This window comes from Phormidesmis sp. 146-20 (genome assembly GCF_052939475.1).
The window spans coordinates 1-57,248 of sequence record NZ_JBJPHT010000046.1 but is presented as its reverse complement, the minus strand read 5'-3'; the positions used below and the strand labels follow the sequence as shown (position 1 = coordinate 57,248).

The window sequence follows — 57,248 nt, the reverse complement described above, 5'->3', positions numbered from 1 at the left end:
AAGCGGGTGAGTATGAACTGGAGCGTTTTATATTTAATTGCACCTAACTACTTAGACTAAGGTTTTCTATTTTTTTCTCTTTTACACCATTTGCACACCTCTTTCGTGAGACTTTCTCCTTCTTCAGCCGCCTCTTTAGCTTTCTGCAAGAATAAATCAACAGGTTGAGTTGGTTCACCAGGTTCAGACTTGACAATTGCATGAATTGCTTCGTTTCTGGTAAGTCGCCATTGATTGACTGCATCAATTAGATCCAAATATGACCCCGACTGAATTGCATCTGGAAACTCTGAACGCCAGTGCTGAATAAGCTGATGCAACGAAGGAAATCGCCCATTCTTTATTTGAGGGAAAGGCTTTGACGCGGTTGGACGAGACAAGAAGCTGACGAGACGATCAGAGATGATGCTTTCTTGAATTGTGATAGCTTCCAAGAAGAAATGACTCTCTTGAGCTAATTTAATACGTGACCATGCCTCACGATATGACTCAAACTTCCTAGCATTTCCAACAATATCCTTCGACGAAACCTGACTTTTTCTCACGCTTTTATACATTCTCCACTTGCTAATTAAGTTAAACGAAAACTCACTGGAGATTGCCTAACAGCAGCTCAACGTGGACTCTATAGTAGACTCTACAGAAGGATTGATGTCTAACAGTATGATTGATTATGCAGCGTACATCTCTCATTACTCAGAGTGGCTGACTTTTCTACTTCACATTGCCTGCAATTTTAGGAAGCGATCGCTCCTCCAAAACTCTTTAGCCAACAATTGCAACCTGCTCATCTTCGAGCAGCATCTCAATCACTTCCTGCAAGTTTGCGTGTAACTCGTCCAAGGTCTCGCCTTGAGAATGCGCTCCAGGGAAGCCAGGAACATAGCCAACGTAGAGGCTTGTGTCTAGATCTCGCTCAACGATTAACGCAAAGCGCAACTCAGAAGGAAACGCGGTAAATGTTTTGCTCATCGACATGCCCTTAAAATCTGGTCAGCCGTCAAGCTCAATGCTGGAAAGGTGGAAGAAACGATAGGGTCGCTGCCTCGAAACTCCCTCGACTGATAAGCTTCATTTTTGAGCGTGAGGACTGTCACCACTGCTCTCTCTGGATCAATCTGCCAAAACTCAGGAATGCCCCTTGCTGCATACTCCTTTGGCTTCTCAACATAGTCGCGGTTGTAATTGTCGCTGCCTGGTGCTCCCGGTGAGACGACTTCTATCACCAAGGGCGGGGTGGGCATGTCGATCGTGACGGACGATCGTTTCGCTCCTTCTAGTGCAATTTGTCCTGTTTCACTCAGTACCATCAAATCGGGATAGCGACTGCTCACACTGCGACTGTTTACAAAAACCTCAGTGCCTCGACGAATGAGATAGTGCGGCACAAATTGCAGCAGTGCGGAGAACAGAAATCCTGCAATCATGACATTGAGATCACTTTCAGGAGGCAACTCGACTAATTCTCCATTGACCAACTCATAGTTACCCTCTGGCAGCTCTGAAGGGTGTAGTGCTGCATATTGCTCAAACGTTTTGAATCGTGGCTTGGCTTGCGTCATGGTGTGTTCGCCTTTAGCACTAATCGCCTTTTTATTTGCTCACCCTCGCGTTAGTCGGTTTCACCCGCTTTTCGGTGGGTAATTTTGGCAGTGGATTCAACAATTCTAGCCAGGAGTTGAAACTACCATTACGCTTTGGGGCGAAATAATGCTGCAATTGATACCTAAATCTTAGGTGACATCGCTCTCCAAAACTCTTCATTCAAATCTCGCTTTTGCAAGCTCAAATTCATTTGTTCTGCTGTTGCTAGTCCTGACAGAAAAGCACTTTCGACCCGGTTCCCGCCACACCAATCGCCTGTACAAATTAACGGTAATTCTGTATTTGCAGTTAAATATTTTTCCGTTAAAGGTTGAGTCGGAAAGGCATACCGCCAGCGATGAACTTGTAAGACTTTGGGAGTCGCCAGCCAAGGCAGAACTTGAGCGGCTTTGTTGAGCAGGTGTTGTCCAATAGGTTGTAAGTCAGTGGTGTCGAGGTGATGGTTTGCAAATGCTGCATTACTTTGGATGACGAACACAGGCTGAGAGGCAGAATTTTGTTTGGTGCTGTCGATCGCAATCCAACCCAGATCAGAATCATGGGGACAGACGATCGCTTTCCAGTCCAGCAAATCCGTTTCGATGTGGGATGGGTAGGTTGCAATCGCCGCAATACAAGCCGAATACTGCACCGATTTCAACGTCTGCAAAAAGTCTGAATCTGGGATGGATTCTAGAATGATCAGCGCTTGAGGAGCCGGAATCGCCACGATCACTGCATCGGCAGTAATGACTGAATTGTTCTCAAATTGCAGGTGCCACTTTTGACCAATAAGTTCAATTTTTGCAACGCGCTGATTTTGGATGAGAGCCAACCCCGTTGCTAGAAATTTAGCGATCGCGCTAAATCCCATTGGTGAAGCATAACGGGGCGATCTCTTCGAGTTACCCGCAAGGGGTCGTTCTCTCGGTTCTTGTACCTGTCCATTGGCATCCAATTCGTGAATCGTGTCTGTCCAGGGTTGGAGAATGGCGCGATCGACCAGCGTTTTGACCAGGGATTGAAAGCGATCGTCTTTTGGCTTGAGATAACAGACTCCATGATCGGCGTGAGTGCCCTCTAATCGACGAGTAGCTAGCCTGCCGCCCAGCCCACGAGACTTCTCAACCACCACGACGTTGTAGCCCGCCTGATGTAGTTGTTGGGAACAGGTCAACCCCGCCATTCCCGCACCGACGATCGCAATCTCAAAATGAGTCATCCCATCACACCGAGAAATGTGTTTTTATATTACGAGAAATTCATCCTTCATCCGTCATCCGTCCTCGCGAAGCGGATTACCCCCAAGGGGGAACAGATCATCGAAGTTCTCCCTTATCCCCTCCCTTTAGTAGAATATGACTGACTGCCCAAACTTTGCACCGGAGGAGTCTGAGAGTGGACGAACTGAGAGCGGCATTGGAGTTAGCAACCGAAGATGAGTTACGAGACTTGACCGAGATTTTGTTTCGTCCCAAGTTTAATCCGCTGGATTATGTCAGCACGCCTGACCCAATCGAGGTGCAAAGTCAAGACCGAGAAGACTGGCTGGATGCGATCGACGAACGATTTCGATTTTTGGCCGCTGATGGCATGACCGTTTTGAGAGGACGCACGGGACAGGTGAGCTATCGTCAAGTGTTGATCCAGGTTTGCCGCTATTTGAAATTGCCTTATGCAGGGTCGATGTCTACAACTGATCTAGAGGCAGAAGTTTTTCTCAGCTTGTTAGACCGCGCCTGGAAACAGCTTCCCAAATCAGAAAAGGCGGCGTTGACGAAACGAGTTCAACAATCTATTTCTCAATCTGATCTGGCAAAAACGCTGCCGCTCCCGGTGCAAAACGATCCGTTAAATCTGTTGCTCAAAGGAGGAGGCGCGATCGCCATCAGTTCTGTGATCCGTCCGATGTTACTTCAACAAGTGGCGAGTCAATTTGCGCTGCATTTTGCTCGACATGAAACTGCGAAAGCGACTCTGACTCAAGGCGGATTGGCCGCAGCAACTCAGTTTCAAAATTACGCCGCGCTTCAAATGTCGAAGTATGGCATGGCGGCCAGTGCTGCGAGATACGGAGCCGTGAGAACGGTGTTTGCCTTTGCAGGATCGGCGCTTTGGGGCTGGTTTTTGGCAGATTTGGGATGGAGAGCGATCGCCACCAACTACGGTCGTGTGATTCCCATCATTTTTACGCTGGCACAGATTCGACTCACCCGTTCTGAATGTTTTGAGGCAATTTGAGCAAATCTCTGAGAGCCTTTCTGCAACTCCAGCGTCACCCCAACCTGAGTCTGCAACGGCACTGGAACATCGTCCAACTCGGACTGATCCTGCTGCCCTTTAGCGCGTTTTTAGGCGGGGTGATGATGCTCGTGCCGTCAGTGGTGATTTGGCAGCAGGAGTACAAAACTCTGATTCGTCAGCCGCTGAATTGGGGGTTTTTGACGCTTGCTCTTTGGTTACTGATCACCGCTTGTTTTGCGTTCAATCGATACAACGCTTTTCTGGGGCTATTCAACTTTCTGCCCTTCTTTTTTGTCTTCACCGCACTCAGTAACCTGATCCAAACGCCTAGTCAGCTTAGACGAATTGCCTGGATTCTGGTGATCCCTTCGCTGCCCGTGTCATTGATTGGTTTCGCCCAACTCTATTTACACTGGGGCGGTCGTCCTTCGCTGCTGTGGGGACTGATCGAATGGACGATCAACCCATCGGGCAATCCTCCCGGACGAATGGCTTCTGTGTTTACTTACGCGACAGTTTTGGCCAGCTATCACGTCATTGTGTTTGTGTTGGGTCTGGGCTTGTGGATTGAGGAAACGCAGCGAAACCCAAAATATTTCTTGAGCGCGATCGTGCTTCTGGATGCCGTCGCCTTAATTTTGACCAACTCTCGAAATGCCTGGGCGATCGCGCTTCTGTCCTGTCTTGCCTTTGCGTTGTATCAAGGTTGGCGACGCATTGTGGCAGGAGTTGGCGCGATCGCCGGAATCATTTTAGGAGCCGCCTTTGCCCCACCTCCGTTTCAGGATGGGTTTCGAGCCGTTGTGCCTGCGTTTTTTTGGGCGAGACTGAATGATCAAATGTTTCGCGATCGTCCGATTCCTCAGATGCGATCGACGCAGTGGAGTTTTGCCTGGTCACTGACCGAACAGCGTCCGATCACAGGATGGGGCCTGCGAAACTTCACTCAGCTTTATGAAGCAAAAACGCAGTATTGGCTGGGGCACCCCCACAATTTGTTTCTGATGATGTCATCCGAAACAGGGCTTCCCGCGGCCTTGATGTTGTATGGATTAGTGGGTTGGGTCGTGGCCCAGGGGGCGATCGTCTTTAGAAATTGGCAGGGAGAAAACCGCCTGATCTTTTTCACCTTCCTCATGGCCTTCGTCGCCTGCACGCTGTTTAGCCTGTTTGACATTACGCTGTTTGACGCTCGAATTAATACAATGGCCTGGGTTCTATTAGCGTCGATTTGCGGAATTATCTATCAAAAAGCAAGCTTACGAAAAAATAGAGACACGATTTGAGTCGCATCTCCGTATGAATCAAAGTCCCCCAGAATAGGGGATTTAGGGGCGAAACAATTGACAACCTTCACAGATCAATCCCTCCAATCAGCAACACCTCAAAAAGCAGGCTTGCAAAAAAATAGAGACACGATTTGAGTCGCATCCCCATTTGTCAAACTTTTAAGTCAAAATTTCAAGTCAGTGGTCTACTTGCCCATCTGAGCAGCCACTTCTGCCGCAAAATCACTCTCTTCTTTTTGAATGCCTTCGCCCAACACAAAGCGGACAAAGCGACGTACCTGAATGTTTTCGCCCAGTTGCGCCACATTTTGCTTGACCAACTCATCAACCGTGATGTTTTGATCGCGAATGTAGGGCTGATCGAGCAGACACATCTCTTTGAGACGCTTGTCGATGCGACCCTGAACGATCTTCTCTTTGAGTTCTTCTTTTTTGCCGCTCAGGTCATCTTTGCCCATCTCGATCGCTTTCTCTTTTTCGACGATCTCAGCGGGAATGTCAGCAACCTTGACGTATTCTACATTGGGGCAAGCCGCCACCTGCATCGCCACGTTTCTCACCAACTGCTGAAACGCCTCATTTCGAGCCACAAAATCCGTTTGGCAGTTGACTTCTACCAGGACACCAATGCGTCCGCCCGTGTGAATGTAGCTGTCAACCAGACCCTCAGCCGCGACCTTGCCTTCTTTTTTGGTCGCAGACGTGATGCCCTTTTGTCGCAGCCACTCCGAAGCTTTTTCTAAATCACCGTCGTTTTCTTTGAGCGCTTTTTTGCAGTCCATCAGACCTGCGCCCGTTTTTTGTCGGAGTTCACCGACCTGTTTTGCCGAAATGTCCGCCATGGCCTTTTCCTAATAGGGTTGATTGAGTTTTGAGTTTTGAGCTAGGAGGTTCGGCGTTGCGCCTACTCATGAATTTTGAGTTACGAGTTATCAAAACCCATAACCCAAAAATCACTACTCAAAACCTATTCTGCGCTTTCTGTCTCTTCGGGAACGAATTCCGCTTCTTCGTCGTATTCGTACTCGTCTTCTGCACCGTCGTAGTCGTATTCGTCCTCTGTTTCTAGCTGACCGTGACGGCCTTCATAGATAGCATCGGCTAACCGACCTACAATTAGCTTAATGGATCGAATCGCGTCATCGTTGGCCGGAATGGGAATATCCACCACGTCGGGATCGCAATTGGTATCGAGTAGAGAGACGATCGGAATACTCAGCTTGGTGCATTCCTGAACGGCGTTATATTCGCGACGCTGATCGACAATCAACACGATATCGGGCACTTTTCGCATCTGTTTGATGCCACCCAGATATTTTTGAAGTTTTTCAAGCTCACGACGCAAAACAGCAGCTTCTTTTTTGGGCAACAGATCCAACCCGCCTGTTTCTTCACGACGCTCAAGGTCTTTGAGGCGATCGACGCGGGTTTTGATCGTCGTCCAGTTGGTCAACATGCCGCCGAGCCAGCGCTGGTTGACGTAGTATGCGCCACAGCGAGAGGCTTCTTGGGCGATGATTCCAGCGGCTTGGCGCTTGGTGCCAATAAACAAGAATTTTTTGCCTTGCTCAGAAGCGTTGCGGACATAGTTGTAGGCTTCATCCATCAACTGGGCGGTTTGCACCAAGTCAATGATGTGTACCCCGTTGCGCGAGGTGTAGATGTACGGGTCCATTTTGGGATTCCATCTTCGGGTTTGGTGCCCAAAGTGAACTCCAGACTCAAGCATTTGAGCCAACGAAACAACTGGCATTTATTTAACTCCTGATTCGGGTTAATCCTCCATTCAGAAGCAGTGAGGCGTGAGGCGTGAGGCGTGAGGAGTCAAAGAATTTGGAATAAATTTTTTGGTTCTCAGTGTCCATTCCTGCGGCCAAACCACCCGAAATTCTGAATGTGCGGGTTGAAAGAACTTATCTAGGATAGCACTTTGGGCACTTATCTGACTTTGGTTCTGTGGAGTTGAAGGGGAAGATTGCGTCTCGATCGCGCGTCTAAAACTCCAACTTTAAAAGAACTGGCTGACCAGACAGCTAAAGCCCGGAAGATTGGGACTACTCAGGCGATCGTTCTGATACAAAGTCGCGACCAGTTTGAGGGCAGCATTTTCACGTCGATACACTTCAACGGTTTGTTCTTGCCAGCTTACAATCCAATACTCATAGACTCCTTGGACTGAGTAGAGTTTCAGCTTGGCTTCTCTGTCGCGTCTTTCATTGGTTGCGCCTGGGGACAATACCTCAATCACAAGCTCTGGTGCGGCGATGAGATGTCCGGCTGCGTCTAGCAATCGTTCTAGGCGATCGTGGCTGGCCCAAACCACATCAGGAATTACATTATCTGTCTCTGAAAAAATGATACCAGGGTTAACTGCGGCTCTCCCTAATCCACTTTCGTCCGACCAGAGTTTCAATAAGGTTCCAGCATTGATACAAACCTCTTGGTGTTTCCAGTTGGGCGCTCTCGTCACAAATAGTTCTCCATCAATAATTTCGTAGCGATTGACACGATCGCCTTCAAAGATCGTCAGATCAGAAGTCGTCCAGCGGATGGAATGGCTAGTTGTGGACTGCATAGAACGCCTGCCTCTCGTCACCTTGATTATAAGTCAAAGATTGTAGGCCAAAGTTTGTAGGCCAAAGTTTGATCGCAACGATCGGATAGAAAACCCCGGCTCAAACCTCTTATCTTGAAGTCAAGCAATTAGAAAAACAACCCTCGTAACCCGTTGAGAGGTAGAAGCTGTGAATCAACTGATGCAATCACTTTCTGAAGAAGCACTCTGGCGAGCGGTTCTCGATCGCGATCCCAAGTTTGACAATCGGCTTTTTTATGGGGTTCGGTCTACCAAAATTTATTGTCGTCCCACCTGTCCGAGTCGCCGCCCTGATCGCCGTCAAGTTTGCTTTTTTGAGTCGCCCCAAGCTGCTGAGGCGAGTGGCTTTCGTCCTTGTAAGCGTTGTCATCCTCAACAAGCGATCGCTCCAATTCAAGAAAAGATCTTGTCAGCCTGCCGTTATATTGAAGCGCAGCACGATCGCATTCCCACGCTCACAGAATTGGGCACTCAGGTTGAGATGAGTCCGACGCATTTTCAGCGAGTGTTTAAGCAAATGATTGGAGTGAGTCCGTTTGAATATGGCGACGCTCGCCGAGTTGAACGCTTGAAGCAACAATTACATCAAGGCGAAGAGATTGCGATCGCGCTCTACAGTGCAGGGTACGGTTCTAGCAGCAGACTTTATGAGAAAGGATCACAACTTGGCATGACACCCGCAACTTACAAAAAACACGGTTTTGGTGAAGCCATTCGTTACGCCACGGCCGACACTCCTCTGGGAATTTTGCTGATTGCAATGACCGATCGCGGTTTGTGCAGTGTCCAACTTGGAGAAACTATAGAAGATTTGGAGAATGAACTACAAGCGCAATTTCAAAAAGCTTCTTTGTATAAAGCGAGTGATGATCTGCAAGCGTGGATTCAAACGTTCGTCAGTTATTTGAGTGGTTCTTTGCCCTTACCAGAATTGCCCTGTGATGTGAGAGCAACGGCTTTTCAAATACGGGTGTGGCAAGCTTTGAGGCAGATTCCGATCGGAACCACCATCACCTACAGCGATTTAGCGATAGCGATCGGGCAACCCACTTCGATTCGAGCGGTGGCCAGTGCTTGTGCAAGAAATCCGATCGCGCTTCTTGTGCCTTGTCATCGGGTCGTGCCCAAAACGGGCGGCTTGGGTGGTTATCGCTGGGGCGTTTCTCGTAAACAGGCATTACTTGATTTGGAGAAACAATATATGACTAATTCTCAATAGCTGCTACTAAGAGATTAGACCTCCTGCGCGAATCCGGAAACGCCCCCTAAATCCCCCACAAGTGAGGGACTTTGAGCCAAGACTTGCGGTTTCAAAGTCCCCCAGAATGGGGGATTTAGGGGGCACAAGCCGACCCAAACGGAGCAAGACCTAAGCGGCAGGTGACATCGAAAATTCTATTCATGCAGGAGGTCTATTAACGACGTGTTTGTTTAAGCACCCAATAAGCTGAGGTTAGTGTCATCAGAATTTGACCTATTTGCATAATGGGATCGAATCGCCAGCCATAAAGAACGAAAATAACACTACTGATGAGAAGAAAGACTGCAAGAACGATCGCTGCAACTCGCACAGGACGGCTAGACTGAGCAAAGAGTAACAATTTCAGCCCCAAATAAACTAACGCCAGTCCACTCAACGATGCAAAATTCAATTGAAAATTTACCATAATTTATGAACGATGATCTTGAACAATCCAATAGACATTTGAACTGACTAGAAGCAATTCACCAAACTGCATAATTGGATCAAATTGCCAACCATAGAAAACAAGAACCAAACCAGCTAGAACATAGAATGGAGCAAGAACAAGATCTTGAAGTAATGTTTCAACCCTGGAACTTCCATGAGCCATCAGCTCTGATAGTGGCAAAAATAGCCCTAAAAGCACCAAAACCAACCCCAGAAGACCTACAATACTAAACTGATAATTGACCATTTTGATTTTGGAACCTAGCTTTTCTGGTTCTGCTGAAGTATGTCGATTTTATGGTGGCGATCGTCTCAATTCAAGCCAAGCACAAAGTTCTGGAGTCGGTTGCACGATATGACCTTCGTACAAGAAAGCCAGTGTATTCAGTCTTGTTTTGATTCTTCTAAGCTGTCGAATTTCATTTAGGTGATTGAGAAGATAGCCCCGCTCATTCTGATGCTCTGACCAACTTTCTGCTTGCTTTCTGACTTCTAAATAAGACAAATTATTGAGTGCCCAATTCACAACAGTCTGAATGTCTAAAATTGGATGTCCCACAACCGAACCCAACTGCCTAATCATTCCGAGCCTCAACACCATTGCTGAATTGAGAAAAGATTCGTTGTCAGGAACACCTGTTGTTTGAGCCAGCTTTTCGTAGACTGAAACTGCAACTTCTGCCCACTTTAAAGCCGTCATGCGATCGCCCTCTACCCCAGAGTGAGCTACTGAGGTCGCCACTTCAGCCAAACCATGCCCTTTTGCCGGACTTTTTCACATCCTAGCTTCCGAGCAACTTTGGCTAATTCGCTGGCTTTAGCTGGCATCTGCGACAACCAATTCAACGTCTTTGGGGAGCGATCTCTTCGAGTTACCCGCAAGGGGTCGTCCAGTTTCTTCGTACTCTTCCCCAATTATGTCAAATACGTTGTGTAATTCGGTACGGGCTGCGTCTGGCGTTTCTCCCCAAGCATGGCAACCCGGAATCGCAGGTACATAAGCGATAAAAGTGCCGTTATCATCTGGACGAATCACAATTGTATAGTCTTGCAGAGCATTTCATTGTGAACAGTTTAAGGTAAATTGCTTCTGTTTTGACCGTAACATGAAGTTCTACCGTTGTTGAGCTTCTGCATAAGCTGCGTAAACGCCTTTGACGTTGTACCAGTTGAGAAAAATTCGGGCGACTTCGAGAGCGAGTTGGGGTTTGCCTTGATCAATTAGCCAGCGCAGCAGAGGAGCCATTGTGCGCTCATTGAGCAAACCGCCGATCGTCAATCCTCCCCACAACAAACGATGAATCCACGTCATTTGAATCATCATTCGTACATTCCAGGTGGGATGCTTTTGGTAAAACAAAACGCCCATGCGGCCGCGTTGAATTTCGATATCAATCAGTTTGGGAATCTGTTCCAAAGAAAAAGCGGGATGCCAATGATAACCAACCGCATCGGGACATTTGATCAGCTTCAAGCCCAACTTTTTGAGCCGAACGCCTAACTCCAAATCTTCCCAGCCGTAAAGCTGAAAGCCTGTGTCAAATAAGCCTGCTTCAATTAGCCAGTGACGCGCGATCGCCACATTCCCCGTCGCAAAATAGGCCGCCGAAAAGTCCGTCACCTTAAACGGCTCAGAGGTCGGATCGGCAAAATTAGCCGTATTGATCACTCGTCCGTAAGTGAAAAGGCGAGCAGGTTCACCTGTGCCAGAGGCATTGCCCAATTCTTTCTGACCATCGCTTAACGCTGCTGCATGGGATTTGAGAAAAACGTCCGTGACGACTAAATCGCTGTCGATAAAAATAATCGTGTCGCCGATCGCCTTCTCCACTCCCAAATTTCTCGCCGCCGATGCGCCTTTGTGATCCTGGCAAAACAGCTTGACGTGAGGAAACGCTTCAGAAGTCAGCCAATCGACCGTGCCATCCGTCGAGCCATCATCCACGACGACCACTTCATACCCAGAGAACTGAGCACTGGACTGCTGACGTTCGAGCGCCCTCAAACACTTCTCTAAAATTGGCTTGCGATTATAAGTCGGAATCACAACGCTGAAAAACACAGGCTCTTCCTCAAAATGACAGCTTCACACCCCGATTCATGTCATTCAATTTTGACAGTTCTCAAGGCTGATTGAAGACGGGACGCTGAAACAGAGACTTTTGATCCGAGTTGTCTGCTTGAGTCTGGTACTATCTACGCAATAAACGGCTACATCCGGCGATCGTCAGATTTCTGTGCATCTCCGGACATTCCGAAAGAAAGATAAGCTGCATAATTGTAAACTTGTTGTTCTACACAATTTGGGTAAATTCATGGGTCGCGCCAAAAAGGTTGTGCTGGCATATTCAGGTGGGGTTGATACGTCGGTTTGTATTCCTTACCTTAAGCAAGAGTGGGGAGTTGAAGAGGTCATCACGTTAGCGGCAGATTTGGGTCAGGGAGATGAGCTAGAGCCAATTCGCGAGAAGGCATTGAAGTCTGGAGCGAGTCAGTCTCTGATCGCAGACGCGACCCAAAGTTTTGTCAAAGATTATGCGTTTCCGTCAATCCAAGCGAATGCACTGTACGAAAATCGCTATCCCCTTTCGACCGCTCTGGCGCGGCCCTTAATCGCCAAACTATTAGTAGACGCTGCCGCCGAACATGGAGCCGATGCGGTCGCCCACGGATGCACCGGAAAGGGCAACGATCAAGTGAGATTCGATGTCTCGATCGCCGCCCTCAATCCCGATCTCAAAGTGCTGGCCCCCGCTAGAGAATGGGGCATGAGCCGCGAAGAAACGATCGCTTACGGAGAACGCTACGGCATCGAATCTCCGGTTAAGAAAAAATCGCCCTACAGCATCGATCGCAACCTACTTGGACGCAGTATCGAAGCCGGCCCGCTCGAAGACCCCTACCACGAGCCGCTTGAAGAAATCTACTTGATGACCAAAGCGATCGCCGACACGCCCAACGAGCCTGAATATATAGAAATTGGCTTTGAACGGGGACTTCCGGTGAGTTTGAATGGTTTGGCACTGAGTCCGATCGAGTTGATTACGCAACTAAATACGATCGCTGGCAACCACGGAGTCGGCCGCATCGACATGATCGAAAACCGTCTCGTCGGCATCAAATCTCGCGAAATCTACGAAGCCCCTGCGTTGTTGGTTCTAATCCAGGCGCACCGCGATTTGGAGAGCTTAACCCTGACCGCAGATGTCACCCACTACAAGCGAGGCATCGAGGAAACCTACTCGCAAATGATCTACAACGGTCTCTGGTACAGTCCGCTGAAGGGTGCGTTAGATGCCTTTGTACAGCAGACTCAAGAGCGAGTCACCGGATCGGTCAGAGTGAAGTTTTTGAAAGGGAACGCGGCGATCGTCGGTCGGCAGTCCACCTACTCTCTCTACACACCCGATCTGGCAACCTATGGCGCAGACGACAAATTTGACCACAAAGCCGCCGAAGGCTTCATCTACGTTTGGGGCTTGCCCACCCGCGTCTGGTCACAAAATCTGCGGAAATAAAAGCCATTAGGAATTGAATGAGAAGGGACGATCGTGACGATCGTCTTTTTTTTCCTCCCTCCTCCTTCCTCCCTCCTCCCTCCTCCCTCCTCCTTCTCTCTCCTTTTTTCTCTCCAAAAACTTCCCCCCTTCCCACTTTTTCCTCGCACCTTGGGCAACCTTAAATCACGACCCTTCCTAAAAGTCGTCACTAGTAACGCAAGCAAGGTAAACGACAGGCATGACGAGACTCACTCCTCGGCATCTAGACGCAGAAAACAAAGAGCCAATCCCAGACACCTACCCCGTAGCCACCAGTCTGCAAACGCTCAAAGAATCGGATTGGCTGCTGAGGACGGTCGTAGAAAATCTGAATGATGGCGTGGTGATCACCGATTTACAAGACTGCGTTTTGCACGTCAACTCGCGCATGGCCAAACTCGTCGGCTGCACCATCGCAGAAATGATCGGCAAACCGTCTGGGCAATTTTTCTCAGCGATCGAAGGTTGGCTCCAATTTCACGCCGGGCAAGCCACTCAAGGACGACAGCGCTTTTATGGCTGGAAGGAAGGACAACTTCAGCGCAAAGACGGTCGAAAATTTTGGGCAGAAGTCAACGCTACTCTATTGTGCAACAATTCTGGAGAACCCACCGGAACGCTAATCACCGTCAAAGATATCACCGAACGCAAATGGCTCGAAGAATATCTGCGATTGCTAGAATCAGTCGTCGTGAATGCCAATGAGATAGTTATGATCTCACAGGCAGAACCAACCGAAGACCCTCTCAGTTTGCGAATCGTCTACATTAATGATGCGTTTCTACGAGTGACAGGCTACAACTCATCAGAAGTGATTGGCAAGTCGGCTCATCTTTTGCTGGGAATAGACACCGCTGAGAGTGAGGTTGATCGCATTCGGGCTGCCCTACTCAAATACGAGGCCGTCAAAGCCGAATTGATTCTCCATCGCAAAGATGAGACTCCGTTTTGGGTCGATCTCAATACTGTGCCGATTCGAGACGAACAAGGTAAAGTGACTCACTTTGTCTCCGTCATGCGCGAAGTCACCGAACGCAAACAAGTCGAAGAACAACTGCGCCGCAATGCGTTTCATGATTCGTTAACGGGGTTGCCCAATCGTCTGCTGTTTATGGAGCGGCTGTCTCACACGGTCGATCGCCTCAAACAAAACCCCGATCTCCAGTTTGCCGTCTTGTTTTTGGATCTCGATCGCTTCAAAGTGATCAACGATAGTTTGGGTCACATGATTGGCGATCAGTTGTTGGTCGCGATCGCTCGTCGCCTCGAAGCCTGTGTGAGTCAGCAAGATACCGTTTCTCGTCTGGGCGGTGACGAATTCACCATTTTGCTCGAAAGCATTCGAGATGTCGAAGATGCTACCAAAATTGCTGAACAGGTACATCAGGCGCTCTCGACTCCCTTTGATCTCAATGGGCATGAGGTATTTACGTCGGCCAGTATTGGCATCACCATGAGTACGACTGCTTTTGAGCGTCCTGAAGATTTGCTGAGGGGGGCAGATATTGCGATGTATCGAGCCAAGGCCTCTGGTAAAGCCTGTCACGAAATTTTTGACACAGACATGCACACGCGAGTCGTCAATCTGCTGCAACTAGAAAACGATTTGCGGCGGGCCGTCGAGCGTCAAGAATTTTTGCTGCATTATCAGCCGATCGTCGCCCTGGCCACCGGAAGAATCGTCGGCTTTGAGGCTTTAGTTCGCTGGCAGCATCCCGATCAGGGCATGGTTTCACCAATCAAGTTTGTACCGATCGCCGAAGAGACGGGGTTGATTATTCCACTGGGGCAGTGGGTTTTAAAAGAAGCCTGTCAGCAAATGAAACGCTGGCAAACTCGCTTTCCTCAAGATCCGCCTCTGAGCATCAGCGTCAATCTGTCGAGTCGCCAATTTTCTCAGCCCAGTCTGATTAGTCAAATTCGCCAACTGCTTGCGGATACTGGATTGGATGCTCACAGTCTCAAGCTAGAAATCACCGAAAGCGCCATCATGGAAAACACCGAATCGGCGATGGATATGCTGCTACAACTCAAGGCGATGGGCATTCAGCTTTCGGTCGATGACTTTGGGACGGGCTATTCATCGCTGGGCTATCTGTATCGGTTTCCAATGGATTTGCTCAAGGTCGATCGCTCGTTTATTAGCCGTGTCGATGTCGATGGCGAAAAGCTAGAACTGGTTCGCACGATCATCACTCTGGCCTGGAATCTGGGCATGGATGTGGTGGCCGAAGGTGTAGAAACGACCAAACAACTCGCTCAACTCAAGGCGCTCAAGTGCGAATATGCTCAAGGTTATTTGTTTTCTAAACCTCTGAGCCGCAAAGACGCTGAGAAACTGATGAATATTGACCACCCGTTTAAGCATTTGGCTCAAGTGTTGCCGCCTAACGGACGAGCGATCGAACCCGCAGATTTTTGAGGCGATCGCTCCCCAACTTCGCCAGCCCAACGCTCGAAAAACGAAGAACTGTGCGATCGCGGACGGATTCAAATCCTATGCGACCTGCCACCTCCCACTCTCAACGAAGTATCTCTGCCAAAGCCAACACCGATAAGTCTGCGCGATCGTGATCAATCACCTTGACTTTCGATTCACCAACCCGTTCTCACAAGCGTTGATATTCGGATGAACGACAACTCTGAAAGGCCGTGTTGATTGACCTTCGGGCTGGCGGCATAACGGCGAAAGTGAGCGGCGGCAAGAGAACTGGAACGAAGCGCAAAGACTCTCTACCGTCCGCTCCACTGCCTTGTTAGACCGCGCCTCACCGATCACTTCTCAATGGGATCACAACGCCTCAATCTTAACAGTACCGCCCTCAATGGTATCTACCTGTAATCGATAACCGTAGAGTAACGACATTCCGAGTAGTGGTTCTGTTTCTGCTTCTGCCACATAAATCTCTCGATACTGCCCAGCCCAAATCACGGTTGCTGTGTACAAATCGAACAGAGTTTCGCTGCCATCGCCCAAGGTCACGATATCGGAAGCGCTCCAAGGTAAATCGAGAGTAGCGATGATTGAAGCGGGTAGAGACAGAAACCCAGTAAACCCTGTATCAATCACCGTATCAACTAATTGCTGCTGTCGATTTGCATTGCCCACGACAACAGGAAGCGTTGCCTCACGACGCAAATTTACAACTCCGTACATCATGGATTTTTCTTCAGACTCCGCGACCCAAAATGATCAACGGCACGATGCCCGATCCGAATGACCCAAGGTTGAGCATCGGGATTGCGCTCAAAGAGTCGGTTAGTTGCAGGCACAATATCCTCATCGATCTCAAAATCCCCGGTTTCGATGTCGATCGCGACAATTTTACCCTCATTTCCGGCTTCGACTTGCTGCCGAATGCCAGTCTCATAGAGTTCTTGCCCACGTCGGGCTAATTCTTCTTTGCTGTAACGTCGTTGGCGGACTGCCATAGGAGCGCCCTCAGTTGTAACTTTGCTTTTCCATTTTACCCTGAGCGATCAAGGTAGCGATCTCTTCCAGCTTAATTAGAAACCTTTTTAAGTTTCACCAGTAGAGTAAGACCTGTAGAGTCTCGTTCAACGCTCAAGTCTATCTTTTCCGAATTGCATGAGTTATGAACTAAACGTTCAATGTCAGCTTCACCTCGTTCATTGATGTGCCAGTTAGCTAAATATTCTATCCATACTCTATCTGGATTGCCATTTGCAATATTTGTGAAACATACAGATCCACCCACATGTAGTAAATCGATGAGTTTTGGAACCAACCACTCAATTTGACGATCGGTAAGGTAGTCAAAAAGACCACCTGCAAGAATTTGGTGAAAAGGCTTGTACGTCTGAAAACTGCGGATTGATTTGAACACATCGCCTGGAATGAGTTTGATTTTAGGGAGCAAACTCTCTAAATGGCAAAGTGAATACTGTAATGCGTCTGAATCTGCGTCGTTGAGGAAGAAGAGCGCATCTGTTTTCTCAAGTAGTTTATGAATTCCTCGGATGTCTCTAGAACTACCGCAAGCTATAGAGAGAATATGAGCTTTTTGCTCTGAGAACACAACTTCTTGAATACATTCTGATTGCCATTGAATTTTATTACGGTGCTGTTGAGCCGCTATAGTGTTAAGTGCTTGATACTCCAAATAAAAGCCTGCCGTCTTTGGACAGGCACTAATGGCATTTTCACAAATGTACTCAATCGTCTCAAAATCTCCTGGATATCCTCTTGGCCAAGTCTGAAGACGACTTATGAATGGTGATTGAGCATGTAATTCTCGTGCTGGTTTGAGAACATCAAGAATGTCAGATCGAGAAAATCCAGCATTCTCTGCCTCTCTAACAATCCCGCAAAGCGTGTGAACTGAGGAAGCTATTTGATGGTGCGCGAGTAACCGATCACCTGGAAGATTAGAAGTTGTGTTCAAAAAATTGATAACGCAGGATTGAAGTTTTTCAAGCATTAGTATATTTCGGCTCAACCATAAAGGAAAACGGACGCAGCTAAACTCATCCTAATTCCCGTACACTTGCTCCGTCAGCCGAAGAAAGTCAGGAAAAGGTCAGAGAAAAGCCAGATGATACACTCTTTAGAAAAACTTGAAGCACCATCTTACAGATGATCTAGCGGTCTAACGTGAAGCTCAACGGCTGTCAATTGACCCGAAACGGTAGACGAGAAATCTATCAACAGTCCGTTGCAGCGACGTGTTAGCCGGCTAAATCGCCATGAACCAGTAGCCTTGTCGCGCCGCCACACCCGACGATCGCACCGGAGCCAAGAGAACGCGAGACTCAAACCGGAGCCGATGGAACGTGGAACTCTGGAACACACGCGATCGACGCAAGCCACAAAGCCCTCAGCGCACCCCCGCGAGGAGCGGGCTAACGTTCGCGCTCACCGGACGTAGATAACCTTTGCAACTCAACCAACTATATTGAAACGTTCCGGTGCAGCGCGATTGTTATACGGTGGGCATTGCACTATGTTCCATCTTTGCTATGACCCGCTGCTTGAGATGAACACTTCAACAATCTCTACCCTTCACCAATAAAAGTAGCTCTACCAACCACGCTATCTAAAATGTGATCTAACCCCTCTACCAATGATTCTTTTTCATGAAAACCTATTTCTGGGTTGTTCAAGTAATGTTGGATGTCCTTACCAATGGCTTCAATCAGGGTAGATTCTTGAGTATAATTAGCAATCTCGACCTGAATACTGTGTTCTTCAAGCAAATCTTTGACTTGAATACGTTCTGATTCTGTAAGGTTGTTAGAATCAACAGCGTTCTTCAATAGATCAATTCCATCACCAAATAGCCAATTGAAAAAAGCTATTGCGCCCTCTTCCTGAACCTCGTTGGGAATAAGATTGCTCACCCCATCCAACAATTTACGTCTTGCACCACCCGACTTAGCCCGATTAGCAGTCATACATCCTCCATGAAGTACTGTCTTGTATAAGTAAAAGAAGTTTTTGTTCTCTCAACGATGCTCCTGATCTCTGAAGCGTTTAAGCAGAAGCTCACCCCAAATTGCGATCATTGTTAAGCGATTAGCTTTGAGCTTTTCTATACCTTCTTGAAAGTCATCAAGCTCCGACTCTGGTACTCCTAGCCGAACGCCCTCTTCGTAGCGAGTGAGATTTTCTTGATAAAGAACTTCTAGCTTTTGTAATTCTCCTTCATCCAACCAAATGCCGTTGCAGGTAGGACAAACATCTATTACAACTGCATTATCGGTCTTGTAAAAAGATCTAACCATAACGCTTCCACTGCATTTAGGACAGTGACGATACACACCTTGAGGTAGGTCAGCTTCAGTTAGCAAAAAAGAATCAGTGGGAACCTCTTCTACCTCTGCTCCACCAATTTCATGAGATAACCTATCTCTATCAAGCTCTTCTAAGACTTCTGAGTAATCTTTTTCGAGAGTCCCTTGTATTGCCTCTAATTCTCCTTGATCTAACCAAACTCCTCTGCATTTAGGGCAGAAGTCGATCTTGATATCAGCCTCATAGTTTTGAGGCTTCAAGTCCACCGACGTATCAACAGGGCATTTCATGCAACTATCTCCTGATTCTTCTAACGAAGAGTTGATGTAATACTTCTCACCAAGTTTCTTGCTAATCCGGAGAGCTTACGCTTAGATTGTCTTCATATACCAACAAAGTAGATCCAGGTAGCGTCTCCACCGAGGATTAAGCCGTATAACTTATGTTTAGACTGATCTCGTCTATCTAACTTCCCTGATTCGGGTGATTAGGCTGAAAATTGTCTGGCTAACCCTCTCAAAGGGGCGATTAGGCTGAAAAACTTTCGGATAACTCCTCAAATCTGAGATTAGGGCAGACAAGATTCTGTATAACACCCCAAATTGGGAAGTTAAGCAGAATTACGCTTGCCCCAAAATAATATCTCTGGATTGAGAAAATAATCCTGTTGCTTTAGGAAATCTTTATAGTCAGTACGGAGTATCACGTTGTAGTATTTAGTACATTAATACTACTTACCTCTCAGCAATCTGATCTATGGAACCGCGTCCCAAAAAACTGCTCGATCAAGTTCGCGATGCCACTCGTCTGAAACATTATAGACATTGAAGCTCTTCTTAGTCATCTGGCACTCTCGGAGCAAGTTTCTGCCTCTACTCAAAACTAGGCGCTCTGTGTCTTGACTAAAACGGAAGGTACAAGGAACGAGTCGATCCCCAAATGCCTGATTAACGTTTCTCCAAAAAATTGGCTATTCCAAAAAATCAAAAATCTGTGTAAGATGTTCCGCAGGTGGAGATCACGCCCCGGAAATCTGATCTAGGAAATCAAATCTCCGAGGACTTCCACCTAAGTTAATTGCACTAACTTTGGAGGCGTTCATGATTGTACTACGTCTGCTTTGCGATGGGATCTTGAAAGGTTGGAATCAAGATCCTGCATACCCTTCACACCTCTGGGGAACGTTTGAGCCGTCAGCGTTCCCATCCTCTTTGCACTAAACAGAGAGGACAAAACACTATGGCCGTTAGGAGATATCTTCCTGACTCGGTTTCGTTTGGCTTTGAGTTGCACTGCTCATCGGTTAGACGCTATCGAGTGATGGTGACATTGGATTTGCAAGAGCGGTTTATCTTTATGCCGTCTGGCATTCTCTCAGATGTCATCGATTCAATGGACGAGTTTATTGACCAACTGAGTGAAGTGGCATCAACGAAACTGGCAATACTCAAGTGGGATGGCAGTAGTGATTTAACGACTGAATATCAAATCATTCGAGTGTTGTCGGGTTATCAAGTGCAGCGATCGTTAATGAAGTTCAACATGGTCATTGGCGATAGTTCATTAATTCACTTGGAGGAATTGCACGACAAAAAGACGATTCAACTGTAGAAGATTTGGGAGTTCGATCGCACTGCATCGATCGTGCTTTGGGACTCCCTTTTCTGAATCTCTGAAACTCAGAAGCGATCGCCCTGTCCCTTTCTACTGAGATTTAAATTTCTAATTCTACAGTCCAATCTCTAACTGTCCGGCTGTATCTTCTGGCACCGTTGGCTTTTCGCTGCGTCCTTTGCGAAGTCCGATCGCAATCTTGCTGTGTTTCTCGATTTGGCTCATCACCTGTCGGGCACGTTGAATCACAGAACTCGGTAAACCTGCCAACCGTCCCGCCTCGATCCCATAGGAGCGATCGGCACCTCCCGGCTGGACTTTGTGCAAAAAGATAATCTGATCGGGCATTTCTTTGACGGTCACCTGATAGTTGGCAACATTCGGCAAGATGGAAGCTAACTCGTTAAGTTCGTGATAGTGAGTGGCGAAGATGGTTCTGGCTCGGATTTGAGTGGCTAAATGTTCGGCGACGGCCCAGGCGATCGACAATCCATCAAAGGTGGCCGTTCCCCGTCCAATTTCGTCGAGCAGCACCAGCGATCGCTCCGTGGCGTGATTGAGAATATTCGCGGTTTCGTTCATCTCAACCATGAAAGTAGATTGACCTGTCGCCAAATCATCGACCGCTCCGACACGAGTAAAGACGCGATCGCACACACTCAACTCGGCCGCTTGAGCCGGGACAAAACTCCCTACCTGTGCCATGAGTTGAATCAGCCCAATCTGACGCAGATAACAGCTTTTTCCACTTGCGTTGGGGCCGGTGAGAACGATCAGATCGGGGGAGGAGGGAGGAGGGAGGAGGGAGGAGGGAGTGCCCAGAGTGGCTGAATTGGGGACGAAAAAGCCTGCTGGAAGTGACTGCTCGACAACGGGGTGACGGCCTTCTGTGATTTGAATGGTGCGACCTTCAAGCATTTGAGGGCGACAGTAGCCCTGGTAGACGGCGACTTCGGCCAGTCCAGCCAGCGCATCGACGGCAGCCACCGATCGCGCCACTTTGCGAATTAGTTCGGCTTGTTCTCCGACTTCCGATCGCAGTCCCGCAAAAATTTCGTACTCTAAGGCTCCCAATTCTTTACGGGCGTTGAGAATGCGGTTTTCTCGTTCTTTGAGTTCTGTGGTGATGTAGCGTTCTTCGTTGACGAGGGTTTGTTTGCGATCGTATTCTGGGGGCACCTGTCCAGCTTTGGTGCGAGAAATGCTGATGAAGTAACCAAACGTTTTGCTGTATCCCACTTTCAACGTCGGAATTTTGGTGCGTTCTCGTTCAGAGACTTCTAGTTGGGCCAACCACGCTTCATCGTCGGCGGCTTGCTGGCGCATTTCATCCAGTTGAGGCACAATGCCTTCGCGAATTAATCCCCCTTCTTTGAGCGCCAGAGGTGGACGTTCGACCAGGCGGCTGTGTAAATGTTTGCCCAACTGTTCGAGAATCGGCGGCACCTGCTGAACGGCTTTGAGGTAAGGCGATCGCGACTCTGCTACCAGCCTTCCTAAATCAGGCAATTTGCCCAATGACTCGGCTAATCCCACCAGATCGCGCGGGCTGGCTGTCCCCGATCCGGCTCGACCTGCCAACCGTTCGAGGTCATAGATTTGTCGCAGCAGCTTTTGTAAAGCTTCTCGTAGCGTGCCATTTTCGACCAGTTCTTGCAGCGTATCCTGTCTAGCTCGAATGCCTGCAACGTCTAACAACGGCTGTAACAACCAGCGACGCAGTGCCCGACTGCCCATCGGCGTGACGGTACGATCGAGCGCCCACAACAGCGACCCATGAAAAGTACCATCTCGCGAGGTTTGCGTGATCTCCAGATTGCGGCGCGTCTGATTGTCTAGCGTCAGATATTCTGTCAGCGTATAGGTGCAGATCGGCTGAAGGGGAATCTGAGTTTCTTTTTGGGTGTCTTCCAGATATTCCAGCAGGCCGCCAGCAGCGCGAACGGCTAGAGGCAAATGTTCGCAGCCCAACCCTTCGAGCGATCGCACCCGAAACCGCTGCAACAATCGCTGTCTCGCTTCGATCTGGGAAAAGGGAGCCTGGGGACGAAAGGTATAGCAAAACTGCGTCGGCAAACTGTCAGGAAGGTGAGCCGATTTTTCTCCCGGTCGCAGCAGTCCTCCCAGGTCAGGCGCATTCGTGGGAAACAAAATTTCCGCAGGTTGCAGCCGCATCAATTCCTGAGTCAGTTGATCGAGCGTCGAGGATTGCGTCGTCTGAAACTCCCCAGTTGAAATGTCTGCATACGCCAGTCCCCAATGATTTCCGGCGATCACAATGGCGGCTAGGTAGTTATTGCGCCGAGCATTCAACATGCCTTCTTCGAGCAGCGTTCCGGGTGTGACGACCCGCGTAATTTCTCGCCGCACCAGATTGCCCTGAGCTTCCGCAGCGTCTTCGACCTGATCACAGACGGCGATCGCGTACCCTTTCTCCACCAGCAGCGCACAATAGCGATCGAGCGCATGATGAGGAATGCCCGACAGCGGAACGCGCCCCACTTCTTTGCCGCCATCTTTGGAGGTGAGAACGATTTCTAGCTCACGCGAGACGACTAGCGCATCTTGAAAAAACGTCTCAAAAAAATCGCCGACTCGATACAGCAAAATCGCATGAGGATACTGGTCTTTAATCTCCGCATAGTGACGTAACATCGGAGTGAGATCTTGACGATTGACCGATCGATGGTCAGCATACCGAACCGCATGTTTGATCAACCGTTCGGGAACGCCGTTAGAGTCTGGATCAGTCGGTGCCGGATGAGAAACAGTCATGAATATCAGTACAAGTCTACTAAAACTTACTTTAATCCTAGCTTTCCTGAGTCTATAGCGGTTTTTGATGTTTTGAGTTCACGCATTCTCGCGCCTGCTACAATCCCTGTCTATGAGTGTCACTGTCCCTCTTCAAGATATAACGTTGCGCCCGGCGATCGCTGCCGATGTCGATTGGGGTGCGCCTTTGATGTTTGCGTCGGGGCCGGCTCTATTTGGCTATGTGTTTGCGTCTGAGCCACCGGAGGCAGCAGAAACCCTCCGTCAGGCGTTTGGGTTTGCAGGACACGCCTTTAGTTTTGACCATGCTCAAGTGTTAGAAGTCGCTGACGAACCCGTTGGGCTAATCATCGCGTATCGAGGCAACGTCAAGCGCAAGGCAGAAGAAAAAGTGCAGGGCGTGATGGCGCGAATCTTACCGCTCAAAAAGCTCCCCGGAATTTTGATGAATGTGGCGGATCTGACTCGCATCAAACAAGATGTCGCCCTGAATGACTATTACATTCTCAGTCTCAGCATTGCTCCAGAATGGCAGGGTCAAGGATTGGGGACGGCTGTCTTAAAGGATGCCGAAATTGAAGCTCAGGAGTTGGGCTGTCGATCGATTTGTCTGGATGTCCCCTACAGCAACGATCGCGCCAAAGCCTTGTTTGAACGATTAGGCTATCAAGTAGTCGCCAGCCGAACCAGCGATCGCTTTCAGCAAGCTACCCAGGTAGGCGGACTCCACCGAATGGAAAAGCGCTTTGGTTGAACTCATCTGAGAATCTGTTTGAAAAATATAGCAATCCTAAATGAGTCATGAACAGATTTTTGTCGCTCCGTTCCAGTCCGCTTCGCCCCCTAAATCCCCCATTCTGGGGGACTTTGAAACTGGGGAATGTCTCTTGAAATCTAGGAAGTCTCTCGGCTCAAAGTCCCCCAACTTTGGGGGATTTAGGGGGCACGATCAAGTCTGCATTTCACGAGTGATTTGGGATTGCCATAGATAGACCGGGATTTCGGTAAAGTGGTTTGTATGCTAAAGCCCCACGTCCTCAAATCTAGAACTCTCAGCATCACGATCGCCCTCCTCAGCGGCATCCTCATGGGCCTGACCCCCGCCCCTCTCAACCTCTGGCCCCTCGCTTGGATCGCCCTCGCCCCCCTGTGGATTATCCTCATCCCTCATCCCTCATCCCTCATCCCTCCCTTAGTTTGGGGAATCGCCTACCACGGAATCGCCCTCTCGTGGATTACAGGCTTACATCCCTTAACCTGGCTGGGAGTGCCTTGGCTGGCGAGTGTGGCGATCGTCTTTTTTGCGTGGGCGTTCATCACTCTATTGGGAGCCGGAACCGTCTGTTTGTGGGCGTGGGGCATGAGAAAATTGGGTCAGGTGGGGTCTGGGCTGCGCGTTCTCATGGGGACGGCTTTGTGGTGCGGGCTAGAAACGATTCGGTTGATGGGGCCGCTGGATTGGACATCCCTTTCTTACACCCAGAGTCCGTATAATTTGGCGATTTTGCATCTGGGTCAAATTTCTGGAGCGATGACGGTGACAGCGGCGATCGTAGCAGTCAATGGTTTAATCGCAGAAGCCTGGATTGCTCGACGAGTCCAGAGAAGTCGGCTTTTGGGGGGGGCGATCTCTTCGAGACATCTGCAAGCGATCGCTCTATGCTTAATTTTGCATCTAATCGGCTTTGGATTATACAGTCGTCCGCTGGTCGAAGTGCCAGAAGCCTCACTCAAAGTCGGCATTATTCAGGGCAACGTTCCCACTCGGATCAAGCTGTTTGCAGATGGATTGCGGCGGGCGCTTGAGGGCTACAGTGCAGGCTACCGAACCTTAGCCGATCAGGGCGTGGATGCTGTGTTGATGCCAGAAGGAGCGCTCCCGTTTCAGTGGCAGGGGACGAATCGAACTCAGAATGTCGTCTATCAAGCGATTTTAGAGAAAAAAGTAACGGCGTGGCTGGGAACCTTTGTGCCCCAGGGAGAACAGTATACTCAGAGCTTGCTGACGATCGCTCCCAATGGAGAAACTCTCAGCCGCTACAACAAAGTCAAACTCGTTCCTTTAGGCGAATACACCCCATTTCAGGAAGTGTTGGGCGGACTGTTTAATCGATTGTCTCCCATTCGAGCCGATATGCTGCCCGGATCGATGAATCAGCGCTTTGAAACGCCGTTTGGTCAGGCCGCTGTCGGGATTTGCTACGATTCAGCCTTTCCAGAATTGTTTCGCGCTCAGGTGGCAGACGGCGCACAGTTCATTCTGACGGCTTCTAATCTTGACCCTTACAGCACCACACTGATGGAGCAGCATCAAGCACACGATTTGATGAGAGCGATTGAAACCGATCGCTGGTCTGCTCGCGCCACAAACACAGGCTACTCCAGCATTATCGATCCCAAAGGTCGGGTGATGTGGCGATCGCAGCCCAACCAGTATGAGATTCACGCTGGCACTCTCTATCGCCGCCAAACCCAAACACTGTACGTAAAATGGGGCAATTGGATTACGCCGTTGCTCATTGGAGTGGGAGCGATCGGCTTAGGGCTTCACTGGAAGCGGGAGCGATCAACCTAAAAAATTGTGAATTCAAATTCAATGGATCTCTCTGCTACGGTTGCAGATTCGGTAGCCCCTAAATCCTCCACGAGTAGAGGACTCTGATCCAGCAATCTTATCTTAACGTGAATTCGATGAGAGTTTTTCCGCTTCGTTGTTCACGACTTTTGCCCCCCAACCCCCCAATTTTGGGGGACTTTAAGAGAGGAGTTCTGGTTCAAAGTCCTTCACTGGTGGGGGATTTAGGGGGCGTTCCTGGAGCTAAAAGCGAAGCGAAGCGTTCATCGAACTGACGTTATCTTAAGTCCCCCAATTTTGGAGGCAGAAGACGAGAACACCGAAGCGAAAAATTCAATCAACCTGACCTTAAAAAATCTCTTGCTCCAGCAGTTTCCCGCCCTTTACCTCCAAAATTTGGGAGGAGTTGATCCACTGGGCATCAAAGGAGCCAAGATGAGTCGTGGTGATCAGCGTCTGAAACCGATCTTGAATCGCATCCAACAACTGATTTTGACGACTCAAATCCAATTCCGCCAACACGTCATCCAACAACAACAACGGCGGCTCACCAATCACATCTTCGATCAGCTTTAATTCGGCCAGTTTGAGGGCGAGAACAAGGGTGCGCTGTTGTCCCTGAGAGCCGTATTGACGAGCAGGCGTATTGTTGATCGTGAATTCTACTTCGTCACGGTGCGGGCCGACGATCGTGGTTCCTTGATGCTGTTCTACAATTGCACGCTGCTGAATCTTTTCTAGAAACGCTTTCTGCAAGGCTTCAGGATCATCTTCTACCAACTCCACATTGGGCGCATAGCGAATTTCTAACTGCTCGGTACTGCCGCTAATCGACTGATGCCACGATTGAGCGAACGGAACAAGCCGCTGCAACACTCTAGCGCGACGACGAATTACACGAGAGCCAGCGATCGCCAGTTGAGCATCCCAAAGTGCCAGTTCGGAAGTGTGAGGAGGGAGGAGGGAGGAGGGAGGAGGATCTTGAGAGTCGGCTTTGAGTCTTGCTTTTAATAAAGCGTTGCGCTGACGGAGAATTTGATTGTATTGCTGAAGCACGTAAGCATAAATCGGCTCTAGCTGCACCAGAAGGGAGTCAAGCCAGTGACGACGCTGATCGGGGCCGCCGCGCACCAGATCCAGATCCAGGCTAGAGAATTGCACCATATTCAGCGTGCCGAGAAAGTCAAGTTGGCGACGCAGATTTAGGCTGTTTAGAGCAACGGTGCGACGACCATTTTGGCGAAGCGTCATGGCGAGATCGACCGCTCCCATGTCCTTTTGTAGATGTCCAGTAATTTGAGCGATCGCTTCTCCATCTCGAATCAAGTCACGATCTCGGGAAGTGCGGTGCGATCGTAGCGACGACAACAACTCGACGGCTTCTAATAAATTTGACTTGCCCTGTGCATTGTTGCCTACCAAGATCGTCTTCGCTGCCGAAAAATCAACTTGCTGGTCAGCGTAGTTGCGAAAGTGACGAAGGTGAAGCGTTTTGAGATACATAAACCGTTGGCAGCTTTGCGATCGCAGCTAAAATTTTCTCTCCTTCTAGTCCACGATCTAGCGTCCAATTTTGGGTCTACATCGGCTACTTTTGGGTGGACGTTTGTTCTAACTCAACATAAGTCTCCCTTAATGTAGCGCCCGATCGCGGTAATTTTTCATCATTCACCACACAAGCAGATTCCAGCGATCGCAGGTAACCCTTTTTAGTCGGTGACTTGCCGCTAGATCCCCTTGGCCCTGAGAAAGAGCCGGACGCAAGCTAATGAAGTTTTTTGGCTGCGCTGGTTGGATCTTCTGCCCCCAAGCTGCCAATTCTGAGGGACTTTTAGACCAGATTTGCGGTTTAGAGTCTGGGATCGATCGGTTCAGTTTCCAGGGCTAAAACTCCGAATGTACATTCGTGTACGCGGCGGAGTGGCTCTTTGGCAACGAAGCGATCGAGGGCTTCAAGTCCCAGGGCAAATTCTCGCAAGGCGAGCGATCGCTTACCTGATAATCCTCTTTTTCGCAGTCTTTCCAGGTTTTGAGGAAGCGAATACTCAGCCCCGTAGATGATTCGTAGATACTCTTGTCCTCGACACTTGACCGCAGGCTGCACCGATCGCGATTGAGGAATAAATTCGAGTGGCTTAACTACCATGCCTTCGCTGCCTTGCTGAGTGCGATCAAGCCACCAATTGATTCCGGTTGCGACGCTTTCAGGATTTGTCGTATCCACGATTTGAGCAGCCGTTGCTAAAAGAAGATCAGAGTCGGATCGAGCGAGTTTGGCGATTTGTTCGAGATGCCACAGGTGAGATTTGTCCGTGTGAACCGTTCCCTCTGTGGCGAGGAGATGAAAGGGGGCGAGTTTGAGGTCGGCGATCGAGGATACTGACCAACAGTAACGACGGTAAGCTTGACAATATTGTTAAGTAAGCTGCGATCGCTGCTGATAGTGGGTTAATGGCACGTCGATGCCTCGCGATTTAGCCTGGTTTAGGAGCGCGATCGCATCTGTCAAGGCAGTTTGGGCAGCCCTTCCGACGGGGGCGTACTGCTGTCGCAAAAGTTGTTGAGCTTTGACCGACCAAGGCATGAGTTCGCAGTCGAGACACACCCAATCGGTTTGCAAGTCCTCCCAAAAATCAGTGGCAGAAAGGGTCGATCGCAGTCGATCTAAAAATTCCGTTTCGAGTGAACGATTGTCGAAAAAAGGTCGTCCGGTGCGCGTGTAGCAAATGCCAAACCGATTATCTGTCACACCAAATCGCGCTTGTGCAGCGTCGGAAGATTTGCAGACAATCACAACTGCCCGCGATCCCATGTGTTTCTCTTCGCACACCACTTCTGTGATTCCCTGCTTGCGATAGTACGCAAAGGCTTCGGCAGGATGTTCTAAAAAGCCTGCTTCTTTAGAAGTTTCAACCGGGGACATCGTGGGCGGCAGGTAGATCAGCCACTTGGGATCGGCCGCAAACCGACTCATCACTTCTAACGCTGCGATCGCATTCTCTGGACGAATCGTAATCGGACGATGTAAGCGTGGCGTAATCATGCGTTTGCCTGTGACATCCGCGATATCTAAAACGTCATCATCCTGTTGTTGAAGCGTCAAAGTAGACTGAGCAACCAGCGGGCGAATCGGCTCACAATAAACCTTTTGAGCGGGAACCGAAACCAGTTCTTTTTCGGGATAGCGTAGTGCAGTCAGATTGCCGCCAAACACACAGCCCGTATCGATGTCGATCGTGCCATTAAGCCATACAGGAGTCGGGACAGGCGTATGACCATACACGACGATCGCCTCGCCTCGATAATCCGATGCCCAGTTATAGCGCACAGGCAGCCCAAATTCGTCGATTTCTCCAGTCGTCTCCCCATACAATGCAAACTCTCGAACTTGAGCCGACCCGCGCCCTTGATAGGCTTGTTTCATACCAGCGTGAGCAACGACGAGACGACCTTGATCTAACACATAGTGACTGACCAGAGAATCGAGAAAAGATTGCAGCGATCGCAGGTCAGATTCTTCTAGTGATTCGAGTTCTTTTAGGGTTTTGTCGAGGCCATGATTGACTTTGACGGTTTGACCTTTGAGCTTGCGAAGTAGCTTGTAGTCGTGATTGCCCGGAACACAGAGCGCACTTCCCGCCGCGACCATTTTTTGCACCAGATTCAATGTGTCAAGAATACGATCGCCGCGATCGACTAAATCTCCCAAAAAGATCACTTTCCGATCTTCTGGATGATGATAGGTTTGTTCTTTAAGTTGATATCCCAGTGTTCGCAAAAGTGTTTCTAATTCGTCACAGCAGCCATGCACATCGCCAATAATATCGAAAGGGCCGTGTCCGTGTTTTTTGTTGTTCCAGAGCGGTTGACGGATGATTTCAACGGACTCAATTTGCTCGATCGAAGAAAGTACATGAACTTGACGAAATCCCTCGCGCTGAAGTCCTTTGAGGGATCTGTGAATGTTTTGAATATGGCGACGAACCACATGATCGCCAAACTGACGATCGGGGCGACGATGATTGCGATCAAGGCACACCTGCTCCGGTAGATTCAATACAATTGCGATCGGAAGACAGTGATAGCGTCGTGCCAGTTGAATCAGATGTTTGCGATCTGCGGGCTGAGTGTTGGTGGCATCAATGACGGTTAATCGTGCTCGATCCAGGCGTTTTGCGGCAACGTAATGCAACACATCAAATGCATCTTGGGTGGCAGATTGATCCAATGGATTGTCTGAGACCAAACCGCGACAAACATCAGATGAGACTATTTCAGTGGGCAAAAAATGCTGATGGGCAAAGGTTGATTTTCCAGAGCCAGAAGCCCCGATTAAAGTAACTAACGAAAGTTCAGGAATTGTGATGTTCATGGGCTGCTCTCTTCAAAAATTGCCAGTTGCGTCGGGGCACCTACGACTAAATCGAGCGCTCCGATATCCGCGAAACTGACTGTGTAACCAAACCGTTGAGAAACTGTAGTCGCCCAGGTTTGAAATTCTTGGCGTGTCCATTCAAATCGGTGATCGTGATGGCGTAACGTTCCCGTTGCTAATGTTATAAATTTAACGTTGTATTCACGGTTGGGAGTTGTGACTAAAACGATGCGCGGATGGGCGAATTCAAAGACGACTCGTTCTAATGCGGCAAGTCTTGATTCGTCGAGGTGTTCAATAACTTCGACCAGGGTAGCGGCATCGTAATTTTCTAAGCGGCGATCGCGATAGGTCAATGCGCCTTGAAAGAGGTGAATTCTCTGCTTTTGGGACTCTGAAATCAAAAGGCGATCTAATTTTTCTTGGGCGATTTCTAGCGATCGAGACGAAACATCCAGTCCTGTAATCTGCTCAAAAAACACATCTTTGGCTAACTGAGCAACTAGTTTTCCTTCTCCGCAACCCAAATCAATCACTCGTTTTGCATGAAATTGTTTGAGGCTATCAATCACAGTTTCATAGCGTATTTGATTTAGGCTAATTGGTTTCTCACTGGCTTCAGCCTGGTATGAGCTAATGGGTTCAGGCGATTCTTCTGAGCTTAATTGGGCGAGTGCTGCCTGGGCAAGATGCTTTTGTCGCTTGAGATAACGCTGAGTAATTTGCACTTTTTCAGGATGCGAACTTAGCCAGCTTTCTCCATGCCGCAGCAGTTTCTCGACTTCTTCTTCCCCAACCCAATAATGTTTATCTTCATCCAACACGGGAACTAACACATACAAATGACTCAGCAGTGTTTGTAGCGTTGTTGTTGTTACTAGCTCGACGCTGTAGTAGAAGCTGTTTCCCCACTCTGGAAAGTGTTCGTCTAATGCAAGCTGTGTTGTCGTCACAACATATCCCAGCGGCTCAAATAAGCGATGCAAAAACTCTTGACCACCGCGACAAGGAAGCACCGAGAGCTTTACCCAGAGAGGAATTGGCTGTGAGGTCAGATCAGGACGATCTTTACACTGACCCGATAGTGCCGAGCGAAACACTTGAGCGATCGCAACACTCATAAACGAAGAAGCCACATAGGGGCGATCGTTGACATATTGATCTAATGTCGTAGCTTGACCGCGCACCAATTTAACGGGATCAATCTCTAACAACAGAACAACAGTGCAGCGATCGGGCGTTGCTTCGGGGTAAAACACCTGCGCGCGTCCAAACGATAGATCGAACGATTGAAAGCGATCGGGATGCTTGCCCAGCAGATAGCCCAAATCTGTCGCGGGTGAGTGAGTCGTAGTAATCGTCAGCAGCATGGTGGATGAGTTGAGCCGGGATCTGAGGATACCCAAACTTTGGATCGTCCTCAAATCCAGTTGTAGTATCTGTAGTATAACCTCAACCTTTACGATGGCAAGTGTCAAGCTGCCAGACCTCAACGCGAATCATCAAGCTAACCAAAACTGAGTCAACGCGGTGTCGCGATCGCCGCTACTTTTCGACAAAGGCGAATTGCGGATGGTTACAACCGTTCAGACAAGTTGTTTTGATGGCGTTGCTGATTGGAGGGATCTGTGGGAAGTGTCCATCTTTTCGCCCTCTAAATCCCCCAAAAATGGGGGACTTTGAACCTTGGGTTTCCTGCCGCTTTGGGGCACACCCCCTGATTCAGCAACGCCGTTTTTATGAAGCGATCGACCTGTACAACTGCAAGCAGACATCAAAAAACGTCAGTTCAATGAAGTATTCTCCACTTCGATGTTCTGAGCTTTTGCCCTCCAATTCGGTAGGACTTTAGAACAAGATCTCTGGTTTAAAGATCTGGTAAGGACATGACAGTGCTACACTCCTACTCCACCAGGTTAGTCAGAGATTTTGCAGTCGATCGAATCACATCACCTGCATTCGACAACACCTGAGATAAAGAACGCTGGTCTTGCAAAATAACTCGCGCACAGTTGCGGCCGGGGATTCCTGAAATCGAGCCGCCGGGATGAGTCCCTGCCCCCGTTAGAAACAATCCCTCGATCGGGGCGCGATAGTTAGCAAGCTCTGGCAGCGGACGAAAGAACATCATCTGATCAAAGGTCATATCCAGATGGTAGTAGTTTCCTTTTAAAACTCCGATACGTTCTTCTAGCTCTGGCGGACTTTCGACACGACGGGCAATCATACTAGATTTGACATTAGGCGCATAGTCGGACAGCTTATCTAGAACGCGATCGGCAACTTTGTTTTTGAGTTCTTCTGTCCAGCCTGTTCCCTTTAGTCCAGTGCCTTCTGCACCTGCAATTTGATAGGGCACAAAGAACTCGATCCACAAGGTATGTTTGCCCTCTGGAGCCATCGACGGATCGCGCATAGTAGGGACAACGACATACATCGACGGATCTTCTAGAGGAATGCGCCCAATATTGGGATCGGTATGAGCTAACTCAACCTGAGCAACCGAATCAGCAATCAACACAGACCCAATCAGATACTCATCTCGATGATTGTGATTAACAAAGCGGGGAGCCTCTGAGAGCGCACAATCGATTTTGAGAATGGCTTCGTTGTGGTTGGTGATGCGACGACTGATCCGATCGCGCAACGCAGCATCCACATCCCCCGGCTCCATCAACTGCAAAAACAATCGTTGAGCATCCAGACTAGACACAACGCCAACTTTTGCCCGATATTCTTGACCATTGGCAAGCCGTACCCCAACCGCGCGACCTTCATCAACTAAAACCGTTTTTACCGACTGGTCTGTCTTAATTTCGCCCCCCAAATCTTGCACACATCGCACGATCGCGGCTGTCAATGCTCCGGTTCCTCCTTTGGGGCGAGCCATGCCCGGATTGTGGCGCAGAGACATCATAATCGACCCCACAGCCATGTTTTTTTGAGAAGGTGGCGTACTTAATTCGGCGGCTAGACGAGCCAGGGGAGCCTTGAGAAACTCTGAATCAAAGTATTCATTAATTACATCTAACGGGCTAGTAAACATCGTGCGGATGAAATCTAGCGTCTGATCACCCGACCCCATCAGCGAGAACAGGTCTTTGAGCTTGCTGATGTCATAGTTACCCGCCATGTCCACAATCGATTTAGGCGGCGCATTAAAGAGTGGCGTGAGCATTCTAATGACCCGTTGCCAAAAGTCAGTAAACTCAGCATACTTCTGAGCATCTCGCGGACTGTATCGAGCAATCTCAGCACAGGTTTCTTCGACGGAGCGGTGAGCCAAAAAGTACTTGCCGTCAGGATGAGGACAGAAGACAACGGGATCGCAGAAAAGATACTCCAGCCCATATTTGCTCAACTCTAATTCTTGAACAACCGGCCCTAAGTGAATAAAAAGATGGTCGATCGCACAGGGATTAAACCTGAAACCAGGGGCAACATCGGGCATTAATTCTTCTGTGGTGGCGGCTCCTCCAGGGATGGAATTTTTTTCTAGTAATAAAACACGGTATCCCGCTTTGAGTAGGTAAGCAGCACAAACTAGCGCATTGTGTCCTGCGCCAATGATAATCAGGTCGTAGCTTTCCATGTCCAGCCTTGAGAAGAGTATTCTGCGAGATTAAGGACTCATGGCATTGCTTAACTTCTATCTAGGGAACGACTTTTTCTCGCTCATTCAAATAGAATTCAACCTGCTGTTGATTGCTGAATCTTGAGCGCTTGAAGCACCCGATCGCTGAGACTCTGGAGATTTCACCCAACCCCCTTAAAAAGCACCGTGTACACGCAAGTTGATCACTACGTTTCAGAATACTTAGGATCGTGAATTGAATAAGATCGATGATTGCCTGGTTGCTTCGCCCCCTAAATCCCCCATTCTGGGAAACTTTGAGAAAGCAGACATTCTAGAATTTGAGGCAGTTTCGCGGTTCAAAGTCCCCCAAATTTGGGGGATTTAGGGGGCAGAAGCCGAATTAAACGGAGCGAAACCGCGAGAATTACAGGTTGTTTAATTCACGATCCTTAGCAATTAATGTTAGCTTCGCAAGAGCCTTCGGAGGGCATCTATGATTCGTGCAGGAAGTCTACTGTTAGTCTCGATCGTGAGGCAGACAGTACTCACCCCTGATTGACTGACAAATCTTTTCCAGTAGGTTGGGTTGAACTCGGTGAAACCCAACGTGAGACAGGGGACTGTTGGGTTTCGCGTTGCTCAACACCAACCTACAAAGAACGGGGGCTTCAGGAGTTTTGTCAGTCAACCAGGTGCTCACCCTATAGTGAGTGATTCCTTTGGAGGAACCAGGCTTGAGCTAGTGGCTTCGGGTGTTTATGTGGTTGCGGCAAGAACGCGGCCGTTTTGCTCTTGGGGTTGCCAGCGGCTCAAATCAGCTATTTTGGCATAGACCATCAATGCTTGAGCCACCACCTGATCCATGTTGTAATACTTGTAGGTCGCTAACCGCCCGACAAAATGTACATTAGGAGTCGCATCAGCCAACGTTTTGTACTGTTTGTAAAGCTCCGCATTCTCAGGACGAGGAACCGGATAGTAAGGATCACCCTCCGCCATCGGAAACTCATACACAATGCTGGTTTTGTTGTGTTCTTGCCCAGTGAGATATTTGAACTCAGTGACTCTGGTGTAGAGGTGTTCGTTGGGGTAGTTGATCACCGCCGCAGGTTGGTGCGTTACTGTATTTAGCGTTTCATGCTTGAAGTTGAGCGATCGATAAGGCAGTTTGCCAAAACGGTAGTCAAAAAATTCATCGATCGGCCCCGTGTAAATCATCTCGCGATAAGGAATCATTTGTTGAATCTCACGATAATCCGTGTTCAACATAACTCTGATGTTGGGATGCACCAGTAGATTTTCAAACATGCGAGTAAAGCCGTGGAGCGGCATCGCTTGATAGGTATCGGTGAAGTAGCGATCGTCTCGATTGGTGCGTGTCGGCACCCTGGCAGTGACTGATTTATCAAGTTCTGACGGATCGATCCCCCACTGTTTGCGCGTGTAGTTGCGGAAGAACTTTTCATACAGTTCTCGTCCAACTTTGCTGACAACCACATCTTCTGAAGTGCGAATATAGTCTTTGGGTTCTGCAACCGATGCAAAAAACTCTTCAACTTCAAAAGAATTTAACTTTAGCCCGTAGAGCTTATTAATCGTATCGAGGTTAATCGGCATCGGCACCAATTGACCATCAACACTGGCCAGCACTCGATGTTCATACCGTCGCCAGTCGGTGAAGTTTGATAAGTACTCAAAGACATCGCGAGAATTTGTATGAAAAATATGGGGGCCATAGCGATGGATCAAAATACCATCATCGTTGTAGTGGTCATAAGCATTACCCGCAATATGAGGGCGACGATCGCAGATCAAAACCTTCTTTCCTAACTGACTGGCTAATCGTTCGGCTAAGACGCTGCCTGCAAATCCGGCTCCGACAATTAAATAATCAAACATTGAAGTTCCTTGTAGGGTTATTGTAATGTCATGTCTTTTGAACCTGTGTCACCTGGACATTAGTTTGAAGTAAAAACCTACTTAATCTAAAGCCTAAATTGCACAAGGCCTTTATTCGTCAAAAGGCTAACCAGGATTAGAAGTCTAATTTGTTTGAGACTGCTTTTGAGTAATCACGGCTGTCATGAGTTGCTTCATACTCATCCAGGTTTTGTCCCAAGAAGTTTGAGCAAGAAAGGCATCCACTTGACCCAGCCAGTTTGAAGTCTGCGAGTCTTGCATGGACTGTTCGATCGCTGCCACAAATCCTTCAACGGTATCAGCCACACGAACCAAACCCAACTCCCCATAGGGACGCACCACATCACGAATCGAAGTCGAAACAACAGGCTTTCCGGCAGCCAGGTATTCTGGAGTTTTGGTCGGGCTGATAAATCGAGTGGACTCGTTGCGGGCAAACGGTAAGAGTGCTACATCCCAGCCTGCAAGATAAGTCGGTAGCTCTGAGTAAACTTTGCTGCCTAGATAATGAATGTTTGAACCAATTGGTAGGCTCTTGGAGTCAATCTTTACCACAGGGCCAATTAAGATTAGCTGCCAATCAGGGCGGGCTGTCGCAATGCCTTCTAAAAGCTCAAGATCCATCCGCTCATCAATTACGCCACAAAATCCCAGTCGAGGATGAGCAATCAGAGCTTGATCTGCGGGATCACTCGTCTCTCTTCTAGCCTGAGCAAAGTGGGGGACATCAATACTACTCGGAAAAGCATGAATATTGGAATGTTGTTGCTGCTTGGCTTCATATAAACTCTGTCCGCCCGCAAACACCAGATCGGCGCGATCGAAGAGTTGTTGTTCAAAGGCTTGTAATGCAGGTGATGCACCCTTAAAGGCAGATAGCTGATCCATACAGTCATAAATGATCGCAAGCGACTCTAAATGATCTGTAAAAGACAGCGCCATTGGGGTGTAATACCAGAGAATCGGAGTCTCTATCGCATACTCTGCAAATAACTCATCAATCAGCGATCGCTGCATCGCGGTTAGCATTTCTTGACCAAGACCTTTGGGCAAATGAGGCACGACCACCCAAACACCACAGTCCTGCTGAGTAATTTTAAGTTGCCAAGTACTACCCGACTCATAGATAGGTTCTTCAACAAAAAACACACAGCATTCTTGAACACATCGACTTAAGAGATGCTGCGGTCGTTGATAAACAAAATTCCAACGTAAATGTGAAAAACAAACGAGAGTTTCTAGTCTAGAAGAATCTGTTTTTGAAGCTGAATAACTTGACTGAAAAGACTGTAGTAAGGCTTCTTTAGAAAGCGTTTTTCCTGTTGATACAATACCCTGTAGATCGTTAATAAATGCCCGATCTGACGTTGACATGGACGTTTATCCTTATCGTTTTAGATCACTGATTGAACCCATGATGAAACTATTCTTTTTAAATAGCGTCTACTGAAAGTAAGATACGAAATGAACAGCTACAAACCAAATAGTTAATATGATTTGTTATAATAAATACAGAATAGGCTGTTACAAAAATGGCTTTCTTTTACTGAGATAGCGGTCAAAATAACTCGCAAAGGGGTTAGTTTAATTCCCTCAGACAAAGAGAATCAGAAATCTCAATATTCCTCAGCAATTATGCTCATTTTCTACAAAATGTTATGTTAAGTTGAATTGCTGCGAAAGGTAACATGTCTAACGAGTTCCTACAGTGGAATGGTGAGCTACCTCTTAAGGAAGAGACGATGAAACTACTTGGAAAGTGTTTGGACGATCGTTGTCCGTCAGATTCTAATGCACTCGCGATGATGAGACAGCTTGAAACAGGCTATCCGCGCCCTCAGCTTCAGCGGGGCAACTGGACGACGCTCAACGGCACCTGGGATTTTGCCTACAATGATGACGAAACCTGGACGACCCCGGCTGATGTCACCGACTGGACACACACGATCGAGGTGCCCTTCTCACCCGAATCAACCCGCAGTGGCATTGGTGATACCGGATTTCACCCTAGCTGCTGGTACAAGCGCGAATTTGATATCACGCGGCGAGGTCGTGAACGAGTCCTACTACATTTTGGCGCAGTAGACTACTCAGCGCGGGTGTGGGTAAATGGTCACTTTGTCGGGTCTCACGAGGGCGGATATACTCCCTTTAGCTTTGATATTACGTCGGTACTACAGGCAGGTGTACAACACATTACCGTCTGGGCCCAAGACGACCCCCATGACCTGGCAAAGCCCAGAGGCAAGCAAGATTGGCAACTCGAACCCCACAGCATCTGGTATCCCCGGACTACTGGAATCTGGCAAACCGTCTGGCTTGAGTCAGTTGCGTCCACTTACCTCGATCGCATTCGCTGGACTCCTGACCTCGAACGCTGGGAAATCGGATTTGAAGGCTCGGTTGCGGGTGAGGTTCTCGACGCATTGCAGCTTCGGGTCAGACTCAGTGTTAACGGGCGATTGTTGGCAAACGATCGCTACGAAATCATTAACCATGACACCCATCGTCGCATCGCGCTCTCTGACCCAGGCATAGACGACTACCGCAACGAATTACTCTGGAGTCCCGAAAAACCAACCTTAATCAATGCTGACATTCAGCTATGGCACGGCGACCAACTGCTTGATGAAGTAAAGTCCTATACGGCGCTACGATCGCTCTCGATTCAACGCGATCGATTGGTGCTCAATGGTCGTCCTTACTATATGCGAATGGTGCTGGATCAGGGCTATTGGGAAGATACCCTGTTGACTCCGCCTTCAGATCAGGCTCTACGTCTCGATGTCGAACTGACCAAGCAGATGGGCTTTAACGGGGTGCGAAAGCATCAAAAGATTGAAGACCCTCGCTTTTTATATTGGGCCGATGCCTTGGGGCTGCTAGTCTGGGAAGAAATGCCCAGTGCTTATCGGTTTACTGGCAAATCTGTCAAGCGCCTGACCGAAGAATGGACACAGGTGATTGAGCGCGATTTTAGCCATCCCTGCATTGTTGCCTGGGTGCCCTTTAACGAATCGTGGGGAGTGCCCAACCTGGTCGAAACAGAAGCCCATCGTCACTGTGTTCAAGCCCTGTACTATTTAACCAAAACGCTCGATCCGACTCGTCCGGTGATTGGTAACGATGGTTGGGAAAGTACCACAACTGACATTCTGGCGATTCATGACTATGATCAAACGCCTCAGCGGTTAGCCAAACGCTATGAGTCGAGTGCAAAACTGCCAGAGTTATTCGATCGCCAACGCCCCGGTGGTCGCATTCTTACCCTCGATCAGTTTCCTCATGAGGGGCAGCCGATTATGCTCACCGAATTTGGCGGTATTGCCTACACCCCGCCTAAAGCGCTCGAAGCTGACAAAGCCTGGGGATATATCCGATCGAGCAATACGACTGATTTGCAGAATCGCTATGATGCCCTGCTGCATGTGGTCAATCGAGTTGAATTATTTAGTGGGTTTTGCTATACGCAGCTAACCGATACCTTTCAGGAGGCAAATGGGCTGCTGTATATTGATCGCACGCCCAAGATTCCCATTGAAGCGATCGCGGCGGCAACTTTAGGTCAAAATTCTCTGATTGATATGACAGCAGAAGAACGCCGACCTAACATCGTTTAGCGCCCCGCCTCAAGGTCTACCGTCTACACACAAGTTGATTGATCTGTCATTGCCGAGAGGCTTCGCCCCCTAAATCCCCCAGTCTGAGGGACTTTGAGAAAGAAAGGCTATTTAGAATGCGAAGAAACTTCTCAGGGCTTGAAAGTCCCTCACTGGTGGGGGATCTAGGGGGCAGAAGCCGATTCAAACGAAGCAATTAACGGCTGGTGTGTACACGGTAGTCCTCCAGGTAGAGGAACACCTACTCTAAGGGTGAGGTTACAAAAATGGAGATTGTCAATAATTGATCACATGAGGAGAGTTTTACAACGCTGATTTGATGTCAACTTGACGGAATGTTTTGGCTTTGGTGTTAAGCGCTTCTGCCCCCTACTCCCCGATTCTGAGGGACTTTCAGACCAGACTTGCGGGTTTAGAGTCCGTTAGTAGTGGGGAAGTTAGAGAGGCTTTTTGGAGCGGCAAGCGAAGCAAAAAAGTCCCTTAATTTGACGTTAATTGAGACTGTCTCTAGCCGTTTGTCTACATTAATCAGAATGGTTAGCAATCAGAATGGTTAGCACAATCGCACTTCACAACAGTTGTAAAAGTTTTCTCGATCGCTGACAACTCCATTTTTGGATTTAATATTCCATGATTAGCAATCGTCCCATTGCCTTGGTTGTGGGTGTTTTTTCTGTTTTGAAATTTCTGGCTGCCTGCACCAACAACACCGCTTCAACGCCCGCCAATAACAACCCATCCGCAGATAACAGTACGCCCGTTGCCCAAAACCAAACGACCACAGACACTTTTAAGGCTGCAAAAGGCTGCAAAAATGTCGGATTATTGCTCCCCGAAACGGACACCTCAACGCGCTGGGAAACCTATGATCGTCCCCTGCTGCAACAGCAAATTACTAAAGAACTGCCGGGTGTTCAGATTCAATACGCCAACGCCAACAATGATGCCGACAATCAGCAAAATCAAGCCGAATCAATGCTGACTCGTGGAGCTTGTATTCTAGTGGTGGGCGCAAAAGATAGTCAAAAAGCAGCCGCGATCGTTCAGTCTGCCAAAAACGCTGGAGTGCCTGTGGTAGCGTACGATCGGTTAATTCAAGATGACGGTCTGGCCTATTACGTCTCGTTTGATAATGTGCGCGTCGGTGAACTGCAAGGACAATACATAATTGACCAGTATCGCAAAGGTGCTTATGGTCTCAAGCGTGGCTCAAATGTAGTTCTGCTCAACGGCTCACAGACCGACAACAATGCGCTGCAATTTCGTCAAGGTGCGCTGAATAAATTAAAGCCGCTGTTTGATAGTAAAGAATTGAATTTGGTCTTTGATCAATACACGCCCAACTGGGATGTCACCAGGGCACAATCGTTGACTGACAGCGTTCTCACTCAGGAAAACAACAACGTCCAGGCGATTTATGCAGCCAGCGATATTCTCTCTACGGGCGCGATCGCAGCCTTACGATCGCAAAATCTCAACGGTAAAGTATTGGTCACCGGACAGGATGCAAATGCTTCTAACATTCAGGCAATCCTCACAGGCGATCAAACGATGACAATCTACAAGCCGATCATTGACATCGCCACCTCAACTGGAAAAGTAGTCGCGGCGTTGAGCAATGGCACCGATCTCAAAGCACTAACAAACGCTGTGACCAAAACAAGCGGAGGAGCCGAAATTCCGTCTGCGTTGTCTAACCCGCAAGTTGTGGACAAATCGAATATCAAAAGTACTGTGATCGCTGATGGATTTCTTAAGGTTGAAGACATTTGTCGAGGACTTCCAGCAGGCGCGGGGGGAGTTTGTCCCTAAGCTGACTTAAGATCATTCAAGAATTCTAGTCGATCGCAATACGATATCTTTGAATTCCCAAAAGTCATTCTACATCAGGCTTCTGACTTTTTAAGCTACCGTGTACACACAAGTCGTTGTCGCTTCGTTTCAGGCGGCTTCAGCCCCCTAAATCCCCCATTCTGGGAGACTTTGACCAAGGAAAGATAAAGGAAAGATTTCCAAAGTTCAAAGTCATGACGACGGCTCAAAGTGCCCCATTTTTGGGGGATTTAGTGGGCGAAGGATCTCAGCAATGATAGATTGATCGACGTGTGTGTACACGCCAGACCTTTGAAGGGGGACTATGGGAAATCTAGCGACTATTCACCGACTAAAATTTTTATTAGCGATCGGCTGGATCTACAACTTTAGAGGGCAGATGTAATGCAGCAAAAATTGCATACTTCAACTGTTTCACCCAACTAAAAGATGTACGCCCAAGAATTGTGTAAGCCAGATGGCCGAAAGCTGACCCTGTACAGCCGATCGCCCATCGATCCCAGCATTCAAGCACCGAGTCCGAGTCACGACCCTGTGGTGGCAAATCCTCATCTGCGCTGGCATCCTCTGCGGGGAGAATGGGTGGCTTATGCAAGTCATCGTCAGGGCCGCACCTTTATGCCGCCGCCAGAATACAATCCCTTAGCCGCCACGACAAATCCACAGTTTCCGACTGAGTTGCCCCAGGGAGACTATGATATTGCGGTGTTTGACAATCGGTTTCCGTCGCTGACAATGCAGGCCCACAATCCACCTCAGTTAATTGTAGATACGCTACCTGCCAATGGTGCTTGTGAAGTTGTAGTCTTTACCCAAAATCCAAATACAACGTTGGGAAATTTAGAACTCGATCATCTCGATTTACTATTGCAAGTTTGGGGCGATCGTACTCGCATTTTGGGCAGTTATCCTCAAATTCAATATGTCCTTCCGTTTGAAAACAAAGGCGTTGAAGTGGGGGTAACGCTGCATCACCCTCATGGGCAGATCTATGCATATCCCGTTGTGCCTTCGGTTCCGGCTCGAATGTGGGACTGTCAAAAAGTGTATTACCAACAGCATCAAAGCGGACTTCTACAAGACTTAATTCAACAAGAGATTCAAGACAATCAGCGTATTGTCTATCAGGATGATTGGGCGATCGCCTGGGTGCCTGTGTGTGCCCGCTACCCCTATGAAGTTTGGCTTGCTCCAATTGAGCCTGTGTCTACATTGGCAGATTTGTCTAAACAACAGCGATCGAGTTTAGCCAGAGCCTTAAAAACTGTGACACTGAAATATGATGGCTTGTGGAACCGTTCTTTTCCCTATTTGATGGCCTGGTTTCAAGCGCCTTTAGATGGAGAAGCTCACCCAGAATTTCATCTACACGCGCAGTTTTATCCCCCTTATCGGACACCCGATCGATTGAAGTATTTGGCGGGGACAGAGCTTGCGGCTGGACTGTTTGCAAACGATGCGCTTCCTGAAGAAAAGGCAAAAGAACTACAGGCGGTCTTAGTTCAATTTTAATGTGTATCACTTTGTGAGGTTGCCCAAAGGAGCTAAGGGATCTACTGATAATTGAACTGACGCTAGTTTTGTTGGCTTGGAACGAAAATTTGTCCAGTTTGTCCGGTTGCTTGATAGCGATCGAGGACTTGCTGGGCGATCGTTTCTCCTTTTCCAGCAGCGACTAGTGCAACACAAGCCCCACCAAATCCGGCTCCTGTCAATCGGGCACCAAACACATCAGGAGTTGTTTGTAATAAATCGACCAGGCTATCTAACGCAGCGACAGAAACCTCATAATCATCGCGCAAGCTGGCATGAGAAGCATTCATCAACTCTCCAAATTGACTGGCTGAAAGAGTTGTCGATCGCGCTTTGAGAACTCGATCGTTTTCAGTAATCACATGTCGCGATCGCTGGCTGAGTAACCCTGGAAGGTGAGCGATCGCTGACAGGTCGGTGACATCTCGCAACGCTTTCACTCCTAGCTGTTTTGCGGCTTCCTCACATTCGGCGCGGCGTTGATTGTAGCCACTGGTCGCCAACTTACGAGGTACTCCACTATCGAGAACAATGATTTCGGCATCTGCGGGAAAGGGAAGTAGCTGTCGATCGAGCGATCGCGTATCCAAAAATAGCATATGTTGCAGGTCTGCCAGACTTGATGCCATTTGATCCATAATGCCGCAAGACACGCCCGCATACTGAATTTCGGCTTGTTGTCCTAGTTGAGCAATCTGAACATCATCGAGATCGAGACCAAGGAGCGATCGCAGCGATCGTAAAGTAGCCACTTCTAAAGCAGCACTGCTGGATAGACCAGACCCGATCGGAACTGAGGAAGTGACGAATACATTCAACGGGGGCACCGAGTAGCCTGCTTTGTTCAACACTTTGAGACAGCCGTAGACATAGCTAGAAAACCCTGTGGGAGTTGGGTCATCAAGGCTGACATCAATCTGTTCTTTAAGCTCAGTCGAGTAGACATGATGGCGATCGTCAGGACTCAAGCCCAGCCAAACAGTTGTCTGTTGAGGAATTGCAGTAGGTAAAACAAATCCGTCATTGTAGTCTGTATGTTCTCCCAATAGATTAACTCGTCCGGGCGCACTTGCCTGAACCTGGGGAGACGCATTAAAAACTTGCTCAAACTTCATGTTGATCGCTCCAACACAACGGGACGCTGCCGCCCCTCAACTTCTACTGTTGGCCATTGTGGATCAGCCGTGAGATTTTCTAAACGACCGTCAGAGTGAATGATAAAGGTATCTTCGATCTTGGCTCCTGGCAAACTCGGATTCCAGGCAACAGCCATCTGTGCAGCCAGTCGATCGTCGGTACTAGGAGTCGCAATCACATCGCGAGACAAATAGCCCGTTGTTCCCCCCTGATGATGTTGGCGAATCGCATCTGGATCGCCTTGTTGATTGTAGGACTGGGCGATCGCTTGATAAACCTGCTTGAGGGGCGTTCCGATTTGAGTCTGATTGAGCGCGATCGCTTCAACTTCAGCTACTTGACGATGTAAGGCTAAATCTATCTGCTCAAAGCAAACAAACCGAGTCAGGTTGGCATACAGCCCCGCTCCTCGCGCACAAAACACTAACATTGCCTGTTGACCGATCGCTTCAGAAGTCGGCACCGGATGACGGTAGAGCGGCGATCGACGTGCGCCAGCAGACAGCGTTAGGGCGGGATGAAGTCCTCGCTTCCAAAGCGCTTGTGCCCCGGCTCCAGCCAGTTGTTGCTCAGTCCAAGTCGGCTCGGCCTGCATCAGAACTTCAGTCATCGCTTCACTGGCCAATCGTCCAATTTGACGATAGCGATCGACTTCACTCGTTAGTAGAATGCGTTTTTGCTGAATTAAACTCAAGGGCAACATAGACTCGCCAGAAATCGGACGATCGCTGATTATCTTGCCATCATCCGTCACGGATTGCACAAACTGCTTGAGTGCGGTTGGATCTGCCCAGGGATAAGTCGCCAAGATGTAGCGATCGCGACCCCAAAGCTCCTCATCCTTAAAGCGGGGTGCCTCAATTTCACTAGTCAAGATCCAGGCAGCGTCAGCCGTCACCAGTACTTCCGCAACTCCGGTTTCTGCGGCTAGTAGCACCGTATGAGTTGCGCCTGCGGTTGCCCACATAAACCAATCTGTCCCCCGTAGCCAAAGTCCAGCCGCTCCTATTTCGTCAAGCGTTGCCCGGATGATTTTTAGCTTGTGGTCAATTTCTGTGGAAACTTGAGATAAATCAGAGCGTAGTTCAGACACAGCTTTGCAAGAATGGTCGCTAGAGTTTATGTACAAACGAATCACACTGAAGCAAGTGTCAGCGATTAAACCAAGACAGTCTTCACCTGTCGATAAGGTTCTCATTCTGACAATTTCTAATTTCAAGAACTTCTCTCTTTAGGTGGAAGAGTGAGTTGTATCAATTTATAATTAATATTCTGGATGTGAACTGCCAGTCTAAAAGTTTGCAAATAAATCTCTATAGAACCCATTTGACATTTCTTGTTGATATACAAGGCGTGTAGGAGAGCCGTTTCAAGCAGATCCTGAATTTAGAAGGAAAATCATTGTTCCGGAACAATGAGGAACATAAAATCCCGAAAAATATCAGCTTTGAAACACATTAAAAGATCCCAAATGGGTTCTATAGCAGTCCTGAACCTTGTGTGAAGATGTTTAAGTGATGATTTATTAGCCCTTAGTAATTGACGACTAACCCTGGTGGCAGCGTCCTCGGATTCAGGTGGAGGATGAGAATTACCGAGCGATCGTGGGATGATGAAGGGAAATACTGCCAGTAGACTGTAGCGTGACCAACCCTTTTCATCTTTATCTACCTGATGTTGACCAATGCCCGATCGTGGCTAATCTGCCTCATAGTGGTTTGATAGTTCCCGATGCGATGGTGCAGACGCTCAATGAGTCCTATCAGCACTATCTTCCCCATCAAGATTGGCACCTAGACAAGCTCTATGATTTTTTGTCTGATTTAGGAATTACCGTTCTAGTCGCGACCCACAGCCGCTATGTCGTTGACCTCAATCGATCGGCTCAAGAGCCATTATTTGGCAGCTTTTGGCAATCCGCAATTCCTGAGAAAACTGCGTTTGGTGCGCCACTCTATCAGACTGCTCCTTCTCAAGAAGCGGTGACAAGCCGAATGGATCAGTTTTACTACCCCTATCATCATCAGCTAGAAGCTTTACTCACTCAGAAGATCGATCGCTTTGGTCGAGTTTATCTACTAGATCTACACAGTTTTTTGGGGCCGATCGTCGATGATGTGTGTTTGGGCAATGTCAATGGAAAAAGTTGCTCTGAGTTTTTGATCTCAACCGTCGAGTCTGAGTTTTCTACACAGAGCTATCAGGTGGTTCGTAATAAAGTTTTTAATGGGGGATATATCACCAGACATTACGGGCTGCACCCTCAAGTCGAAGCGCTACAGATTGAGATTCGCTACCCCATCTACTTGCAGTCGAGTCAGCTAGAGCAGGACAATACACCCGATTGGGATGTGCCAGAGTTTCATCAAGCAAAACCTAAATTCAAAGCCATCTTTAGCAGGATCGTAGCGCTATTATCCTAACGAAGGATTTCATATAACTCCCGCTAACTATGTAGATGCTGCTTTGCCCAAAGAGCCGCTTGGACACGATCGCGAACTTCTAGCTGGCTTATAGTTCGAGTGATTGCTTGGTCGAGATGAGTCAGTGCGATCGTGATTTCCGACAAAAAAGCCTTACTTGCTTCGGTTAACTTGATCGGGCACTTGCTGCGATCGAATAGCTTGACTTCATAGGCTTTTTTAGGGTCGCTCAACAGGTCTTCCAAGGCTTAAATTCTCAAACTTAGCGGTGGCTGCTTGATCCCCAACTGACTGGCTGCCTGAAGTTATGACCTGACTGGACAACTGCTATAGAGTAGCAAATTTGCCGAAGCTCAAAGTAACTGAGAGACTAAAAATTCACAACCCATCTCCAAACTATAGGATTGCTATACCATTTATCTAATAGGTCGATGTGAGCCTTCTACAAAGCAATGATAGACACTAACCTGGGATTGAATCAGCAGACAACTCAACGCTGGCAGTTTTGGATCGATCGCGGCGGCACCTTCACCGATATTGTTGCTCAACGTCCAGACGGTAAAATTGTCGTTCACAAGCTGCTTTCTGAGAATCCCGATCGCTATCCAGATGCTCCTATTCAAGGGATTCGCGATGTGATGGGCATTGCTTCAGATTGTCCCATTCCTGCCGAGCAGATTGCAGTCGTAAAAATGGGAACCACAGTCGCCACAAATGCTTTGCTAGAGCGAAAGGGCGATCGAACCGTGCTGCTGATCACCAGAGGATTTCGGGATGCGCTGAAGATTGGCTATCAAAATCGTCCTAATATCTTTGCTCGTCATATTGTTTTACCCACTTCACTCTACGAACAAGTGATAGAAGTTGAGGAACGGTATAGCGCTCAAGGAGAAGAGCTAGTTTCCGTCCACATAGAACGTTTAGTTGAAGCACTGCGATCGGCGTATGAATCCGGTATTCGATCTTGTGCAATTGCCTTTCTGCATGGCTATCGCTACCCTGATCATGAACAACAGGTGGCTGAAATCGCACGAGCGATCGGCTTTACTCAAGTTTCAGTTTCCCACCAGGTGAGTCCGTTGATGAAGCTAATTAGCCGGGGTGATACAACGGTGGTTGATGCCTATCTTTCTCCCATTTTGCGGCGCTATGTCGATTCGCTTTGCGAAACCCTGAAAGGTCGTGTTGCCGCCGAGTTGACTTCATCAGACCAGTCTACTTGCAAGCTGATGTTTATGCAGTCAAATGGTGGGCTGACGGACGCTCAACGATTTCAGGGCAAAGACAGCATTCTATCAGGGCCAGCCGGAGGCATTGTCGGAGCCGTCAAAACAAGTGCGATCGCGGGATTTGGTCAGATCATTGGCTTTGATATGGGCGGCACTTCTACCGACGTTTCTCACTTTAATGGGCAGTATGAGCGCACCTTTGAAACTGAGGTTGCAGGAGTTCGATTGCGGGCACCGATGATGTCAATTCACACGGTTGCGGCGGGAGGTGGTTCGATTCTCACGTTTGATGGTTCTCGCTATCGAGTTGGGCCACAGTCGGCGGGCGCTTTTCCTGGCCCAGCTTGCTATCGGCGCGGCGGGCCGTTGACGGTAACGGATTGTAATGTGTTAGTCGGCAAACTACAAGCAGGCTTCTTTCCAGCCGTGTTTGGTGTTGAGGGAACCCGATCGCTGGATGTAGAAGTCGTGCATCAGAAGTTTGCAGAACTAGCTAGTAAAATCAGCGAGACAACAGAAATTCGGACTCCAGAAGAGGTCGCAGACGGCTTTTTAGCAATCGCGATCGACAAGATGGCTAATGCAATCAAAAAAATCTCCGTTCAGCGCGGCTACGACATTACAGACTATACACTCTGCTGCTTTGGGGGTGCAGGAGGACAACATGCCTGCCTGATTGCTGAAGCATTGGGAATGTCTCAGATTTTCCTTCATCCTTATGCGGGCGTTCTCTCGGCTTATGGCATTGGGTTAGCTGACCTGCGATCGCTCAAAGAGCAAGCCATCGAAGCTCCCTTAACCACAGCGTCCCAACTCAACCAGGTACTTGATGCACTAGCGATCGCGGGGCAGGCTGAAATTCTGGCTCAAGGAGTAGAAGCCGATCGCATTCAAGTTTTATCTAGTGTACATTTGCGCTATGAAGGGACGGATTCCGCTCTGGTTGTTCCATTCGGCACGCTGGAGGAGATGCGATCGCAATTTGAGCAAGCCTACAAACAACGCTATGGTTTCACCATGCAGAACAAAGCGTTAATCGTGGAGGCAGCTTCGATTGAAGCCATTGGACAAGCTTACAGTCCCACCAGTGCTCCGATCACAGCAAGCTCTAATCGAACCGTTCTAGAAGCCATTGAGGTTGCCCAAATCTACACCAAAGGCAAGTGGCATGATGCCCCAATCTACCAGCGCAGTGACTTAAAAACAGGCGATCGTATTTCAGGAGCCGCTCTGATTATCGAACCTACTGGAACGAATGTCGTTGAGCCGGGATGGATTGCAGAAGTCACCGATCGCAGTGATCTAGTACTCACGAAAACCCAAGTAGAACAGCCTACTCGACACCATTCTGTCCAAGCTAACCCTGATCCCGTATTGCTGGAGATTTTTAATAATCTGGTGAGAGCGATCGCCGAAGAAATGGGCATTACCCTGCAAAATACAAGTTACTCAGTCAACATCAAAGAGCGACTTGACTTCTCTTGCGCTATCTTTGATCAACACGGGCAGCTAGTTGCCAATGCTCCTCATATTCCGGTACACCTGGGTTCGATGAGTGAGAGCATTCATAGTTTAATTCGCTCAAAGGGCAATACCCTCAAGCCTGGGGATGTTTATGTTTCTAATAACCCCTACAACGGTGGGACTCATTTACCTGACATCACGGTTATTACACCTGTGTTCTCAGAAGTCGATCGCACTCATCCACTGTTTTATGTTGCGTCACGGGGACATCACGCCGACATTGGGGGCATTACACCCGGATCGATGCCGCCTCACAGTACTTCAGTGGAGCAAGAAGGGGTCTTGATTGATAACTTTCAACTCGTCGATCGCGGACAATTTCGTGAACTAGAACTGCGACAACTGCTGACTTCTGGAGCTTACCCAGTTCGCAATCCCAATCAAAATGTTGCTGATCTACAAGCCCAAATTGCAGCCAATGAGCAAGGTGTTAAAGAACTTTTACAAATGGTGCAGCACTATGGGTTAGAGACAGCGCAAGCCTACATGCAGCATGTTCAAGACAACGCTGAAGAGTCGGTGCGGCAGGTGATTGCGGTTTTGCAGGACAGTCAATTTACTTACCCATTGGATGATGGTAGTCAGATTCAAGTCAAGATTTCGATTAATAAAAGCGATCGCGCTGCTCAAGTTGATTTTACAGGCACCTCTCCCCAACAATCGACAAACTTAAATGCACCATTTGCTATCTGTAAAGCGGTTGTTCTCTATGTCTTCCGCACGCTACTAGACGATGATATTCCCCTTAATGCAGGCTGCTTGAAACCATTAGAGATCATTGTTCCGCAGGGCTGTCTGCTCAATCCTAACTATCCTGCTGCTGTGGTTGCAGGCAATGTCGAAACGTCTCAAGCGATCGCGAATGCATTGTATTGTGCGATCGGCGTGATGGCAGCTTCTCAAGGCACGATGAACAATTTCACCTTTGGCAATGAGCAATACCAGTACTACGAGACAATCTGTGGGGGATCTGGAGCCGGGCCAACCTTTAACGGGACAGATGCCGTGCAGACCCATATGACTAACTCGCGCCTCACCGACCCAGAAGTGTTGGAATGGCGATTTCCGGTGCGGGTCGAGGAGTTTGCGATTCGAGCTAATAGCGGCGGACAAGGACAACATCAGGGCGGTAATGGTGTGATTCGTCAGATTCAGTTTCGCGCAGCCATGACCGCAGCAATTCTATCTGGACATCGGATTGTTCCTCCGTTTGGTCTAAATGGCGGCGAGCCTGGTGCAGTCGGTCGAAACTGGGTAAAACGCAGCAATGGTGAGATTGAACAGTTGGCTAGTAGAGCCGAAGTTAAGATGCAGCCAGGGGATGTATTTGTGATCGAAACACCCGGCGGCGGCGGCTTTGGTCAACCATAGCGATCGCGTGAAGATGCACTACTTCGTTACGATCGTCAATCTGCGACTGTTCCCCTAATAACTTGAACTATGCATAGGGTGCGTTTCGCGTGGCCCAACACACCCTATGCAAGGGTCGGTTTTATTAAATCAATCCCAAGAACAACTAATAGCCCGATGTTTGAGGATTCTTACACCTGATTTAGGACTGCTATACTTGCCTGCGAACAAAGAAAAAATACTGTTACTTTCAACACCCTTCTGTCTGAATGTGTATGTTAGAAAGATAAACAATGTTTACCAAAACGAATGTCTAGTTTTTGCTGGTAGAAGCTTGTTAAGTCATCTAATGAGTTAGGTTTTAATAGGTCACTAAGTTGGACGCAGGTTAATTCTCTACTGTACCAGCATCATAGAATGGCAGCCTGGGAGAGTCTAAGTAGCAGCATAGTTCTGTTACCGTTCTCCTGGGCTTTATGATTTGAGATTTTTTAGCATCACCCTCTCGACCTTAAATTATGACTCGCACCGCTTCCCAACAATCAACCACGATCGACGCTCAATATTTTCTGCAGCAAGACAAACCTGCTTGGAATGCGATCGCCTTTCTCTACACCTTTGGCGGCTACGCTGGAGGAATTGCGCTAATGTTACAAAACAATGGTTGGCTTAATGCACTAGGTGTTTTGCTGTTGACCCATAGCCTGATGATTTCTGCCTATCTTGCCCATGAGTTGATGCACGGCACGATTTTTGACAGTCGAAAATGGAATGCGATCGCAGGTGACCTGGTGCTGTGGCTCAATGGGGGATGTTATGCCCGTTTTCAAGATTTGACCAGGCTGCATATTGCTCACCACGTCGATCGCGTTGATTTCTGTCGATTTGATTTAGCCTCGTTTTTGAATCGTCTGCCCGCATTCGTGCGCGCAACCCTTTTGGCGTTGGAGTGGGTGTATATTCCTGCATTAGCGTTTTTGTCACGGTTTCGATCAATTTCTGCTCCGTTTCGAGTATCCGATCGTAAAGATGAACGAGTCAGAGTTCTGATCATTTTAGCGATTCGAGCTACATTGTTTACAGTGTTGGGGCTAGTATCTCTCAAAGCACTGCTGCTGTACTTCGTCGCCTATGTTGGCATGATCACAGGACTGCGATTTGTAGATGCGTTTCAGCATACCTATGAGGTGTTTCCGATTGGCACCTCGATTCCTAAGCGCGATCGGGCCCACGAACAAGCGAATACCTTCTCAAATCTAGTTTCCCAACGTTACGAATGGCTAAATTTACTGTTGCTCAATTTTGGCTACCACAATGCTCACCATGAGTTGATGAAATGTCCCTGGCATCGTCTCCCCGAACTCGACCGCACTCTCTTTTCGGGCAAAGAAGCGCACTACGTCACCTTGCCACAGCTATTAGTAAACTATCATCGCTTTCGCATTCAGCGCATTTTTAGGGGACAGGGAAGTGCGATCGACGAACAAGGAAACCCCAACCTGGAAAGATTTTACGGCGGCATCGAAGTTTCGTTTTTAGTGCTACCGTCCTAATGTTGAGCAGGATAAAGCTTCAACCAGATACTCAGAAGAGGAGCCACAATGAACCCCGAATTTCCATCCAGTCGAATGACTCGTCGCCAAGCGCTTTGGTTTGCTACGGGTGCGATCGCTAGTGTAAGTTTACACGCCTGCTCCCAAGCATCCACCTCCACAACACCCCCCTCAGCCAGCAATTCTATAAGCAGCATTGCGATGGGCACAACGACCTGGATTGGGAACGCCCCCCTGCACATTGGACTAGAGAAAGGCTTCTTCAAAGATCTCGGACTCGATCTCAAGCTACAGGTATTTGAAACAGTGGCGGCCGGGTTTCCAGCCTTTCTATCTGGCAAATTAGAGGGGCTATCTCCAGTCACCTCAGAAGCCGTTGCACTAGCCGCAAAAGGCAGCGATTTTAAGATTGTGCTGGTTGAGGATACGTCTATTGGAGCAGATGTGATTATGGCCCGCAACAATATCGCCAGCGTTCAGGATTTTAGAGGCAAAAAGATTGGTGCAGAGATTGGCGGGATTGGTCATTTCTTTGTGCTGCAAGTGTTGGCAGAGGCGGGGCTAACTGAAAAAGATGTGACATTTGTCAATACACCCCCGGATGCTGCGGCCGCTGCGTTTCAGAAGGGTGCGTTAGAGATTGCTTACTCTTATTCTCCATTTAGCGATCAGGCGTTAAAGGCGCAGAAAGACGGGCGAATTATCTATAGCTTCAAACAAATGCCAACGGCGATCGCTGACTTATACATTTTCCCGACTCAGTTTATTCAATCCAATCCCAAAGCGGTAGCAGCCTTTGTAGAAGGTCACTTTAAGTCACTGGAGTTTCTCAAGACCAATCCCAAAGAAGCGCTGGCGATCGCTGCAAAACCTCTCAATATTACGCCTGATGAACTTGCTCAACAGCTTCAAGGCATTCAAATTCCCGATCTAGCCACTAACATTGAAATGCTAGGCAATTCTAATAGCCAAGTTTCTTTATTAAAGCCATTGAACTATCTTACTACATTCCTTAAGTCTCAGAACAAAGTTCCGACGGCTCCTGATATGTCAAAGTTTATTGATCCTCAGTTCGTCACAGCATTAAAAAAGCCTAAATGAGTTCTAGTCTACTAGTTCAAACTCGCCACCATCCCTATATGATCGACCTCGATCACACTGCTTTATTGGTGATCGATCTACAAAACGACTTCTGTCACGCCGATGGGTTTTGTAGTAGTCATCTAGGGGCTGATCTTTCAATGGTTCGTGTGATTATTCCTAAAATACAATCCATCATTGATTGGGCGAGAACCTATGGACTGTTGGTGATCTACACCAGAGAGAGCCACAAGCCCGACTTGTCGGATGCGACTGCTTGCAAACAATTACGCTACCAAAATGCAGGCTACCCGATCGGGACACCCGGAAAAATGGGACGGTTTCTAATTCAAGGCGATCGGATCTGTGACTTGATTGACGAACTACAGCCCCTAGACACAGAGCTACAAATCGATAAGCCTGCTCAATCTGCCTTTATTGGCACAAATCTTGAAGCAGTTCTGCGTCAGCGTGGCATTACTCATCTGCTGTTTACGGGCGTTACGACAGAATGCTGTGTGTTAGGTAGCTATCGACAAGCCAGCGATCTAGGATTCTATAGCTTATTGCTAGAAGATTGCTGTGCTGCATACAGTTTTCAAGAACACCAGGCAGCGATCGACGTATTACTCGCAGAAAATGGCGCGATCGGGTGGGTGACATCTTCTGATCAATAGATGTATCCAGAAATTAAATTGCGTTAAAAAAAGAGGGTAAAACGAAGTTTTCGTCGCCTATCCCTCCATGAAAAAACTACTTGATTATATCCAGATTCACCCCCAAAAAACTCAATCGTTGCTAGGCATCAGTTTTGAGGATTTCCAACCATTGAACGAACAGGTCAAACAAGCTCAGGCTGAAAATCAAGCCCAACTGGACGCAAAAAAAGTGCGGGTGAACGCCAAGGGAGCAGGACGACCCGTGCAACTGAGCCTGTACGAAACAATGGGATTGTGTCTGTTCTATCTGCGGCACGATCCCACGTTTGAAGTGTTGGGGATGCTGTTCGAGGTCTCAAAAAGTGAAGCGCATCAGACGTTCCACGAGGGACTGAAACTTCTGCGACAGGTATTGCCCGCCCGTTTGTTCGAGGAGTATGGGCACGATCCCTATTTGTGGTCGGTGGTGCAGGAATTATTGCAAGCGGAAGTGCTGCTGTGTGACAGCACAGAACAAGCCAGAGAACGTCCAGGTGACGACGCTGCCCAGAAAATCTGTGACTCAGGTAAAAAGCAACAGCACACGCAAAAAACCGGAGTGCTCGGCACCGCAGACGGACAAGCGCTTGTCGATGTGATGGCAGGAGTGCCAGAACCCGCTGCTGATATCCAGCTTTTGCGGCAACACCAAGAGCGCCTCGATCAATAGTCCGGACAGTTTTTTGAACGACTCCAAAAGGCTTTCAGGAAGTACAGTTCCAGCATTGAGCTATTTTTCAAAGTTGGCTCTATTCCTGACTTTGAAAATAAGATCCTGTCCCACGAGCGAATCAGGGTTTGAACCTGAAAATCTGCTCAAAATTTGTCCGAAGTATTGCTCGATCACACCCAGCGATATCGAGGAGATAAAGCCTATCAAGGAGCCGATTGCACCACAACCCCCCACAAAAAGCCGAGAAACCGAGAACTCACGGAAGCCCAACGTGCAGAAAACCAGGTAATTTCGGGTCAGCACATCTTCATCGAACCCCTGATTCGTCGCTTAAAGGTCTTTCGGATTCTCACCCATCGGTTTCGCCTTAATTCGCAGCGCTATGAAGCAGTAATGTTGACCATTTGTGGGCTGGTGAGATTGCGATTAGGCAGGCTTGATTTCACGAATTACGACTTTTGAAATCAGGAGAAAGCTGATGATTTAAGCCACGCGATGTTGAACAATGGTTTCTGTTAGAAACTGCCTCAACCCGTGATGCTATCGTTCTGGAACAATCCTAGTGAAATGACCTCAAACCCAGGAGTAGTCCCGCTTGTAAATTCTCGGAAAGGTCTAATGCTGAGGGCGATGAGAGGGTCTAGTGTGAGCATCGGATTTAATGCAACAATGCGCTGTGGTACAAATGGAATACAGGTTTTACCAAATACATGCTGAATCATTCGACACTCAGAAGTAGGTGTCAACGAAGCATTGGTTTTTTGGGTAATAGGTTGGTAGCAAGCTGTAATTAGAAAGAAAGAAAAAACCATTAGAAAAAATGGCTTTGCGAATTGATATTTCAGATTTTTCATCACCAAACTCTTGTGATTATCAACCATGAATTTGCTGGATACAGCCAACCAGGTGCAGTTTTTCCATGCCTTAAGTACTATAGGACTTACTACAGATTAACTGTACCCCTTGAATTCTAGCTAATAGTATTAGTTAGAAAGTCAAACTGATAGAGCCAGTGATAGTAAATGGTCTACCTCTTTCAATTAAACTATCACCGTTAGCAAAGTCACTATAATCTAAATCAAAGAGATTCCGAACATTGATCGCCGCCCTAAACCTATCTCGGTTATAGTAGAGAGATGCATCGGTTCGTAGATAATCCCGCAATTGAAACGAGTTCGCTGAATCACCTTGTCGCTCACCAACATAAAATAGTCCTGCGCCAAATCCTAAGCCTTTCAAGCTACCTTCTTGAATTTCATAAGTTGTCCAAAGGCTTGCTTGATTTAGTGGCACATTGCCTAATCGGTTGCCGACAGGAATACTATTATCTTGAGTGACTCTTGCATCGGTATGAGCATAGGAAGCGATGACTTTCCAACCAGGCAGTATTTCACCAACAATATCTAACTCAATTCCTCGACTTCTTGCTTTTCCGGTTTGAACGGAGAAACCTTCCGCAGCTAATACGGGGTCAGAATTAGGTGTCAAGATGTTTGACTGCGTGATCTGATATGCAGCTAATGTCGCCGAAAGCTTACCATCTAAAAGGTTCGTTTTAACCCCTACTTCGTATTGAATTCCTCTAGTAGGCTTGAGAGGCTCATCACCAGGGTTAAACGCATTAGTCGGTTTAAAGGACTGACTGTAGCTAGCGTAGAGCGAGATTTCTTTGCTAGGTTGATAGACTAAACCAATGCGAGGGCTAAAGGCGCTGTCTCGCGCTACTGGTTCATCTACTGTATTTCCTGCTGTGCCAAAGTCTAGTATCTGAAAATCATACGTTGTCCAGTCATAAGACCGCCTATTAGCAATTTCAGGTTATCGCTTAAAGTCATTTGATCCTGAAGATAAACTCCATAACTTAAGGTCTTCAAGTCAAATTTGCGCCAAGGAACAAAGTCAAGAGATGGAATATTGTAATTAGGATTGAGAATATCAAAATCGGGTACAGGTGTTGAACTACGAAATCCTGTAAGCGGACTATGGAGGTAGTTAATATCAAAACCTGCTAAAATTTGGTGCGAAACTGAGCCAGTATTAAATTTGCCTAACAAATCAATTTGCCCAAAATAGTTGTCATACCTGTATTGCTGATCGGGGGCGCGGAAACCTGGTATGATGCGATCATCTACTGGAGGCAAAAAAAGTGCAGACCGCCCATCTCTATATATGTTGTTTAGAGATATAGCAATATTATTGCGAATTTGCCAATTATCATTAAATCTGTGATTTAGGATATAGCCAAATCTGTTTGTAGTAGCACCGAGTTCAGAGAGTCCAGGATACCCAACATAAAGATTTCGAGGTTGTAATCTACCATCACTGAGTCGGAAAGCTGGAACAGGTCGAGAATCTTCAGTGAGTCCAATATACTCATAGTATAAGTCTAGGTCAGTTTGATCACTTAATCTAAATTTAATTGAAGGGGCGATAGTAGTTCGCTCAATGTTTACAAAATCTTGGAAAGTACCCGTATTTTGATAGCTGGCAATAAAGCGGTAAAGCACATTGCGATCAGCCGTTAGTGGACCTGATAAGTCAATACTGGGTTGGTAGAATCCATAGTTACCTGCTTCAAATGCAAGGCTGTAATAAGGTGCATTCAGGGGTTTCTTGGTTACTGTGTTAATGATTCCACCAGGTTCTAAAGCACCGAACAAAACTGATGCTGGACCTTTGACTACTTCTACTTGTTCAATTGTGCCAATGGCTGCTAGAGAGTAGAAATCAACATCTCGAAAGCCGTTTCGGAAAATTCCTGAGTCAAATGATGTGAAGCCTCTGATAATCTGGGTTCCTTGCAAACCAAATATGCTTTGACCTGCTGAAACTCCACTGACTGTCTCTACTGCTTCCGTTAGGGTTCTCACATTCCGATCGCGCAACACTTCCTGCGGCACAACCTGAATCGACTGCGGAATATCCCGAATCGGGGTATCCGTCCTCGTCGTCGTACTCGCATTCGGCACTCGATACCCTCTCGCTCCCTCCCCCGTCACCGTAATCTGGCGTTGCTGAACAAAGGGATGAATCAAGTGAGTACGGGTATTGACCAATACTTT

At 48.1% G+C, this 57,248-nt stretch carries 49 protein-coding genes and 1 pseudogene; 18 read left to right on the top strand and 32 right to left on the bottom strand.

Features of this window, described 5'->3' with window-relative positions; genetic code table 11:
* Positions 1–56 precede the first annotated feature (56 nt).
* The 4 genes from ACKFKH_RS26170 to ACKFKH_RS26155 all read right to left on the bottom strand — a co-directional run bounded on the left by ACKFKH_RS26170 (position 57) and on the right by ACKFKH_RS26155 (position 2,806).
* Positions 57–557, bottom strand: a complete 501-nt coding sequence (locus ACKFKH_RS26170; protein ID WP_446861281.1) for a hypothetical protein — start codon at positions 555–557, stop codon at positions 57–59.
* A 208-nt stretch (positions 558–765) separates the two neighbouring features.
* Entirely contained in the window at positions 766–972 is a 207-nt protein-coding gene (locus tag ACKFKH_RS26165) for a type II toxin-antitoxin system HicB family antitoxin (RefSeq protein ID WP_446861280.1), read from the bottom strand.
* Positions 969–1,562 carry a Uma2 family endonuclease gene (locus ACKFKH_RS26160; RefSeq protein ID WP_446861279.1) on the bottom strand — a complete coding sequence of 198 codons (594 nt, stop codon included), beginning with the start codon at positions 1,560–1,562 and terminating at the stop codon, positions 969–971. The genes ACKFKH_RS26165 and ACKFKH_RS26160 overlap by 4 nt, the downstream gene beginning before the upstream one ends.
* A gap of 164 nt (positions 1,563–1,726) precedes the next feature.
* Positions 1,727–2,806, bottom strand: a complete 1,080-nt coding sequence (locus tag ACKFKH_RS26155; RefSeq protein ID WP_446861278.1) for an NAD(P)/FAD-dependent oxidoreductase — start codon at positions 2,804–2,806, stop codon at positions 1,727–1,729.
* A 176-nt stretch (positions 2,807–2,982) separates the two neighbouring features.
* Between ACKFKH_RS26155 and ACKFKH_RS26150 the strand changes: the two genes are divergently transcribed.
* A complete protein-coding gene (locus ACKFKH_RS26150) occupies positions 2,983–3,825 on the top strand; it encodes a YaaW family protein (RefSeq protein ID WP_446861277.1) in 843 nt (280 codons plus the stop codon).
* A complete protein-coding gene (locus tag ACKFKH_RS26145; protein ID WP_446861276.1) occupies positions 3,822–5,114 on the top strand; it encodes an O-antigen ligase family protein in 1,293 nt (430 codons plus the stop codon). The genes ACKFKH_RS26150 and ACKFKH_RS26145 overlap by 4 nt, the downstream gene beginning before the upstream one ends.
* Positions 5,115–5,302: 188 nt before the next feature.
* Here ACKFKH_RS26145 and tsf read toward each other — a convergent pair whose 3' ends face one another.
* The 3 genes from tsf to ACKFKH_RS26130 form a co-directional block, all read right to left on the bottom strand.
* Positions 5,303–5,959, bottom strand: coding sequence for a translation elongation factor Ts (gene tsf / locus ACKFKH_RS26140; RefSeq protein ID WP_446861275.1), 657 nt, complete (start codon positions 5,957–5,959; stop codon positions 5,303–5,305).
* Between the two features lie 125 nt (positions 5,960–6,084).
* Positions 6,085–6,870 (bottom strand): 30S ribosomal protein S2, encoded by a 786-nt coding sequence (gene rpsB, locus ACKFKH_RS26135; RefSeq protein ID WP_446861274.1) that lies wholly within the window; start codon positions 6,868–6,870, stop codon positions 6,085–6,087.
* Between the two features lie 255 nt (positions 6,871–7,125).
* Positions 7,126–7,692: a Uma2 family endonuclease gene (locus ACKFKH_RS26130; RefSeq protein ID WP_446861273.1), complete on the bottom strand. Its 567-nt coding sequence runs from the start codon at positions 7,690–7,692 to the stop codon at positions 7,126–7,128.
* A 169-nt stretch (positions 7,693–7,861) separates the two neighbouring features.
* Here ACKFKH_RS26130 and ada point away from each other — a divergent pair, with 169 nt between their 5' ends.
* Positions 7,862–8,932, top strand: a complete 1,071-nt coding sequence (ada, locus tag ACKFKH_RS26125) for a bifunctional DNA-binding transcriptional regulator/O6-methylguanine-DNA methyltransferase Ada (protein WP_446861272.1) — start codon at positions 7,862–7,864, stop codon at positions 8,930–8,932.
* Positions 8,933–9,128: 196 nt separating this feature from the next.
* Here ada and ACKFKH_RS26120 read toward each other — a convergent pair whose 3' ends face one another.
* The 5 genes from ACKFKH_RS26120 to ACKFKH_RS26100 form a co-directional block, all read right to left on the bottom strand.
* A complete protein-coding gene (locus ACKFKH_RS26120) occupies positions 9,129–9,380 on the bottom strand; it encodes a Ycf66 family protein (protein WP_446861271.1) in 252 nt (83 codons plus the stop codon).
* Between the two features lie 3 nt (positions 9,381–9,383).
* Positions 9,384–9,650, bottom strand: coding sequence for a Ycf66 family protein (locus ACKFKH_RS26115; protein ID WP_446861270.1), 267 nt, complete (start codon positions 9,648–9,650; stop codon positions 9,384–9,386).
* A 48-nt stretch (positions 9,651–9,698) separates the two neighbouring features.
* Positions 9,699–10,145, bottom strand: a complete 447-nt coding sequence (locus ACKFKH_RS26110; protein ID WP_446861269.1) for a hypothetical protein — start codon at positions 10,143–10,145, stop codon at positions 9,699–9,701.
* A 75-nt stretch (positions 10,146–10,220) separates the two neighbouring features.
* Positions 10,221–10,439 carry a type II toxin-antitoxin system HicB family antitoxin gene (locus tag ACKFKH_RS26105; protein WP_446861268.1) on the bottom strand — a complete coding sequence of 73 codons (219 nt, stop codon included), beginning with the start codon at positions 10,437–10,439 and terminating at the stop codon, positions 10,221–10,223.
* 78 nt (positions 10,440–10,517) lie between these two features.
* A complete protein-coding gene (locus ACKFKH_RS26100; RefSeq protein ID WP_446861267.1) occupies positions 10,518–11,465 on the bottom strand; it encodes a glycosyltransferase family 2 protein in 948 nt (315 codons plus the stop codon).
* Positions 11,466–11,718: 253 nt separating this feature from the next.
* On the opposite strand from ACKFKH_RS26100, the gene ACKFKH_RS26095 reads away from it, so the two are divergent.
* Together ACKFKH_RS26095 and ACKFKH_RS26090 are read left to right on the top strand one after the other, a co-directional pair.
* On the top strand, positions 11,719–12,921 hold the full coding sequence (locus tag ACKFKH_RS26095) for an argininosuccinate synthase (protein ID WP_446861266.1): 1,203 nt from the start codon (positions 11,719–11,721) through the stop codon (positions 12,919–12,921).
* 220 nt (positions 12,922–13,141) lie between these two features.
* Positions 13,142–15,364, top strand: coding sequence for an EAL domain-containing protein (locus ACKFKH_RS26090; protein ID WP_446861265.1), 2,223 nt, complete (start codon positions 13,142–13,144; stop codon positions 15,362–15,364).
* On the opposite strand, the gene ACKFKH_RS26085 is transcribed toward ACKFKH_RS26090, so the two are convergent.
* From ACKFKH_RS26085 to ACKFKH_RS26055, 7 genes are all read right to left on the bottom strand, one after another.
* The gene (locus ACKFKH_RS26085; RefSeq protein ID WP_446861264.1) at positions 15,330–15,455 is read right to left on the bottom strand and encodes a hypothetical protein; all 126 of its coding nucleotides are present in this window, start codon (positions 15,453–15,455) and stop codon (positions 15,330–15,332) included. The genes ACKFKH_RS26090 and ACKFKH_RS26085 overlap by 35 nt on opposite strands.
* A gap of 278 nt (positions 15,456–15,733) precedes the next feature.
* Positions 15,734–16,102, bottom strand: coding sequence for a clan AA aspartic protease (locus ACKFKH_RS26080; protein WP_446861263.1), 369 nt, complete (start codon positions 16,100–16,102; stop codon positions 15,734–15,736).
* Complete coding sequence (locus ACKFKH_RS26075) at positions 16,099–16,374, bottom strand: hypothetical protein (RefSeq protein ID WP_446861262.1); 276 nt, start codon at positions 16,372–16,374, stop codon at positions 16,099–16,101. The genes ACKFKH_RS26080 and ACKFKH_RS26075 overlap by 4 nt, the downstream gene beginning before the upstream one ends.
* 71 nt (positions 16,375–16,445) lie before the next feature.
* Positions 16,446–17,384 (bottom strand): hypothetical protein, encoded by a 939-nt coding sequence (locus ACKFKH_RS26070; protein ID WP_446861261.1) that lies wholly within the window; start codon positions 17,382–17,384, stop codon positions 16,446–16,448.
* 255 nt (positions 17,385–17,639) lie between these two features.
* On the bottom strand, positions 17,640–17,768 hold the full coding sequence (locus ACKFKH_RS26065) for a hypothetical protein (RefSeq protein WP_446861260.1): 129 nt from the start codon (positions 17,766–17,768) through the stop codon (positions 17,640–17,642).
* A gap of 190 nt (positions 17,769–17,958) precedes the next feature.
* A complete protein-coding gene (locus tag ACKFKH_RS26060; protein WP_446861259.1) occupies positions 17,959–18,357 on the bottom strand; it encodes a hypothetical protein in 399 nt (132 codons plus the stop codon).
* A 51-nt stretch (positions 18,358–18,408) separates the two neighbouring features.
* Positions 18,409–18,987, bottom strand: coding sequence for a TFIIB-type zinc ribbon-containing protein (locus ACKFKH_RS26055; protein WP_446861258.1), 579 nt, complete (start codon positions 18,985–18,987; stop codon positions 18,409–18,411).
* Between the two features lie 949 nt (positions 18,988–19,936).
* Here ACKFKH_RS26055 and ACKFKH_RS26050 point away from each other — a divergent pair.
* The gene (locus ACKFKH_RS26050) at positions 19,937–20,308 is read left to right on the top strand and encodes a hypothetical protein (RefSeq protein WP_446861257.1); all 372 of its coding nucleotides are present in this window, start codon (positions 19,937–19,939) and stop codon (positions 20,306–20,308) included.
* Between the two features lie 117 nt (positions 20,309–20,425).
* Here ACKFKH_RS26050 and mutS read toward each other — a convergent pair whose 3' ends face one another.
* Entirely contained in the window at positions 20,426–23,086 is a 2,661-nt protein-coding gene (gene mutS / locus ACKFKH_RS26045; protein ID WP_446861256.1) for a DNA mismatch repair protein MutS, read from the bottom strand.
* 112 nt (positions 23,087–23,198) lie between these two features.
* Between mutS and ACKFKH_RS26040 the strand changes: the two genes are divergently transcribed.
* Positions 23,199–23,840: a GNAT family N-acetyltransferase gene (locus ACKFKH_RS26040; RefSeq protein WP_446861255.1), complete on the top strand. Its 642-nt coding sequence runs from the start codon at positions 23,199–23,201 to the stop codon at positions 23,838–23,840.
* A gap of 264 nt (positions 23,841–24,104) precedes the next feature.
* Positions 24,105–25,661 carry an apolipoprotein N-acyltransferase gene (gene lnt, locus ACKFKH_RS26035; protein ID WP_446861254.1) on the top strand — a complete coding sequence of 519 codons (1,557 nt, stop codon included), beginning with the start codon at positions 24,105–24,107 and terminating at the stop codon, positions 25,659–25,661.
* A gap of 348 nt (positions 25,662–26,009) precedes the next feature.
* Here the strand turns inward: lnt and recF are convergent, their stop codons facing one another.
* The 6 genes and pseudogenes from recF to ACKFKH_RS26005 form a co-directional block, all read right to left on the bottom strand.
* A complete protein-coding gene (gene recF, locus ACKFKH_RS26030; RefSeq protein WP_446861253.1) occupies positions 26,010–27,164 on the bottom strand; it encodes a DNA replication/repair protein RecF in 1,155 nt (384 codons plus the stop codon).
* Positions 27,165–27,510: 346 nt separating this feature from the next.
* Positions 27,511–30,033 (bottom strand): annotated as a pseudogene (locus tag ACKFKH_RS26025) (polynucleotide kinase-phosphatase).
* Complete coding sequence (locus tag ACKFKH_RS26020) at positions 30,030–31,406, bottom strand: 3' terminal RNA ribose 2'-O-methyltransferase Hen1 (protein WP_446861252.1); 1,377 nt, start codon at positions 31,404–31,406, stop codon at positions 30,030–30,032. The pseudogene ACKFKH_RS26025 and the gene ACKFKH_RS26020 overlap by 4 nt, the downstream one beginning before the upstream one ends.
* A gap of 533 nt (positions 31,407–31,939) precedes the next feature.
* Positions 31,940–33,628 carry a beta-carotene ketolase CrtO gene (crtO, locus tag ACKFKH_RS26015; RefSeq protein WP_446861251.1) on the bottom strand — a complete coding sequence of 563 codons (1,689 nt, stop codon included), beginning with the start codon at positions 33,626–33,628 and terminating at the stop codon, positions 31,940–31,942.
* Positions 33,629–34,369: 741 nt separating this feature from the next.
* The gene (gene glf / locus ACKFKH_RS26010) at positions 34,370–35,512 is read right to left on the bottom strand and encodes a UDP-galactopyranose mutase (protein WP_446861250.1); all 1,143 of its coding nucleotides are present in this window, start codon (positions 35,510–35,512) and stop codon (positions 34,370–34,372) included.
* Between the two features lie 144 nt (positions 35,513–35,656).
* A complete protein-coding gene (locus ACKFKH_RS26005) occupies positions 35,657–36,682 on the bottom strand; it encodes a glycosyltransferase (RefSeq protein WP_446861249.1) in 1,026 nt (341 codons plus the stop codon).
* A 593-nt stretch (positions 36,683–37,275) separates the two neighbouring features.
* Between ACKFKH_RS26005 and ACKFKH_RS26000 the strand changes: the two genes are divergently transcribed.
* The 3 genes from ACKFKH_RS26000 (at position 37,276) to galT (ending at position 42,498) form a co-directional block, all read left to right on the top strand.
* The gene (locus ACKFKH_RS26000) at positions 37,276–39,153 is read left to right on the top strand and encodes a glycoside hydrolase family 2 protein (protein ID WP_446861248.1); all 1,878 of its coding nucleotides are present in this window, start codon (positions 37,276–37,278) and stop codon (positions 39,151–39,153) included.
* Positions 39,154–39,783: 630 nt separating this feature from the next.
* Positions 39,784–40,965 (top strand): sugar ABC transporter substrate-binding protein, encoded by a 1,182-nt coding sequence (locus tag ACKFKH_RS25995; protein ID WP_446861247.1) that lies wholly within the window; start codon positions 39,784–39,786, stop codon positions 40,963–40,965.
* A 450-nt stretch (positions 40,966–41,415) separates the two neighbouring features.
* The gene (gene galT, locus ACKFKH_RS25990; protein ID WP_446861246.1) at positions 41,416–42,498 is read left to right on the top strand and encodes a galactose-1-phosphate uridylyltransferase; all 1,083 of its coding nucleotides are present in this window, start codon (positions 41,416–41,418) and stop codon (positions 42,496–42,498) included.
* 62 nt (positions 42,499–42,560) lie between these two features.
* On the opposite strand, the gene galK is transcribed toward galT, so the two are convergent.
* Together galK and ACKFKH_RS25980 are read right to left on the bottom strand one after the other, a co-directional pair.
* Positions 42,561–43,634 carry a galactokinase gene (gene galK, locus ACKFKH_RS25985; protein ID WP_446861245.1) on the bottom strand — a complete coding sequence of 358 codons (1,074 nt, stop codon included), beginning with the start codon at positions 43,632–43,634 and terminating at the stop codon, positions 42,561–42,563.
* The gene (locus tag ACKFKH_RS25980) at positions 43,631–44,749 is read right to left on the bottom strand and encodes a M24 family metallopeptidase (RefSeq protein WP_446861244.1); all 1,119 of its coding nucleotides are present in this window, start codon (positions 44,747–44,749) and stop codon (positions 43,631–43,633) included. The genes galK and ACKFKH_RS25980 overlap by 4 nt, the downstream gene beginning before the upstream one ends.
* Before the next feature lie 550 nt (positions 44,750–45,299).
* On the opposite strand from ACKFKH_RS25980, the gene ACKFKH_RS25975 reads away from it, so the two are divergent.
* Entirely contained in the window at positions 45,300–46,079 is a 780-nt protein-coding gene (locus ACKFKH_RS25975; protein WP_446861243.1) for an N-formylglutamate amidohydrolase, read from the top strand.
* 23 nt (positions 46,080–46,102) lie between these two features.
* Here ACKFKH_RS25975 and ACKFKH_RS25970 read toward each other — a convergent pair whose 3' ends face one another.
* Positions 46,103–46,324: a hypothetical protein gene (locus ACKFKH_RS25970; protein WP_446861242.1), complete on the bottom strand. Its 222-nt coding sequence runs from the start codon at positions 46,322–46,324 to the stop codon at positions 46,103–46,105.
* 207 nt (positions 46,325–46,531) lie between these two features.
* On the opposite strand from ACKFKH_RS25970, the gene ACKFKH_RS25965 reads away from it, so the two are divergent.
* From ACKFKH_RS25965 to ACKFKH_RS25940, 6 genes are all read left to right on the top strand, one after another.
* Positions 46,532–50,203, top strand: a complete 3,672-nt coding sequence (locus ACKFKH_RS25965; RefSeq protein WP_446861241.1) for a hydantoinase B/oxoprolinase family protein — start codon at positions 46,532–46,534, stop codon at positions 50,201–50,203.
* Positions 50,204–50,700: 497 nt separating this feature from the next.
* The gene (locus ACKFKH_RS25960) at positions 50,701–51,735 is read left to right on the top strand and encodes a fatty acid desaturase family protein (protein WP_446861240.1); all 1,035 of its coding nucleotides are present in this window, start codon (positions 50,701–50,703) and stop codon (positions 51,733–51,735) included.
* A 48-nt stretch (positions 51,736–51,783) separates the two neighbouring features.
* The gene (locus ACKFKH_RS25955; protein ID WP_446861239.1) at positions 51,784–52,836 is read left to right on the top strand and encodes an ABC transporter substrate-binding protein; all 1,053 of its coding nucleotides are present in this window, start codon (positions 51,784–51,786) and stop codon (positions 52,834–52,836) included.
* Entirely contained in the window at positions 52,833–53,492 is a 660-nt protein-coding gene (locus ACKFKH_RS25950) for a cysteine hydrolase family protein (protein ID WP_446861238.1), read from the top strand. Before ACKFKH_RS25955 ends, ACKFKH_RS25950 begins: the two co-directional genes overlap by 4 nt.
* Positions 53,493–53,559: 67 nt before the next feature.
* On the top strand, positions 53,560–54,183 hold the full coding sequence (locus tag ACKFKH_RS25945) for a transposase family protein (RefSeq protein ID WP_446861237.1): 624 nt from the start codon (positions 53,560–53,562) through the stop codon (positions 54,181–54,183).
* A gap of 153 nt (positions 54,184–54,336) precedes the next feature.
* On the top strand, positions 54,337–54,648 hold the full coding sequence (locus ACKFKH_RS25940) for a transposase family protein (protein ID WP_446861236.1): 312 nt from the start codon (positions 54,337–54,339) through the stop codon (positions 54,646–54,648).
* 65 nt (positions 54,649–54,713) lie between these two features.
* Here ACKFKH_RS25940 and ACKFKH_RS25935 read toward each other — a convergent pair whose 3' ends face one another.
* From ACKFKH_RS25935 to ACKFKH_RS25925, 3 genes are all read right to left on the bottom strand, one after another.
* A complete protein-coding gene (locus ACKFKH_RS25935) occupies positions 54,714–55,040 on the bottom strand; it encodes a hypothetical protein (protein ID WP_446861235.1) in 327 nt (108 codons plus the stop codon).
* Between the two features lie 133 nt (positions 55,041–55,173).
* Complete coding sequence (locus ACKFKH_RS25930) at positions 55,174–55,953, bottom strand: TonB-dependent siderophore receptor (RefSeq protein WP_446861282.1); 780 nt, start codon at positions 55,951–55,953, stop codon at positions 55,174–55,176.
* Positions 55,947–57,248 (bottom strand): TonB-dependent siderophore receptor (locus tag ACKFKH_RS25925; RefSeq protein ID WP_446861234.1); only part of this gene is annotated, 1,302 nt, incomplete at its 5' end. The genes ACKFKH_RS25925 and ACKFKH_RS25930, both read right to left, overlap by 7 nt.

Bases quoted from the DNA above. Each gene is read 5' to 3' on its own strand.
- ACKFKH_RS25945 (WP_446861237.1), top strand. From the start codon at position 53,560: ATGAAAAAACTACTTGATTATATCCAGATTCACCCCCAAAAAACTCAA.
- ACKFKH_RS26170 (WP_446861281.1), bottom strand. From the start codon at position 557: ATGTATAAAAGCGTGAGAAAAAGTCAGGTTTCGTCGAAGGATATTGTT.
- recF (WP_446861253.1), bottom strand. From the start codon at position 27,164: ATGTATCTCAAAACGCTTCACCTTCGTCACTTTCGCAACTACGCTGAC.
- ACKFKH_RS26165 (WP_446861280.1), bottom strand. From the start codon at position 972: ATGAGCAAAACATTTACCGCGTTTCCTTCTGAGTTGCGCTTTGCGTTA.
- glf (WP_446861250.1), bottom strand. From the start codon at position 35,512: ATGTTTGATTATTTAATTGTCGGAGCCGGATTTGCAGGCAGCGTCTTA.
- ACKFKH_RS25950 (WP_446861238.1), top strand. From the start codon at position 52,833: ATGAGTTCTAGTCTACTAGTTCAAACTCGCCACCATCCCTATATGATC.
- ACKFKH_RS26155 (WP_446861278.1), bottom strand. From the start codon at position 2,806: ATGACTCATTTTGAGATTGCGATCGTCGGTGCGGGAATGGCGGGGTTG.
- ACKFKH_RS26080 (WP_446861263.1), bottom strand. From the start codon at position 16,102: ATGATGTACGGAGTTGTAAATTTGCGTCGTGAGGCAACGCTTCCTGTT.
- ACKFKH_RS25960 (WP_446861240.1), top strand. From the start codon at position 50,701: ATGACTCGCACCGCTTCCCAACAATCAACCACGATCGACGCTCAATAT.
- ACKFKH_RS26040 (WP_446861255.1), top strand. From the start codon at position 23,199: ATGAGTGTCACTGTCCCTCTTCAAGATATAACGTTGCGCCCGGCGATC.
- ACKFKH_RS25965 (WP_446861241.1), top strand. From the start codon at position 46,532: ATGATAGACACTAACCTGGGATTGAATCAGCAGACAACTCAACGCTGG.
- ACKFKH_RS25995 (WP_446861247.1), top strand. From the start codon at position 39,784: ATGATTAGCAATCGTCCCATTGCCTTGGTTGTGGGTGTTTTTTCTGTT.
- ACKFKH_RS26095 (WP_446861266.1), top strand. From the start codon at position 11,719: ATGGGTCGCGCCAAAAAGGTTGTGCTGGCATATTCAGGTGGGGTTGAT.
- galK (WP_446861245.1), bottom strand. From the start codon at position 43,634: ATGAAGTTTGAGCAAGTTTTTAATGCGTCTCCCCAGGTTCAGGCAAGT.
- ACKFKH_RS26000 (WP_446861248.1), top strand. From the start codon at position 37,276: ATGAAACTACTTGGAAAGTGTTTGGACGATCGTTGTCCGTCAGATTCT.
- ACKFKH_RS26050 (WP_446861257.1), top strand. From the start codon at position 19,937: ATGGCCGTTAGGAGATATCTTCCTGACTCGGTTTCGTTTGGCTTTGAG.
- ACKFKH_RS25935 (WP_446861235.1), bottom strand. From the start codon at position 55,040: ATGAAAAATCTGAAATATCAATTCGCAAAGCCATTTTTTCTAATGGTT.
- ACKFKH_RS26090 (WP_446861265.1), top strand. From the start codon at position 13,142: ATGACGAGACTCACTCCTCGGCATCTAGACGCAGAAAACAAAGAGCCA.
- ACKFKH_RS26070 (WP_446861261.1), bottom strand. From the start codon at position 17,384: ATGCTTGAAAAACTTCAATCCTGCGTTATCAATTTTTTGAACACAACT.
- ACKFKH_RS26115 (WP_446861270.1), bottom strand. From the start codon at position 9,650: ATGGTCAATTATCAGTTTAGTATTGTAGGTCTTCTGGGGTTGGTTTTG.
- ACKFKH_RS26055 (WP_446861258.1), bottom strand. From the start codon at position 18,987: ATGAAATGCCCTGTTGATACGTCGGTGGACTTGAAGCCTCAAAACTAT.
- ACKFKH_RS26075 (WP_446861262.1), bottom strand. From the start codon at position 16,374: ATGGCAGTCCGCCAACGACGTTACAGCAAAGAAGAATTAGCCCGACGT.
- galT (WP_446861246.1), top strand. From the start codon at position 41,416: ATGTACGCCCAAGAATTGTGTAAGCCAGATGGCCGAAAGCTGACCCTG.
- tsf (WP_446861275.1), bottom strand. From the start codon at position 5,959: ATGGCGGACATTTCGGCAAAACAGGTCGGTGAACTCCGACAAAAAACG.
- rpsB (WP_446861274.1), bottom strand. From the start codon at position 6,870: ATGCCAGTTGTTTCGTTGGCTCAAATGCTTGAGTCTGGAGTTCACTTT.
- ACKFKH_RS26160 (WP_446861279.1), bottom strand. From the start codon at position 1,562: ATGACGCAAGCCAAGCCACGATTCAAAACGTTTGAGCAATATGCAGCA.
- crtO (WP_446861251.1), bottom strand. From the start codon at position 33,628: ATGGAAAGCTACGACCTGATTATCATTGGCGCAGGACACAATGCGCTA.
- lnt (WP_446861254.1), top strand. From the start codon at position 24,105: ATGCTAAAGCCCCACGTCCTCAAATCTAGAACTCTCAGCATCACGATC.
- ACKFKH_RS26020 (WP_446861252.1), bottom strand. From the start codon at position 31,406: ATGCTGCTGACGATTACTACGACTCACTCACCCGCGACAGATTTGGGC.
- ACKFKH_RS26120 (WP_446861271.1), bottom strand. From the start codon at position 9,380: ATGGTAAATTTTCAATTGAATTTTGCATCGTTGAGTGGACTGGCGTTA.
- ACKFKH_RS26060 (WP_446861259.1), bottom strand. From the start codon at position 18,357: ATGACTGCTAATCGGGCTAAGTCGGGTGGTGCAAGACGTAAATTGTTG.
- mutS (WP_446861256.1), bottom strand. From the start codon at position 23,086: ATGACTGTTTCTCATCCGGCACCGACTGATCCAGACTCTAACGGCGTT.
- ACKFKH_RS26130 (WP_446861273.1), bottom strand. From the start codon at position 7,692: ATGCAGTCCACAACTAGCCATTCCATCCGCTGGACGACTTCTGATCTG.
- ACKFKH_RS25955 (WP_446861239.1), top strand. From the start codon at position 51,784: ATGAACCCCGAATTTCCATCCAGTCGAATGACTCGTCGCCAAGCGCTT.